Origin of the sequence: Mesorhizobium sp. 2RAF21, assembly GCF_052115345.1 — a bacterium.
GTDB lineage: Bacteria > Pseudomonadota > Alphaproteobacteria > Rhizobiales > Rhizobiaceae > Mesorhizobium > Mesorhizobium terrae.
In genome coordinates this window covers 1-41881 of sequence record NZ_JBFRGM010000035.1, presented here as the reverse complement: position 1 = coordinate 41881, position 41881 = coordinate 1, and the positions used below count along the sequence as shown (strand labels likewise).

Genomic DNA, 41881 nt, shown 5'->3' with positions numbered 1-41881 from the left:
TCCGGCCGACCAATTTGCGCATATCCATGCGCAGGAGGATCGTGATTTACATACTTTGAGTTTATCAACTATAGTATGTAAATGACGATTGGATATGGGATTGGACCGTGTTAGCGGCCTGATCCGAATAGAGAAGTCGTAGTTCTGGCATATGCGTTGCTGCCGGTGGGAGGTGATCATGCATGATCACCGCCCGACAATCACGGGCCGCACGCGCGTTGCTGGGATGGACGCAGGAGACGCTCGCTGACAAGGCCCGAGTATCATTGACCGCGCTCAAGCGCCTCGAATCCGAAAGCGGCCTCGAGGTGTATGAAACGACGCGTGATCAGGTTCGTAGGGCACTGGAGGCGGCAGGCATAGTGCTCCTGCTGACCGACAAGGGCGAAGGCGTGCTTCTGCATCATGAACAGTCCCGGCAAAGATAACCGTTTTCTGATCGCCGGGAACAATATGCCCGTCTTCCACATACTTCATCATGCTCGGGTCATCGACACGGCGCATTAGAGTTAACGGCGTGGAAATCATCTGCTACGGTGTCAGGTAATGGCGCAATCAACCTTACATTTTCAGGACGAGCCACCGGCGGGGCCGTCGCTCACGGTCTATGACCAGGAGCATATGACGCTCTATCTGCGCCTCTTGGACGCCGAGCGCGACGGCGCAGACTGGCGCGATGTCGTGAAGGTTTTGTTTGACCTTGATCCAGAAGTCGATCCGGAACGCTGTCGCCACATTCACGCCGCTCATCTCGCTCGTGCCCAATGGATGAGCGAACACGGCTATCGTGAGCTGATCGGCAAGAACCCGCTCACCTGACAGGGCGATGCCCCAAAAGCATCAGCTGATGCCGAGTCTCTGTCTTCCGCCCGACAACTCATCCGGGAATCTTAAGACTCCCTCAATTCGGCACCATTGATGGAGGGTTCTGATGTTGCCTGATGCGTCTCGCTGGCGATCCGCTGCGAATTACGAACACGTCGAAACCCTGAGCGCCTCCGACCTTGCCTGGGAGTGGCTGCGCCGTAACGAAAGCTACGACAGGGACTATGAAGCCCTGAACGACCCCGGCGCCGACCTCGAACAGCTGACGGAGAAAATCCGCCAGCACTGGGGGTTGCGATTTCGCCGTCGATCCGGCCCTCGACCTGCCTGACGCCCCCGTCTTCTGGCTTCCGCAAGCCGATACCAGCGTGGTTCTGTTGTCATCACCGCCGCCGGTGCTGCAAGACATGCCCTCGCCAGACAGTGCTTTGCCGATCGCCTTGTCGGTCGACCAGCAAAGCATTGACGGCTTTCATGCGCTATTGCCTCTGATGGAGGATCAAAGGCTGCAAGTCTTCAGCCTGGATGCCGAACCCCTTGCCGCGATCATTCCCCTGACGCTGGAAGGCTTCGACCGGCTTGCGGCCGTCTATCGCCTCCTCGCTCACCTTCACGGTCGTTCGGTGCCGCCAGACGCACGTCTGACGCGCCAGCAACGCTCCCGGGCACGGCGCATGCTACAGGCCATCGATGGACTACGCTCCGGCGCTACCCAGCAGGAAATCGCCCAGAGCCTCTTCCGCATCAAACGATTGGGCCGCAGCGAGTGGCAGGTGTCCCCGATCCGCCATTCGGTGATGTCGCTCCTTCGCGACGCCCGCACCATGATCTCGGGCGGCTATCGCAAACTCCTTCGGCACAGGCGCAAACCCTAGCCCCTTTGACCCAAGCGGTGTGGGAAATTCCACCCCCGCAAATTCCTCCTCCATCCATCCCGCTTCCCTTCGCCATCGTGGCCTGCATCCGCCGTCTGTTCCCGACGGTTCCAACGCACACCACGAAAGGCCGATCCATGCGACCCGATCTCGCCGTTTTGCCGCCGCGCTTTCTGCGCACCAAGGAAGCCGCTGAATTTCTCAGCCTCTCCGCCCGCACCCTCGAGAAGCACCGCACCTATGGCACTGGCCCCGCCTACAAGAAGCTTGGTGGTCGCGTCGTCTACGCCGTCGACGACCTGCAAGCCTGGGCCGAGCGCGGCGCTGTGACGTCGACGACTGATCCGCGCGGTAAGGTCCTTCCCGCCAAGCGTCATGCCTACCCGTCCGACGGCCAGCCAAGCCGCCTCGCGCGCTGACTCGGCGACCTTGTCCCATGTCGGCGCGGCATCGAACCCTTTCGGAACGTGGGCAGCTCGATCTCTTTCGGGCGCTCCCTGGCGATTTCGCGCCAAGAGATGCGCAGGATCTCATGGCCTATCCTTTCTTCTCCCTTTCCAAGTCCCATCGCGTCACGCCCATCGACTTTGTCGCGGGCTCTGTCTCGATCCGCGTCGAGGCCGTTCCCGACCACGGTATGGCGACCATCTGGGACGCCGACATCTTGATCTGGGCGGCAAGCCAGATCGTCGAGGCCCGCGATTCCGACTTGCGCACCTCGCGGCTCATGGCCGCGACGCCCTACGAAATTCTCACCTTCATCGGACGCGGCACGTCGCTTCGCGACTATCAACGCCTCAAGGCGGCGCTGGACCGGCTGCAATCGACGACGGTCAGTACCTCCATCCGTCAGGCAGCGGAAGGCCGCCGCCATCGCTTCTCCTGGATCAACGAATGGAAGGAGCGTACGGATCGCACCGGTCGCCCGGATGGCATCGAGATGATCGTCCCCGATTGGTTCTATCAGGCCGTCCTCGACAACGCCCTCATCCTCACCATCGACCGTGCCTATTTCGACCTGACTGGCGGCCTTGACCGTTGGCTCTATCGCCTTGTGCGCAAGCATGGTGGACGGCAGCGCAACGGATGGCGGTTCGACTTTCGTCACCTGCATCAGAAATCGGGTGCGCTATCGCCGTTCAAGCGCTTTGCCTTCGAGCTGCGCGACATCGTGCGCCGGCAGCCTTTGCCAGGTTACACGCTGTTTCTGGAGGTCGAGGTCGGCGGCCGAATGCTGCTCGCATTCGAGCCTGATCCCGCCTGTGGACAGGCTGTGGATAGCCTCGTGCCATCGGGAACCCTCGGACACGTGCCATCAGGAACCGCACCCTCGTGCTATCAGGAACCAGAACAGGGTGTAACCCACGGACGCAAAAGAGGAAATCGCCCCCTTAACTTAGACTCTAACTCAGAATCTAACTTCTTGATGCGCGCGCGCGATGTGGAAAACCCATCTGACGGTGCCATTGACGCCCAGGAAAGCGCCGGAAAACCGATCACCAAGAGCCGCTCTCCGGATCGTTCGGGAGGCGTGTCATGATCGTGGCCCTTCTCAATCAAAAGGGCGGCGTCGGCAAGACGACGCTGGCGCTGCATCTGGCAGGCGAATGGGCGAGGCAAGGCCAACGCGTCACCCTCATCGACGCCGACCCGCAAGGTTCGGCGCTGGACTGGTCGCAGCAACGCGAACATGAGCGCCGGCCTCGGCTCTTCGGCGTGATCGGATTGGCGCGCGATACGCTGCACCGCGAAGCGCCCGAACTCGCCCGTAGCGCCGACCACGTCGTCATCGACGGTCCGCCCCGTGTCGCCGGATTGATGCGCTCGGCGCTTCTGGCGGCAGACCTGGTGCTGATCCCGGTTCAGCCGTCACCGCTCGACGGTTGGGCGTCCGCCGAAATGCTCGCCCTTCTCAAAGAAGCACGTATCTATCGTCCGGACCTTGCCGCCCGTTTCGTCCTCAATCGCTGTGCGGCGCGCACGGTACTCGCCCGTGAAACGGCTGACAGTCTTGCCGATCATGACCCGCCGGTGCTCAGCGCATCCATCGGCCAGCGCATCGTCTTCGCCGCCGCCGCCCAATCCGGGCAACTGGTGCAGGAACTCGACCCTGACGGGCCAGCGGCGCGCGAAATTGCCCGGCTCGCCAACGACATCACGGGCCTTTCTGCAGGGAGGTCGAGCCGTGACTGATCGCCCGTCCCGTCGCAGCTTTGCCGCTCGGCCTGCCGATCCGGAGAGCTGGATCAAGGCCCCTGATGCGCCAGCGCGCGGCGCTGACACTGCCCTCAACACCGCACGTCTCACCATCGACGTCACGCCGGACATGCGCGGGCGCATCAAGATCGCTGCTTTCCGCCGGGGCATGACCGTTGCCGACATGTTGCGCGATCTGCTTGCGCGGGAGTTTCCAGACGACGCCGGAGAGCCGTCATGAGCGTGATGACCGGCAGGCAAGCGATCGGCCACGATTCGCCAGCGATAGCACAGGCTGGTGAACTCACCGAGGTCGAGCTGGTGTGGGTCGAGAAGCAGACCGAGCACTGGATACGCTTCGGCCATGAAACGTCCGAACGCCTGATCGACCGCCGCCGCCGCATCGTCACCATTGCACCGGAGAGCGTCTTCGCGCTCGTCCGCTGGGCAGCAAACCGCTTCGGAACGGTCAGTTCGCATCTCTACGTCGTGCGCACCGTGCGACCAGGAAAAGGCTACCAGACCGTGCCTTCCGTGGTGCCCGGCGGCGACATCCTGCTGCATGTGGCGAGTTGGCCGAAGGTCGAGCGGGTTCTGAGCTACATCGACGCCATTGAGGCCTTGCGGATCGACCCGTGCGCTGTTGCGCCCGATCACTGGCGTCATGTCCACAATCGCCTTGCCACTGGCGAACCGCCACGCCCCTACACGCTGGCGCGTCACCGGGCATGGCTCAAGCGGCAGGAGGTCAGCCAATGAAGCGCGTCCTTTATCTTCTCGCAGCGGCCACGGCCCTTGCAGCGCTTAGTGTCACCACCTTTTCCGCTATGCCGATGAAACTGCTCTGGAACGCCACCGCCAGTGCGCCCATCGGCCTCTATGCTGTTGGTCTGGCTGATAAACTTCAGACTGGCGATCTGGTGGTCGTCAGACCTGACGAGGCGCTTGAAGATTTCATGGTCGAGCGCCGCTATATCGGTCGTGGCGTCCCCCTCCTGAAACATATCGCGGCCCTGTCCGGGCAACAGGTTTGCCGGATCGGCCGCGACATCATGATCGATGGACGTTTCGCCGCCGCAGCCCTCGACCGTGACAGTCGCGGCCGCGAATTGCCGGTCTGGCAGGGCTGCCAGCACATCGCTCCGAACGTTGTTTTTCTGCTTAACCCCGCCGCCCGCGACAGCCTCGATAGCCGCTATTTCGGCCCGCTGCCGGTCACGGATGTGATCGGCAAGGCGCACTCGCTCTACACCGATCCTACCGGAACGGGCCGCTTCATCTGGCGCGCAACAGCGCCTTGAGCGCCCGCGTTGCCGTCTTCTTCCACCATTCCAAGGAGATTTCCATGACACAGATCGGACAGTTTACGCGCAACCCATCTGGATTTTCCGGCCACATCCGCACGCTCATGCTGAGCGCCGAACTGGTGATCGTCGCCATCTCTCCATCCGACACGGAAGGCGCACCGGACTACCGTGTCCACCTCGATACCGAGGACGGCCCGGAGGCCGGAGCCGGGTGGAAGCGTACCGGCGAACGCGCGGGTGAATTCATCGCCTTGGCTCTCGATGACCCGCTGCTGCGGCAGCCGATCCGCGCCAATCTCTTCCGCGACGATGACGCCGGTCACGCATGGTCGCTGCATTGGAACCGCCCGCAAAAGCGCGAAGGTCGGGACTGACGCCATGCGTATGCTCCCCCTTCTCCTTTCCGGCCTCGTTCTTCTGAGCCCGCTGCCGAGCATTGCGTTTGCCGAACCGCCGACGCCGATCACCCCGTCCCCCGGCGGTTCATATGCCGATCACATCGCCGAGGCCGCTGCCCGGTTTGAGCTTCCCGCGCACTGGATACGCGCCGTGATGAAGGCGGAAAGCGCGGGCGATCCACACGCGATCTCGCCCAAGGGCGCAATCGGCCTGATGCAGATCATGCCCGCGACATGGGAGGAACTGCGTGCAAGGTACAGATTGGGCGCCGATCCTTACGATCCGCATGACAATATCATCGCAGGCACAGCCTATATCCGGGAACTGTTCGACCGCTACGGCTCGCCCGGCTGGATCGCCGCCTATAATGCTGGCCCCGGACGCTATGAAGCGTCGCTCAAGGGGCGAACACTGCCCAGCGAAACCCGCGCCTATCTCGCACTCGTGGCGCAATCGGTCGATGCCAGTGGACCATCGGACAGCACCTTGGCGGTGCCCTCGAATGCGGTCTCCTGGACACAGGCGCCGCTGTTTATCGCGCAAAACTCCCCCCACCAGACCGCCATTCCCATACCAGAAAAGCGTCCGTCTTCGCAGGCTCAGGCGACAATGGATGTGCGCGATGTCTCCGCCATCGAGCCACAGTCTGACGGCCTGTTTGTTGCCCGCGCCAGTGCAGGAGGCACACCATGAGCGCTCGGGTTCCTGATCGCACGATAGCGGACACCGGCGTAGAGAAGCGTGCGCAGAGGTCGACGCCTGGCAACACGACCGAAGGATGGCGAGATAAAAGGCCGCGAGGTGCGGGCTTGGTCGGTCGTTTGTTTTCAAAGGTTTATGGATCACTTTTGCGAGGTGCGATGAAGTGCGACACATCGCAGAACTGTCGTTCTTTTCGTAAATTCAATGCTTTGTCGCGATGTGTTGGAGTTTCGCGATGAGCGGCGACGAGGACTTTCGTATCCGTCCTGGCCGCGTGCGCAGTTCCGGCACACAGGCCACACGGCCCTTCATCGCTCAGGCCCTGGCAGCGGCGCAGAAGGCTGGTGGCCGCGTGTCCCGCTCTGGCCGCATCAGCGCCGGCACCCGCTCCACCTTCGGCCGCGGCCGGACGGCGAGCGTGCGCGCCAATCACCTTCTAACAGGACGTTCCCGCGTCGTCGTCATCAAGACCCGCGTGGTTCGCCATAGCGCCCGCGCAACACCGCTCACCACCCATCTGAATTATTTGCGCCGCGATGGTGTGACCCGTGACGGGGAGAAGGCACATCTCTTCGGTCCGGACGAGACGGAGGTGGATGGACAGGCCTTTGCCGCGCAGGCGGACGGCGACCGTCATCATTTCCGTTTCATCGTCTCGCCGGAGGACGGGGCGGACATGGCCGACCTGCGATCGTTCACTTGCGACCTCATGGGCCAGATGGAGAAGGATCTCGGCACGAAGCTCGACTGGGCGGCCGTTGATCACTGGAACACCGACAATCCGCATGTGCATGTCATCCTGCGTGGGCGCGCCGATGATGGCCAGGACCTCGTTATCGCCCGCGACTATATCAAGGACGGCATGCGCGCCCGCGCCGCCGACCTCGTCACTCAGGAGTTGGGGCCGCGTACAGACCTCGACATCCACCGCAGCCTAACCGCCCAGATCGACGCCGACCATCGGACCCAACTTGATCGCCAGCTGTCCCGCGATCGCAACGCCCATGGCATCATCGATATGGCGCCCGCCACAGCCGAACGCCCTGACGAATTCCACCCCCAAAAGATCGGGCGGCTGCGCAAACTCGAAACCCTCGGCCTCGCCCATGAGGTCGGCGCCGGTCAATGGATCATCGACGACAAGGCAGAAGGCACCCTGCGCGCCCTTGGTGAGCGCGGTGACATCATCAAGCGCATGCACCGGGCGCTAACCGATCGCGGCATCGAACGCGGATCAGCGAGCTTCGTCCTCGCCGGTGAAAGTCTTGATGACACCATCGTCGGGCGGCTCGTCGCCCGCGGCCTCGATGACGAGCTGAAGGGCACCGCCTATGCCGTGGTCGATGGTGTTGACGGACGCACGTATCACATCAAGCTTTCCAACCTCGATGCCGCTGGGGATAGCGCACCCGGCTCGATCGTCGAGCTGCGCAAATTCGACGACGCCAATGGCCAGCGTCGTGCGGCACTCGCGGTGCGATCGGACTGCGACATTGATCGGCAAATCACCGCGTCCGGTGCGACATGGCTCGATCGTCAGAACATCGCCCGTGATCCGCATGCGCTCTCCGACGGCGGCTTCGGCGCGGAGGTGCATCAGGCCCTGCGTGCCCGCGCCGATCATCTTGTCGCACAAGGCCTTGCCGAGCGTCGCGGCAGCCAGGTGATGTTTTCGCGAGGTCTGATCGAGACCTTAAGAAAGCAGGAGCTCGAACAGGCAGGTCAGGCACTCGCAGCGGAGACCGGCCGACCGTTCAAACCTTCAGGGACTGGCGACTATGTGACCGGCGATTATCGCCGTCGGGTCACGCTCGCCTCCGGCCGCTTCGCCATGATCGATGACGGTCTCGGCTTCCAGCTCGTGCCCTGGACGCCCTCACTCGAAAAGCATCTCGACCGCCACGTCTCCGGCATCACCCGCACCGATGGCGGCATCGACTGGAGCTTTACCCGCAAGCGCGGGATTGGCCTTTAACCTTCTGACGAAAGACGAAACCGATGTCCGCAACCAAAATTCTCTGGGGCCAGATCCTCACCGTTCTCTCGATTGTCCTTTTCTGCGTTTGGGGCGCGACCGAATGGGTGGCGTGGCGGCTGGCCTTCCAACCAGAACTCGGCGAGCCGTGGTTCAGGCTCTTCGGCTTCCCTTTTTACCTGCCGCCTGCCTTCTTCTGGTGGTGGTACGCTTACGACGCCTACGCACCGCCGATCTTTGTCGAAGGCGCCTACATCGCGGCGTCCGGCGGCCTGATCGCGGCTGCCGTAGCGATCGGCATGTCGGTTTGGCGAGCGCGCGAGGCCAAAAAGGTCGAAACCTATGGTTCCGCCCGATGGGCTGAACCCGAAGAGGTGAAGGCGGCCGGTCTTCTGGGGCACGATGGCGTCGTGCTCGGCCGCTATGACGAGCATTATCTGCGCCATGATGGGCCTGAGCATATCCTATGCTTTGCCCCGACCCGATCCGGCAAGGGGGTTGGTCTTGTCGTCCCGTCGCTGTTGACCTGGCCCGGCTCGGCCATCGTCCATGATATCAAGGGGGAAAACTGGCAGCTCACGGCCGGGTTCCGCGCCCGCCATGGTCGGGTCCTGCTCTTCGATCCGACCAACGCCAAATCGTCCGCCTACAATCCGTTGCTCGAGGTACGTCGTGGGGAATGGGAGGTACGCGACGTCCAGAACATCGCCGACATCCTCGTCGACCCCGAAGGTTCGCTCGAAAAGCGCAACCATTGGGAAAAGACCAGCCACGCCCTGCTGGTCGGGGCCATTCTCCATGTCCTCTATGCCGAGCCCGACAAGACGCTGGCAGGTGTCGCTGCATTTCTCTCCGATCCCCGCCGCCCGATCGAGTCGACGCTCGCTGCGATGATGAAAACCCCGCATCTGGGTGATGCCGGTCCGCACCCCGTCATAGCCAGCGCGGCGCGCGAACTTCTCAACAAGTCGGACAATGAGCGCTCCGGCGTGCTTTCCACCGCCATGTCGTTTCTCGGGCTTTACCGGGATCCGGTCGTTGCCGAAGTTACCCGCCGCTGCGACTGGCGGATCATGGACCTGGTCGCCGCAAAACATCCGGCAACCCTCTATCTCGTCGTCCCTCCGTCCGACATCGCCCGCACCAAGCCGCTGATCCGTCTGATCCTCAACCAGGTCGGGCGCCGTTTGACCGAGGACTTGCAGGCCAAGGCCGGACGCCATCGCCTTCTCCTAATGCTCGACGAGTTTCCGGCGCTTGGGCGGCTCGATTTCTTCGAGAGCGCACTGGCCTTCATGGCGGGCTACGGCCTCAAGAGCTTCCTGATTGCCCAGTCGCTGAACCAGATCGAAAAGGCCTATGGCGCGAACAATTCGATCCTCGACAACTGCCACGTCCGCGTCAGCTTCGCTACCAATGACGAGCGAACCGCCAAGCGCGTTTCGGACGCACTCGGCACCGCGACCGAGATGAAGGCGATGAAAAACTATGCCGGGCATCGGCTCTCGCCCTGGCTCGGGCATTTGATGGTCTCACGCTCCGAGACGGCGCGCCCCCTCTTAACCCCCGGCGAAATCATGCAACTGCCGCCGACCGACGAGATCGTCATGGCGGCGGGCCTTGCGCCCATCCGCGCGAAAAAGGCCCGCTATTACGAGGATGCCCGTTTCAAAGAGCGCCTTCTGCCCCCGCCAAAGCTTGCCGCTTCAGACGTCGGGCGGCCCGACGACTGGACCGGCTTACCGGTGCCCGCGAAGCCGGACGCTTCCGCGTCTCTCCCGGCTGGTGGCGATCAGGGCGACGAAGATCCGACCGAATCCGAGCGTCGACATCAGCCGGAACTCAACCGTGTCGCACCAGTCGAGAAGAAAGAACCGATCAGCAATGAGTTCGAAATCGACCTGCCGGACGAGACAGACGAAGACGCCGTCCGCAACAGCCGCCTGTCCCGGATGATGCAGGGCGTGGCGCGTCAGGTCTCACTCGATCCCGACGACGGCATGGACCTGTGAGGCGCACATGACGAAATCATCCCGCAAGCAACGCCTTTCCGTCTATCTCGAACCCACCGTCATGAAACGTCTCGTCGAGCATGCCGCCCGGCGGGATCAGTCCCGATCACTGATTGCCGAAGCCGCCATCGAATCCTTTCTCTCTCCAGATGCCGCTGAACGGCAGGAAGCGGCCTTCACCAAGCGCCTTGATCAGATCGATCGCCGCATCGCACGCCTCGAACGCGATGTCGGGATTTCGGTCGAGACCCTGGCGGTGTTCGTGCGCTTCTGGCTGTCTACCACCCCTGCCTTGCCAGAACCCGCAGCGCAGGCGGCCCGGGCCAAGACTGGCGAACGCTACGACGCCTTTGTCACCGCACTAGGGCGGCGGCTGGCCAAGGGGCCGCAGCTCAGGCAGGAGATTTCGGAGGATGTCGGGAGGAACGAGTGATGAAGGGGTGTTTGTGCCGGATTAGAATGAGCCTTTTCTCATCCCATTTCTTCTAAAATGGCTCCCAAGAATCTTGACCACAATTTAGAGTCGTGCGCAGAAACAATTATGGTCGATACACCGAATCGCAAAGTCAGTTTTGTCTGGGGGGGATATGCCAAAGATTAGACGTATTTCGATACAGAATTTTCGCTCGATCATAGATTTAAAAATGGATGCGACAGATCTTACAGTAATCGTTGGTGACAACGATTGCGGAAAATCTAATGTTCTTCGCGCTCTGAACCTCTTCTTCAACGGCGAAACAAATCCGAATTCGCCATTCAATTTCTCCGATGACTACAATAGATTTGCTGAGGCGAGAGCAAAACGCGCGCCAGAGATTGAAGTTGAGATTGATCTTGAGCTTCCCCACACATATCGAAAAAACAACGGTGACTTGATCCGTTGGCGAAAACGTTGGCGAGCCGACGGCATCCAAGCCGAGGATGAATATTGGGGTATTCGCCGAGAAAAGCGAAAGCGCGGTAACGGTTTCAATGAAGTCGTAATCGAGATTGACGGACGTTCGCGTGTACCATCTTTATTGTCGCGAATCCAATTTGAGTATGTGCCAGCGGTCCGAAGTGCGGATTTCTTTCAAGCACTGCGTGGCCGTATTTTTCGAGTAATCGCTAACGCTTCAGAGCAGAATGTTCGGCAAAGCAGCGGACAGCTGGAGGAAGCAATCTCCAATTCCGTTTCCGCTCTCCTTCAAGATATTGATGTCGAGCTCAACGACACCTCGCGACTCAGTCTACCCAATGATCTGACCCCCCTGTTTCGTAGCCTGGACTTCCTCTCGGGTGAGAAATCCATATCACTAGATAGCCGTGGGGATGGCATTAAGGCACGTTATATCCCACTCATCCTGAAGTTCATCGCAGAGAAAAGTCGAGAAACCACCGGAATCGCGCCCACTTTTATCTGGGCCTATGAAGAGCCTGAGAACAATCTTGAATTTCGACGTGCCCAATCTCTGGCAGATGCGTTCTATAAGCTTGCGGAAGACGAGCTTTCACAAGTTCTCCTCACTACTCATTCGCCAGTATTCTACAATATGCATAAGGACGACCACGGTCGTGGGTTGTGTAGCGCATATCATCTCACCAAAGATGGCCAAAACGGTGGTACAGAGGCTAGGTCAGCAGCAGAGGCAAGCGTCTCGCTAGATGAGTCGATGGGTGCGATGGCAATAATCGCACCGCATATAAAGGCGGCTCAGTCTGCGCTTGCAGAGTCCGTGTCTCAAGCGGCAGACCTTCGGGCTAAACTTGAGCAATTCAATCAAGAAAATTTACCAACACTCTTCGTGGAAGGGAAGACAGATTACCTCGTCTTCCAGCGGCTGTTACAATTGTTCCGTCCAGGGCAGGCTGAGCATATCTTTATCGCCGAGCCGCCGCCTAGGGCTGGTGCAAATTACGTAACAAATATGTTGCGGTCGTGGGAATTTAGGACAAAGCATCTTCCCACACAACAACGTCAGAGCGCAGTTGGAATCATCGACGCTGATTCTGAGGGAAACGGCGCATATAATCGTTTCCATGGAGATGAGATAGCGTGGAAGCACGTGTCGCTGATCAAACTGGCCCAGCCCCCCCACTTGATCGCAGCATATGAACTTGGAGTCACATTACCCGTATGTTTGGAGGAACTTTGGCCCCAAGAAGTTTGGGACTACGCCGGGCAACAAGGTTGGCTGACCGCAAGGCCCAAAAAAGCCCTCTTCAGCGAGCAGCTACTGCAACGCCTTGCCGTATGATCCGGGTCGCCCACAATGGCCGTACGAACCTCCGAAAGGGTTCTATTGCACCTGAAACGATGGCCCGGAATCGAAGGAAAAATATCACCTGCGCCCTAAGTGTATGATTGTGTTTAATTATATTCATTGCCGGAAGTTAGCCTTCCAGTATTGTACCCGTTTGAGAGGTTTCCTCGCTGTGAGTGACCGGTGCTGGTTATTTGCTACAGCAAAAGCATTCCGACATGCACTCGCGCCGCAGTAAAAAGGATGGTTACAACCCGAACGGCGTAGGTGGATTTCATTAATCTAGTAGCATTATCCCGGCCCCGAATTTTTGTTATCGGGGGCACAATGCGCAGCAGACCGACAGAAGATGAAATACTGGCTGAGATCGTCTCTGCCTCAGAGAGACAGCATATTGGTGGCGTTGCAGGCGGAAAAGGCTACCACTTCCAAGATATGGTTGCCGTAATTAGGATACTCGAGAGCGCTTCGACCTGCCTTGGCCCATCCGATGATCCATTTATCACTCAAGAGAAACGTGGATCAAAAACAGATGATTTACACATGGATTGGCCGGAGAACTCCCATTCACGCCGGCACCAAATCAAAGCAGTAGAGAATCTTGGTTGGGACACCGATTTGCAACTGCAGTTCATCGTCGAGCACAGAAAGAATCCACGTGCTGACTTGCGATTAACAGTTCACCGGTCGAACCTCGCAGAAAAACTCGAGATTGAGCGACACAATTACGAGCTCTCTTTCGTAACCGTTGAGCACGTTGACATGTCGCTTCGCCGGCGGCCTCATCACGACCGTGAAATATGTCGGCATATCGACGCGTTGAGCTTGGTGCCACCCTACGCAACGTTCTTCGCCGCAATCTGGCATCACATATACTCGGTCTGGATTCATGATTGGGAGCGGACGGGCACACTACATGAGCTGTTCGAGGACCTCAGTCGTTCATCTGGCCATATTATAAGTTCGCTCACGCCGTCCACACAGGAGACCAATGAGCTCGTATGGTCCCTTAACGAGGCGCTAGGTGCGAGTTTGTATTTTGCCGCCGACGGTCAGACCCTGGTCATTACCGGGAGAAGAGGAAGGACTTACCTCCCGCTTGCCATACTCCTATCGTCGGTTGAAGACGATTTTTGGGACGACTTTCCACGTGATCCATATGAATTTTGGAACAAGATCAGTGGCTTCGGAAGTGAGACGGAACTCGAAGATGAATACTATGACGGAGTCGATTGATCGTTTGTTTGCCTTGACCGATCGAAAAAGCGCTGCGCTTGAGCTAAAGATGCATGCGGAACTCGCGGCGAACGAACTCATCGCAAGGCTGGACGGGCAGCCAGCATACGTGGTTGGTTCCGGCCCCGACCTGGATCAGTTCGGTGCAAAGGTGGCCGATAAACTTGGAGCCCAACTGATCGGCGCCGCAGGTATATGGACGCACATCTTCCCTCATCGTGTTGCGAATGAGTTCCGAAACTTTTGCGTAACGCAAGAGGTGATTGAGCCCCTTCCGCTCAGGCCGACCATTGCGTTCTGCCAATCAGTAATAGCGGATGAATTCGAAGTGCAGACTATTATCTCGCGCTTACAGATGGAAGTGCAAATTCACCGCCTTATTATCTGTGCTGCGGCTTTGACGACCGGCTTGCGAGCCCGGCTTATGAGGTATTTCGAAAGGGCGGATATCCTGGTCGAATTCGTGGTGGCAATTGACCTCGAGGCGAACGCCGAATTGTTGCGCGACCATGTCTATTCTGTGCTCGACGACCGCCCAATAAAGGCGGTTCCCATCATGTCTCGTTGGATGATGAAGCGCATGTTCGGCCCCCGGCCATCCTATCATGACGACAATGAGCATCGGGAAACGCGTCGTAGACGTCTAGGACCGAGCGGCTGACAAGGGGCGTCACCCGACGTCGATGAACCCCCAAAAAAAGGTAGCGGTTCGCTTGTCATTTTTTATTGCTGAGCGATCGCGCTGCCCTAAAATTACGCTCCGAAAACTGAAGATCGGAGGAGAAAATGAGCGAGCGTGAAGATCATTTTTCGGAAGTCATACTGTGGGAGACGCCCGTGTTCGTACGGATCGGGCGAGGTATGACCGAGCCGATCGATGGTCCTAAGGAGGCCCTGGACTATCTTTGGAATCGATGGCCGGCTGAGCGCGGCCCAAAATTCGAGATCGCCAAAGTGTCCTGCAGGCTGGCAGTCGAGCATTACGGTTCACTTGCGGAGGCGCGTCAAGCCTTCCAGGACGCTGCCGTTGAAGTTAATATCTTGGCTTAGGCCTTAGCTCTACGAAGATTGAGGGAGCTGCGGATGCGGGTTTGGAGGTCGGATTTGACTAATCTGCGGCAGCGAAACCTCTAACGACCTACGGGTTGCCCGATCCCATGTGGCGGTGACGCTTTGATGATCGCGCGCTCAAAATCGTTCGCATGGTGTCTGAGTGGCTTTTGCGCGGCACTTCGGTCCACCCCCAGACCCAAAGTCAAGGTTGAGCTATTTCCGGTTACAGGAGCCCTACAGCGCTTATAACAGTATGATTTCATTCGGTTGTAACGTTTTCGCGAAAACGTTACAACCGAACATACTGCCTGCCGCAACGCTCAAAAGCGGCCCGTCCTGCAAGAAGTTTCAATCTTCGATCACGTCACGGCCCTATCTCGCCAAACGCCTCCGAAACCGACCTTCACGTGACACAATCTCACGATCTGTCAAAAGCCGTTGATCTTCACAAGTTCGAATTCACAATCACGGCCTATAGAGATCACTGACACTAAAGTTGATTTCTGAAGAGGACATTGTTGTGACAGGCATCGGAATGAGGGCCAGCAGGATTCACGGCAGCGACGCCATTAAGATCTTCTATTTCACTCGTACAACCGAGAAATGGCTCGAAGCGGAGGGCGACAGCGGACTGGCGACGATAGTCTCTAGCATCCCGGTGGAAGAGTTCCGATCGGCCTGGCAACTTGAGGTCATCAAGGCACGAGACGTGATGCTCGAGTCATTCGGTGACCTACGAAGCGCTGTCGTCGACGTTCTGTTCGATATACGTAAAGGATTCCATTTCGCCGCAAGTTGCTCCCGTCTCCCCTTCGAAAAAGAGCATATGGAAACCTTGTTCGAGCTTCGCACATATCTTGTCATAGGCAAAAAACTCCGATCGCCACTCGACAACGATGACGAGACCTGGGAGGCCGTAGGAGACTATCTTGGCATGAGTGGACAGTCTATGAAGGAGACTACTCTGAAGATATTCAGCGAAACGCCATGACGGTGGTGTTCGGCATCGAAAGCGGTCGGCCGTCGTCCTGAACAATTGCGAAACGCTCACGTCGGAGTGTAAAATCTCCCGACGCATCATGGGTTGCGCCCGCCCATCATCACTGTCCATTTCGATATGCGGCCATAAAATGCGCTTCGGCGTCAACAGTGGCCATAGGAACTCAACCAGTGAACGGCGCGGACCAGCCGTCGTAGACTATGTAACCCATACACAAGCTCCGCCAATCATTCCTGCACCGGCTGAAGCAAGCAGCAATCGTTCACCGAGTACAAATGGGGCGGTCGCATTGGCGACGGAAAGAGAGAGCGGGATCGTCGCAGCAGACGAATTCCCAAACGCCTCGATCGTTCGCGCTGTCCTGGAGGGCTCGATGCCGAGTTCTCCACAGACGGCATCGAAAATCCGCGTGTTAGCCTGGTGCGGAATAAACCGATCTAGTTGAGATGCCAAAATTCCAGAGCTCACAAGCGCCCGCCGCGAACAGTTAGACATCATTTCGACGGCACGTGAAAACACCTCTCGCCCGTCCTTCATGGACATCAGAAATTCTTCGCCGGCCAACTCGGCGGTAAAGGGCCTATTGCTACCGCCAGCCGGAATGGTGATGAAGTCGTATCCACTGCCATCGGAGGCGAGTTCGACCGCCATCAAGCCGACGTTTGACTCGTCGGATGGAGCGAGCAGCACGGCGCCCGCTGCGTCGGCAAACAGCACGGCGGTGGCGCGTTCATTGGGGTTGATACGACGTGATAAGATATTCGCCGCCACCACCAGTACCGGGCGTCCGTGCAGGCGGACGAAGGCGTCCGCCAAAGCGAGTGCATAGAGAAAGCCCGAGCATGCGCCTGCGAGATCGATCGCGCCTGATCGGACAAGGCCCAGGTGATGGGCGAGCAGCGGCGCCGACGGCGGAAGCAGATGATCTGGAGTCGACGTAGCGAGCAAGGTCAACGCTACGTCGTCAGGCGCTACACCCGAATTGTCGATTGCCATCCGGCCCGCTTCTGCCGCAAGCGCGCTGAGAGTATCGCCGTCGCCTGCCCAATAGCGGCTTAGAATACCTGTCCTGCGTTCTATCCACCCAGATTCGAGACCTAACGAGCTCTCGATCTCACCATTGTACACACGGCGACCGGGCACGGCATGCCCGAACCCGACCATGCGCGAGGAAGCGGCTTGTTTCATCGCGATCTCCCGAGAACAATGGAGGAAACCTCGTCGATGGCATCATAGGCATGAGCGAGCTCGGAGGCGCTGACGCAATAAGGCGGCATGAGGTAAATCACATTGCCGAGCGGGCGGATGAGCAAGCCACGTTCACGAAATAGCTTGCGCATACGCGGACCGACATCGGCCAGATAACCGCTTGCGGTCACGTTCAGATCGAGCGCTGCGATGGTTCCCATCTGCCTGACATTGGAAAACCGGTCGTCATCCTCAAATTCTCGCAAGTGCTCGCAATGGAGCGTGCCCAAGCTCCTGATCCGTGCGTTTACGTCTTCATGCTTCCACACCGCCAGGTTCGCAACGCCCGCGGCGCACGCAATGGGGTTCGCTGTGTATGAGCTGGAATGGAAGAACGTCTTGCTCCGTTCTCTCGACAGGTGCGCGTCGAATATGTCGGACGTGCAAAGTGTTGCCGCTAGGGGGAGTGCGCCCCCCGTAAGGCCCTTCGATGTGCATAGGATATCTGGCGAGACCCCCGCCTGCTCGCACGCGAACATGGTTCCTGTCCGGCCCCATCCGGTCATCACCTCGTCGGCTATGACAAGGCACCCGTAACGGTCCGCGATTGTCCGAACTGACCTGAGGACGTCAGCGGAGTAAATCTTCATACCACCTGCACCCAGAACAAGCGGCTCCACCAAGATGGCCGCGACCCGACCTGTCCGGCAGTAGACTTCGAAGGCGTCCAGCGTCTGCTGCTCGCGACCTTGTTCGGGAAAGGGAATACGGTCGACACCGAAGAGCATTGGAGCGTATGCGGCATTGAACACGCCACGTTCACCGGCGGACATGGTGCCGATGGTGTCTCCATGGTAGCCGTGCTCCATCACGACGATGCGATCACGCATTTCGCCAACGTTGTGGAAATAGCCGAGTGCCATCTTCAAGCCGACTTCGACGCAGGTCGAGCCGCTGTCCGAGAAGAAGACATGCCTCAACCCTGCTGGAGCGACATGAAGCAGTCCTTCTGCCAGACGTTCTGCCGGTTCGTGCGAATACTCTGCAAAGATGATCTGGTCGTAGGATTCCGTCGCCGAGCGTATGGCCTCCATGATGACTGGATGGCGATGGCCGTGGGTGATGACCCACCATGACGATATTGCGTCGAGAATTCGATTTCCTTCCTCATCGACGAGGTAGGCGCCGTCCGTAGAGGCGATCCGCTTCATTGGTGGTTCCAACGCATGTTGGGTGAATGGATGCCAAATGATCGAATTTGTCATGGGCGGGCGTCCGCGAAACTATTGAGATCGAAATTCTCATGAAAAGCCTTGCTCACGGTCGACGCCTTCAGGCTTGCAAGGATTGGCAGTCGACCGAGCGGCCGTACGCCGCTCAAGCGGGCGATGACGGTCTCGGTTTCTGGATTCGCCTCCCCGATGAATGCGATGCCAAAAATCGGGATCGCGCGATGATGCATGGCCTCAATAGAAAGCAGAGTGTGATTGATCGTGCCGAGGGTAGTTCTTGCGCAAAGGATGACAGGGATCTGCCATTGAGCAAACACATCGGCAAATACAAGGTTCTCTGCCAGCGGAACCATCAGCCCCCCTGCGCCTTCGATGACGAGCGGCCCATCGACTTGCGGCGGGACCAGCCTTTGCGCGTCAATCGAGGTGCCGTCAATTCGGGCCGAGAGATGCGGCGAAACAGGGGTAGCGAGCCTGTAGGCCTCAGACACAATGCGCTCCTCTGGCACATCGCCCAACCGTCGCACTGTTTGCGTGTCCGTTTCCTCATCAAGGCCGGATTGCACAGGTTTCCAATAGTAGCCGCACAGAGCGTTGGCGAGGGCCGCCGAGAAGACTGTCTTGCCAATTCCAGTGTCGGTACCGCTGACAACAAAGCGAGCCATCATGGTGTAGATTCCATAAGTGCTAATGAAAGCCGTTCGAACATCGCTGAAATCTTTTCCTCATCGACGTTCAGCGTAACGGAGACCCGCAACCGCGCAGTTCCCTCGGGAACGGTCGGAGGGCGGATTGCACGGACGTCGAATCCTTCGGCCTGCATCCGGCGGGCGATTGAAACCGCGCGACCGTTGTCGCCGATCAACACGGGAAGAATTTGTGACCCGCTCGGCGTCTTGGCCAACTGCAATTGTAGTCGGTCGCCTGCATGAGCCATCAGCCTCTCCAGATGGTCCCGCCTCTCCGGCTCGTCGGCCAGAATGTGGAGCGCCTCGCGCACCGCAGCGGCCATCAATGGCGACGGTGCCGTTGAGTAAATGAAGTTGCGGGCGCGGTTGACGAGGTAATTGATGATGATGGCTGGGCCGCCCAGCAACGCACCGCTGGCCCCGAGCGCCTTGCCGCAGGTATGCAGTGTAAGGATGTTATTTCTCGTCGGGAGGTCGGCGGCGAGCCCGCGACCATCTTTGCCAAAGACACCGGTCGCATGCGCTTCATCAATGACAAGGAAGCCGTCATGTCGTTCGGCGATTTCGGCCAGTCCGACGAGAGGCGCCTTATCGCCGTCCATCGAATAGAGGCTTTCGACCCCGATCCATGGCACGCCCTTTCCTCCCTGGCGGCGCCATTTCCGGACCGCGAGCTCGCAGGCGTCGACATCGTTGTGTGGCACGGCTGTCGCCGTTGCCTTGCTGGCCAGGATCCCCTCCAATGCGCTCGCATGGATCAGCGCATCGTAGACGATCAGGTCCTCGCGCTGTGGTAGGGTCGAGAAGAGCGCAGAGTTCGCGGCATATCCGTTTGCGAAGTAGAGCACCCTCTCCGCCCCGAAGAATTGCGCTGCCTCGTTTTCGAGCATTTCATGCTCGATATGGTGACCGCGCAGGAGCCGCGAGCCGCCCGCCCCGACGGGCACGCCTCGTTTGATCGCGGTGTTGATCGCTGTCTTGAGACGCGGCGAGCTAGCGAGGCCAAGATAATCATTGGAGGCGAAATCGATGCCCGATCCCAAGGCCACGGAACGGAAACGAGACTTTCGCTCAAGGCCGGCGAGCGTCTTCTCTACACGGGCAAGCGCGACCACGCTCAAAGCTGGCGCTCCAACGCCATAGGCTCAAGGCCAAGGCGTCGAAACAGCATAGCATCTTTGTCCTCGCCGGGATTGTCAGCCGTGAGTAGTGTGTCGCCCACGAAGATAGAATTGGCGCCAGCAAAGAAACAGAGCGCCTGCATCTCGTCGCTCATGTCGGTGCGCCCGGCTGACAAGCGGACATGCGACTTTGGCATCAGGATGCGGGCCAGCGCCACGGTTCGGACGAACTCGATCGGATCGATCGGCTCGGCATCGGCGAGCTTCGATCCGGGGATCGGGATCAGCATGTTAATTGGTACGCTCTCTGGCGGCTCTGGCAGGTTGGCCAATGTCACCAGCATGGATATCCTGTCGCCGACGGTCTCCCCCATTCCAAGAATGCCGCCCGCACAGACCTTGATTCCGGCGCTGCGGACGTTGGCGAGGGTTTCCAGACGCTCCCCAAAAGTGCGGGTAGTGATTATCTCTGGATAATAGCGTTCAGAGGTATCGATGTTGTGATTGTAGTAGTCCAAACCCGCATCGGCGAGACGCTCGGAGTGCTTTGGTGTCAGCATTCCCAGCGTCATGCAGGTTTCCATGCCAAGCGCCTTGACGCCCTCAACCATTGCGACAAGCGTATCCATGTCGCGGTCCTTGGGGCTACGCCATGCAGCACCCATGCAGTAGCGCGTCGCGCCACCGTCGCGCGCGTGGCGAGCCTCGGCGACGACTCGTTCGATCTCTGTCAACTTCGAAGCTTTGAGACCGGTCGGATAGTGAGCGGACTGGCTGCAATAGCCACAATCCTCTGCGCAGCCGCCAGTCTTGATCGACAAGAGGCGGCTCATCTGAACAACGTTCGGATCGAAAGTCTCGCGGTGGACCTGCTGGGCCCGATACAGAAGATCATTGAACGGAAGATTATAGATAATTGTCGCATCACTATCGCTCATCCGGGCTTCCATCACCTCAGGCGCCTGCATCATGTCTTGCCTCCAGTCATTTATGATAGATAGAATCTATAATTATCTATAAAATTGACAACGGGGCAGTTGTGCAACAAACCTGCCGGGGAATTACCGAGGCAGGAAATCAATCATGAGGCGAAACAAGGGATAAGATTTGTGCAAGTGCGGCGGGAGTCAGCGCGACCGCAGCTTGCGCTTACGGAAACGCCGATCAGCGCTGGATCGGACCGATCCGCTGCACATGTCGTTCAAGAGCCACCACGGCGTGGTTGACCTCACCTCGCCGCAGATGATCAAGAATAGAGTGATGGTCAAAGTCTATCCGCGGGGTCCAGTCAGCACCATAGGCTGCGAACACGTAACGCGAGCCGACCATCTGCAGATCATCGATCGTCGTGAGCAGTCGCGGCATTTTGCATGGTGCGAGCAACAGTTGATGAAAGCGACGGTTCGCCTCATCCCATGCTCGCGCGTCCGGCGCCGTGTCGCCGGCGACCACCGCCGACATTGCCTCGTCGAGCATGGACGCCGTCAGATGCGGCGCGGCTTGCCGCAATGCCAGCCCTTCGAGAACCGAGCGCATGAGCGCGACCTCTTCGACAGAGGCCCTCGAAAAGCTGGAAACACGAACCCCCCTTCGACTTTCGCTGATCGCCAGACCCTGAGCCTCCAGGCGACGGAATGCTTCCCGCACCGGTACGTGGCTGGTGTCGAACTCGTCGGCGATGTGGTCCTGCCTCAGCTTGCTGCCCGCCTCGAGCGCGCCGGTGACGATACGCTCCGCGAGAACGCGGCTGATGCGGTTGGCGAGCGTGTCTTCGGTGGCAGCGGTCATTATTCATAGATAAATGCTGCCGACCCTTCTGTCGAGGATGCAAGCCGGCCACACACCGAAATTAAGAGCTACGGCGTGCATACGGATTTGAGCGGTCCATTCCCTGACCACCGCAAGGTTCCCTGCAGTTGGATAACTCGTTTGCGGCTCCTCCAAATCGGTTGGCGTTGATGCCTGCGGCACAGCTATTCCCTTGGCGCGACAAGCTCCTTTGAACTAGGGACTGGGGGCGCTCGAATGTTCTAGCGAAGCCATCAGACTGGGTCGACGCGGCTCGCGCGCCACCAGCCTGGATCAATTTTCGTCGGGGACTCGACATCAGGAGCGGCACAGGCGTGTTGGAGTAACGGGCTGGCGCGGGCGTGAATTGAAAAAGATGGCAGGAGCCGACACAACGGGGATTGCCAAAGGGGAGCGAGTGGAATGACAAAGCCTATTAGGATTGCGATCAACGGTTTCGGCCGAATAGGCCGCACCATTCTTCGCATACTGCTGAATTCAAGAACCGAGTTTCAGCTTGTGATGATAAACGACGTCGCGCCGCTGGAGAGTTGCGCCTACCTGTTTCAGTACGACAGCGTCTTCGGACCGTGGCCGCAACCGGTTGGCAGCTTCGAAGGCGCATTGACGATCGGGTCCCGCCTCATACCCTTCCACCGAGAACTCGACGTCCGGGGCTTGGACCTAACCGACGTCGACATTTTCCTTGAATGTACGGGGCAACCTTCTAGCCGGGATTTTGTATCTCGTGCGCTTCAGGCGGGTGCATCCAGGGTTCTCATTGCCGGGCCCGCCGAAGCCGCAGACGTTACGGTTGTCCTGGGAGCCAACGAGGAAGCTATCGGTGACCACAAGATCGTCTCGAATGCTTCATGCACGACTAACGCACTTGCGCCACTGTTAAAGATCATCGACGACGCCTACGGAATTGCAGGAGGACAGATGACGACCGTTCACTGCTACACCGGCAGTCAGCCGACAGTTGACCAGCCACGCGATGATTTTGCGAGAAGTCGCGCCGCAGCGCTGTCGATGGTGCCGACAAGCACGAGTGCTCACAAGCTCTTGGGAAAAGTTTTGCCCCGGTTGGCGGGCAAGATCGAGGCACGAGCGATCAGAGTGCCAACGGCGAGCGTATCTGCAATCGATCTAACCGTATCAACTCGAATTGGGCCGAGCCTCGATCAGGTTCGGATGGAGTTGTGTCAGGCAGCGGAAGCTTCTTCGGTGTTGGGCTGGACCGACCGCCCGCTAGTATCGGTAGATTTGCGGGCCCGCCCGGAATCTTTGGTTATCTGTGGGCCCGAGATTTCGGTGGCACCCGGTGGTCTGTTACGTGTCTTCGGATGGTATGACAACGAATTCGGATTTTCGACGAGGATGCTGGACGTCGCGGCGTTGATGGGCGCCCGCTAAAAGGCCAACCAACAGCCGACGTGGCAGTACGAATCTAAAACACCGACAGCACTTTAACGGGTCGGCAAAGCAGCAGATCCGGCGGACGCCGCGAAAGAAGCTGCAACCACGCTGAGCACTCTCGAGGCTTTAAGTATTTTCCATCGCCGTTGATGAATCGTCGAGCCGCGTATATTTTGCCAAGCTACGATAATTTTTGCGTGGCCCGCTGACGGACCAGGCCTCGACCCAGGCCGTTGGCGCAGGGAAAAAGAACCTGCCGAGATAGGTATCTTCGCCGCACTCGTGCCGAACATACTGCGCCGGCTGGCCACCGATTTCAACAAACTCGCGTCCATCGGGAAACGAGACAACGAGCTTGGCTCCAGAGAGCAGTAGACGGTAATGCCGACTGCTTTGTGAGCGATAACCGCCACCGAGCAACGTCTCGCCGCGCTCCTCGAAGTCATCGGTTGCGATCGTCGCCAACCCAGTGAACATGACACGCCCCATGCCAAGCCTGTCCAGAATGACGCGCCTGACCGACCACGTGCCGACGAAAACGTCGAACAGAATCCTCTTAAGATCGAGCTTGTCGTCGTTATCCATAATCAACTTCTTTCGAGCAGAGCCGCAAGCGCAGCGCCGGACCCGATCATACACATCGCTGAGACGCCCGATATCGGCCGAGCACGCTTCGCGATATTCACGATGGCGCCGTCGACTGGAGTTTCGCGATTTCAATTGGCGCGGCCGCCCAGACCGCCGGAAAAGCTGAAAGATTTTTCGCCATCGCCTTGGTGGGGCCGCAAATCAACCCCACCAGACTCTGTACGCGCCTCCCCCGCAAAATCGACCGCTGAATCGTCAACCTAGCAACGAAGGGGAACTCAATGAAAATAGTTAAACTATTGTCTGTTCTTATCGGTCTGGCACTCGCACCGACAATGTCTTCCGCTCAACAACTTCCCATCCCAACCCAGAGCGAATGGGCTGGAGCAAAAAAGACCATCGCACTGCCAAACGGTGTTATGATGGCCTACAACGAGATCGGGGATACGACTGGGAAACCGCTCTTGTTGATCCACGGATTTACTGACAACGCGCGCACCTGGTCGCTTATGATTCCTTATCTGAAAGGCGACTATCACATCTACGCGATCGATCTTCGAGGCCATGGAAAGACCAGTGCACCTGAATGCTGCTATTCCTTTATCGATTTCGCGACGGACGCGAAATTATTTCTGGATGCCGTCCACATAGACAAAGCAGACGTTGTGGGCCATTCGCTCGGCTCGTTCACCACGCAGGCCCTCGCTGAGCGCTATCCGGAAAAGGTCAACAAAGCCGTGCTTGTTTCCTCGACGTTTGACATCGCGGGCGGCCCTGGAACCTGGCTGTGGGACAACGTGATGCCTGTGAAAGAGCCATTCGATCCTGACAGTAAATTCATGCTCGACTGGTACTGGAGCCCGCATCCGGTCGATGAGGAATTTCTGAAGCACATGCGCGCTGAGAGCACTGCGGTTCCACTCAGAGTGTGGAAGGAAACTCTCTGGGATGTCTCCGTGGGCAACATGCGGAGCACCGCCTCTCTACTTAAAGCGCCCTTGATGATATTTTGGGGCGACCAGGATCCCATGTTCGACGGACCTCACCAAGAGAGGCTCAAGGCCGCTTTCCCAGAAGCTAAATTCGAGACGTTCAAGTCAAACGGCCACAACATGTTTTGGGAAGAGCCCAAGCGTGCCGCTGAACTCATCGACGCATTCCTGAAGTAGTAGGACTACAAGAAGCTCCGCTTTAAAGGCGGAGCTTCTTCGCCGATGCTCACACCGACGACGATAGGCTGGCCTAACGTTCGCTCTTGCTGGGATTGACATCTTCCAGAACGGCGAAGAGCGCGACTAAGCCCGCGGTGGAAAGTATGAGCTTATTCGATGTGAGGATCGATGCAAGAACGCTTGAAGAAACGACCGACAAAGCAAGCATGAACAAAGGAAATATACTGACGCCATTGAGGACGTCGAAGCCTGTTGTCCTCGAGACCAGGTTGTAAGCCCCGCTACATTTCGTCCAACGAAGAACGGCGTACACGATCGCCACGACAAGTGACACTATGTCGAACCAGCTTCCGTCCGCAAAACGGTTGACGGCGTCAAGTAAAGGCATATCCGACCGCGACCCGTCCCCGATGCAAACTCAGCGACTAAACCGAACGATCAATGCGAGGGCGGCACCTATAAACGCGCCGCCATACTTCAACATATCCTGAAAGTGTCCATCGTCGGCACCGCTCAAAACCGCCCCGACCAAAACAGCGCCGAGGAGAGCGGCGGACGCCACGATACGCATGTTGTGAACGAATGTCATGGTCGACTCCTTCCGCTTCATTGACCAACTCCTAGGTCCTGTTGACAAAGTCATGTGTCTGATGGGAGCTTGCCTGGTAGAGGACTGCCATGGCGACGCTCAGAATTTATGATCTCAAACAACACGCCCTCGCACTTGATCTGCGCCATCTGCTTGACCTCCTTGCGCCCCGCGCTTTGCAAGCCGATTGGAAAGTGTCGACGATAAAATCTTCGGAACCGCACCACGCGTGGTTTGAGGCAACTGGTGATGGCGGCGAACAGCTTGAGGTTTTGGCCCAGGAGGATACGCGGCTTTCCGGTCCTGATTTGGCGGCACTAGCTAAGAACACTCGTCAAGTTATATGGGGTGAATTCGTAGGATCATTCCCAAACACGCAGGACGACATGTGGGTGACAATTCGTGCCATAGATAGCACGTTCTACGAAGTCTCCTCGTCGGACGAAACTGTGCTCAAAAGGATCAAATCATTTTTCAAGGATGTCCGGCTTGCGGATGATCTGTGGACACCGCAAGCGATCCCGTGAATAACGGAAGCCACACTCGAACAGCAGCAAGGGCAAGGAATGCTGCAAATGAGATTTTGGTCTTATCATAGCGGGTCGCAATCCGGCGGAATTGCTTGAGCCTGTTGAACATCCGCTCGATACGATTGCGATCCTTATAGGCTTTGAAGTCGCAGGAGGGCGGGTCTTTCCTGTTGCTCTTCGGCGGGATCACGGGCTTGATGCCGTGGATCAGCAATTCCTCGCGAACGCTATCGCCATCATAGCCCTTGTCAGCCAGGAACAGGCGGGGTTTGTTGACCGGCATGGCCATCAAAGCCGGAACGGCACTATAATCGGATGCCTCTCCGCCTGTCAGGATAAAGCCAAGAAGATGTCCCTGACCGTCGGCTCTGGCGTGGATTTTCGTCGTAAAGCCGCCGCGTGATCGACCAAAAGCCTCCTTATGAGTCCCCCTTTTGCGCCAGCGGCCTGGGAGTGGCCCCTGACGGTGGTGCTGTCGATCATGTGCTGCCAGTCGTCGGTTAAGCCAAGCTCGACGAGCGTTTCAAGAAGCGCATCCCAGACGCCTTGCTCGGCCCACCGTCGAAAGCGGACATAGACAGAGTTCCACTTGCCGTATCGCTCGTGCATGTCCCGCCACGGGCATCCGACGCGTAGGACATGCAGCATTCCGTTCAGGAACAGTCGATTGTCCTGCGATGGGCGCGATTTGCGACCCCGTTCACTAGGGAGGAACGGCTCAATGATCTTCCATTCCGCATCGCTTAAATCGCCTCGGGCCAAAGCCGCCTCCTAAAAGCCAGCTTTGAATCACGCTCCAGCCGATTCGGGAATCCACTTTGTCAACAGGACCTAGAAACTACCACCACAAGTGTCAACGCTTGATTGACGTATCGCGGTTACGTTCAAGCTTTAATATAGGTTTTCCTCATTTCGGTGCAATTCCTTCAAACGACTAATGAAATCTTGTCAATTACAGTTGCGGGGGGAACGCCGAACCGTTTCCCTGAGTTCCCGCTTTTGGAGATTTCAGGCCGGATATGCAGATCAATATTTTACACATCCTTGGCCGGCGCAACAGAACCTCGTCCAGTATCGGGTAGGCCCTGCAGATGTCAGAGGCCGCAGACGCCGATCGCAGAGGTCAACTTCGCTGGGGACAATGGCGGGGTCATGTTTTCCACCGCTCGCGAGGAACAAAGATCAACGCACGCGCACTATAACTTTTGGAGGACCATGACATTCACGGCAATGTCTGGGTTCGATGTCGTGAACGATCTGAACGGCGGGCTTTTCTCGACAAGACTCGCCCGCCGTTGGTGGAGCATCGCTTTTAAAGCACCATCGAACTCGTGAGTTTCCAGTGTGATGTCTCGGATTGTGAACGTAAGATAGCCGCCCGGTTTCAAAATCCGAAGAAGTTCGTCGAAGCTGCTTGCCGGCGCATGCCCCTGTGTGAAAACGCCAGCAGAAAGGATCAGATCGAACGTGGCATCTTGCCAGTCGAGCGCCTTTCCAAGCTCCCCTCTTGTGAGTGATCGATACACTCCCCGGCGACCCGCGCGCTCAAGCATCTCAGGAGAAAAATCCAGACCATGCAAGTCGCCGTAGCCCAGCGCCGCAAGATATGGGCCAGTCAGTCCGGTACCGCAGCCAGCATCGAGAATCTTGCTTTCGAGGCTTTCAGCATATCGGGCAACCCATGCCGTTATGACAAACGGCAGACAGTAGCCGAGCCTCATCGCCTCGTCATCGTAGGTGCTGGACCAATTGGCATAGGTGTTCACGAGATCGGCTGCAGCTCGCGCGGCAAATGCGCCGGAAAGGTTATCCTGAGAGTGGTCATGCATATCGGACCTCGTCTTTTTTGCCCGTCGAAGCGGGCGGAAGCCCGCATTCGGCTCGAAGCCTTGTTATTTTCAGCGCCGCCTCGGCGGCCTCTCGCCCCTTAGTGACGAAATGCTCTCTATAGATCGCCGTGTGAAACTCCGTCTCTTGGTAGTTGTGAGGGGTGAGCGATACCGACAGCACCGGTACGCCCGTCTCAAGGCCGGCACGCACGAGCCCATCGATCACCGCCTGCGCGACGAAGTCGTGACGATATATTCCTCCATCGACAACGAACGCAGTTGCGACCACTGCGTCGAAGCGCTTCGTTGCAGCAAGGTCGCGCGCGAGAAGCGGAAGTTCCAATGCACCGGGAACGGTGAACACTTCCACCTGCCTCTCGCTCACCACCTCGAGAAAACCATCCAGCGCACGATCGACGACTTCGGAATGCCAGGCCGCTTTGATGAAGGCGAAATTGGAGTGTCTCACAGTATGCCCCTCACTTTCAGGTCATATGCCGATTTCGAGTTGTGGTTCGAGTTGTCAAATCAAGAGTGAATTCCTGCTGACGGCGCCCTCCACCGCGCGTACCGCGGCGTCAATGCTGGTAAAATCATCGAGGACCGGGAAATCGCCCCCTTGGCAGCCCAGGCCCGAGCCGATCCCCACGAACGGGATGTCGAGAAGTCGGGCCGTTTTCAGGTCCCACGCACCGTCGCCAATCGACACCGCGCGCCATTCGCGTTTTCCGAACAGCCTATCCGCGGTCTTGATTGCCTCCCTGACCAGATCAGTCCTGGAATAGAACTCCGACGCTGTCACCAGCGCGTCGGAGTCAAACGGAATGTTTGCTTTGGAGAGCTTGTCAATCGCCAACGGACGTATGCTGCCCGTGGCGAACACTACCGCCCACCCGTTGCGAGCGAGAGCGTCCACGAATGCGCTGGCTCCGGCTATCTCTTCGATACCTGCTTCAGCCAACCGTCTAAAGCAGGCCACGTGAGTATCGAAGAAGACGCTGCTGTCTTCAGCGGAGGGAGGCGAGGCCGTACCGTCCCTCCAAGCATCATAGAAAATGGCACTGTCGGTATGATGACGGTAAGATCCCCAATCGGTATTCAATTCGCTGAAATTGTACGCTGATAATGTCTCCAGCAACGACGCCTGGTGAACCGCTACAGTGTCTGTAAGGGTGCCATCGATGTCGAAAATTGCCAACTTGCAATCGTCGTACACTTTTCTCTCCTGTCCTAAGATGCTTGAGCCAGCATCCGCTCTTGGGGTTCGGGAATTTCGTCGGGTGCCGCGCCAATCGGCCGTTGAAGGCCCAGTTTGGACTGAGTTGTCTCGCTGACGGACGCGGCGCCGCGCGCTAACTGACGCGTCTGTTGTGGCGGCACGCCATAAATCCCTTTGTAGGTCTTGGAAAAGTGCGGCGGGGAACCAAAGCCGCAGCTCGCTGCGATTTCCAAGACCGAAAGATTCGACCTGCTCAGCAAAAGATGTGCCCGCTCCATTCTAAGAACCATATGGTATCGAGATGGGGACAACCCGAACTCCGCCCTGAACAGGCGCTCCAATTGTCTTCGCGAGACGTGGACGGCGTCTGCAATGTCATCGATGACGACGAGGCGGTCTAGGCTTTTCATCATGCATTCTATTGCGTGAACCAGCCGGTCGTTAGCAATTCCAAGTTTGATTTGGAGTGGGACGCGTTGTGGTTCGTTGCACGCCCGGACACGGTCGACCAGCGCTGCCTCCGAAACGCGCGTTGCAACGAGCTCTCCATGGTCACGGGCGATGAGATGAAGGACGTAGTCGATGGCTGACGCCTGACCGGCGCATGTGGTAATCATGCCGCTCTCGACGATGACGTCGCGACTGACTTCAACGTGCATGCCGAAACGCTCCTCGAAAATCGGGATGGACTCCCAGTGCAGCGTGCAGACTTTCCCGGTTAGCAGTCCGGCGCTTGCGATCCAGAACGCTGCGGTGTCGAAGCCTACGATTCTTCCGCCTCGACGTACGAGTTCTCGCAGCCAAGCGCTCACCTGCCTACGGTCGGTGCTATCGACGATCGCTCCGGCGAAAAGGTAGATAATATCAGGCTGTCGCCGTCTCGGCTCCACTCTCAGGTCGCTCAAAGAATAGTCCGCCCTGACCACTACGCCACTGTCGCTCGTTACCTCGAGCGTATCCGATCCGACGATGTCAAACTCGTAGGCCTTTCTGCCCAGCACATCGTTTGCAGTCTTCAGAACCTGCGTAGCAGCCGAAAAACTCAGGATTGAGAAGCGGTCGGTAATCAGGAAAGAGATGGAGGTTACCGCCCCGGCGTCGATCGAGGGACTTTGCCCGAGAAAAAAACGGTCCATTTGAATCCTCCCAGTGCACTAATTGCGGCTGCGACATTTCATTACCTCAGAATGCGTCGAGATGCCAACACAAAACCACATATATCAAAGTTTTTTGAGGTTTTATAGCGGGATGTCGCACAAAAATGCCTATATATTTAGGCATATGTGCCTCCCGCATGTTGACGCCTAGCCTCCCCGCTACGCTCTGAACCCATGGGAACCCAGGGCGGCGCCAAACTCAAAAAAGGGGAGCAACATGACAACATTGGTAAAAGCAGGCCTTATTGCGGTTTCGCTAGTGATGACAGCCGCTAGCCTCGTTCGGGCAGATGAACCTATCAAAATCTCCATGAATAACTGGACCAGCCAGAATGTGCTGTCCCATGTCGCAGGCATTCTTCTTGAGAAGAAGGGTTTCGAGGTCGAATACATCCCGTCAGACGGTCAGCTTCAGTTTCAGGCCATTGCCGACGGCGACCTCGACTTCCAGATTGAGGTGTGGGAAGGCTCGCATCTGACCGCATTCAACAATGCCCTGGCCACCGGCAATCTGGTGGACTACGGGACCCACGCTGCGACCACCCGAGAAGACTGGTGGTATCCGGAATACGTCAAGGGCGTTTGCCCCGGCCTTCCGAGCTGGGAGGCGTTGAACAAATGCGCAAAACTGTTCGCCACGGCAGAAACCGGCGATAGGGGCCGTTTTGTCGGACCCCCTGCCGATTGGGGCAAGCACTATGCGGAACGAATTGCGGCCTTGAAGATGAATTTCGAGGAAGTGCCTGTAGGACAAGCAGCGACGCTTTGGGCGGAATTACAGGCGGCTTACGATCGCAAAGAGCCTATCGTCCTTTTCAACTGGACGCCGAACTTCATTGAAGCTCGCTTCAAAGGCGAATTCGTAGAATTCCCGCAATACTCTGCCGAATGCCTCTCTGACCCCAAATGGGGAAGCAACCCTGACGCCGTGTATGACTGCGGCGCGCCAGCCAACGGCTACCTCAAAAAGGCCGCGTGGAAAGGTCTGGAGACGAAATGGCCAGCCGCTTCTCAGGTGCTGAAGCAGATCAACTTCACGAACGAGCAAATCGCAGCCGCTTCGGCGATGGTCGATGTCAGTGGGCTTACCTCGGAGGACGCGGCCGCCAAATGGGTCGCTGAGAACGAGTCCGTATGGACTGCCTGGATGAAATGAAGCTGTGGGGTCCCGAACGAGGGACCCCACTCCTAATCTCAGGAGACAACGATGACGCCCAAACTGTCATGCGAAAATATCTGGAAGATCTATGGGGCCGATCCCAAGGAATTCCTGCGCCGTCATGAAAACAATCCGTCCGAGGCCGATTTTGCGGGCGAAGGATATGTTGGAGCGTGCCGCGACGTGTCCTTCACTGTCGAACAGGGGGAAATCCTGGTGATCATGGGCCTTTCCGGCTCGGGAAAATCAACGCTCATAAGGTGTCTGTCCAGATTGATTGACCCGACGGCGGGGGCCGTCAAATTCAATGGCGAAGACATCACCGAGGCTAACGAGTCGCGTCTCATAGACATGCGTCGCCGGCAGCTTGGAATGGTGTTCCAAAATTTTGGGCTTCTACCCCACCGAACCGCGGCACGTAACGTTTCGTTCCCACTGGAAATACGAGGTCTTTCAATTGAGGAGGCAATGACCAAGGCGCATAACCTTCTCAAGCTCGTCGGGCTCAATGGGCGAGAAAGCTATTTTCCCCATGAACTGTCGGGAGGCCAGCAACAACGCGTCGGCATCGCTCGTTCGCTGGCCGGCGACCCGGAGCTTTGGTTTCTTGACGAGCCGTTCTCTGCTCTCGATCCGCTGATCAGACGTGAGATGCAAGACGAGTTTTTGCGATTGCAGCGCCTCCTCAAGAAGACGATCGTGTTCATTACTCATGACTTCGACGAAGCGGTGAGAGTGGCAAGCCGGATCGGGATAATGAAAGACGGCGTCCTCGTCCAGTTGGACACGCCGGAGGAGTTGATCACGAACCCGGCGACCGACTACGTCAGAGCGTTTACCAAGACGGCGCCTCGACAAAAGCTGGTGACTGTCGGGAAGATCATGCTGCCGGGCGTCGGCGTACCGCATGGTTTATCGATTTCGGCGTCCACTTCTATCGAGGAAGCCGCACCGCGTGTTTTGCGATCGGAGTTCGACGTCACCGTCGTGGACGACCGAAACCAGCCGGTCGGCCGCATCACGCGCCAGGGCATGATCGCTGCCCTCTTCCCAGAGGAGATGGCGCAATGAAGATGCTTCAACCAGATTTGAGCCTGCAGCTTTCTCCGGGAATGCGACTGCCGTATTGGATCCCGGCAGTGGTTGTTTCGCTGCTACTCCTCCTCGCCTCGCGATTTTCGCAGTCACTCGCGGCATGGCCGGAGATCATGACATTTCCACTAGGCCGTTACGTGACGCAGGGCGTGAATTGGGTCGCGCGCGACATCAGCGTTTACGGCGTGACCGTGCGAGATGTGACCCGCCTTGTGGCTGCGGGAATTTCTGCGCCTCTGGGGCTGCTCGAAGGACTTCTATATCGCGGCTTCCGTCCCTATTCCATCCCGCCTCTGCCATGGGCGTTCGTAGCTATAGCTGTCGCGGTGATCGGTCACAAGCTAGGCGGAAGAGCGTTAGCGCTGCTTGGTGGCTCGAGCGTCCTATACTTAGCGGTTTTCGGCCTGTGGGAAGATGCCATGCGGACCTTTTCACTCATTCTTATGGCAGTTCCAAGTTCGGCATTCTTTGGCCTGATGCTCGGCATTGCGATGTTCGGCAACAAGCGCGTGGAACGAGGTGCGAGCGTGGTCATGGACGCGATGCAGGCGACGCCTCATCTCGCATACCTAGCGCCCATCGCGGTCTTCTTCGGCTTCGGCCCTGTGCCTGCGATGATCGCAAGCTCGATTTTCGCCTTCCCGCCGATGGCGCGCTGCGCGCTGCTTGGGATGCGCGGCGTTCCGGAGAGTGCCATCGAAGCCGCCCGCGTCGCAGGTTGTCGAGAGTGGCAACTGCTCTGGCGTGTCCGAGTGCCAAGCTCCCTGCCTGAGATCCTTGTGGGCCTCAACCAGGTGGTTATGCAGACGTTGGCTATGACCGTGATCTCGGCACTCGTTGGCGCGACGGGCTTGGGCCATCGCCTCTTGGTGGCACTGCAGCAACTTCAAATTGGCCGAGCCTTGGAAAGTGGGGTCGCAATCGTAATAATCGCGATCACTCTGGATAGATTGACCCGCGCCTGGGCACGAAAAGCCGCGGACTACCACGTGAAGCCAACGAACCTTTTCGTGCGACACGGGCACCTGCTCATTGTTATGTGCGCGCTGATCGTGGCGGTAACCCTCGCTCAATTCTTCCCCGCGGTCCAAGTTCTCCCCAGGACAATGACGGTAACCACCGCTCCCGTTTGGGACACGTTCGTTCGGTGGCTTTCGATCACGCTTGCCAACCCGTTGGGCGAGTTTCGCGACCTTGCGACGATTTATGTGCTCATTCCGGTTCGAAAGGCATTTGTCGCCGCACCATGGCCGGCGACCTTGTTTCTGCTTGGCTGGTTGTCGTATCGTATGGGCGGGCTGAACTTCGCGCTGCCGAACATCGCCATGGTGGCCGTCGTCGGCGTCGCCGGGTTATGGGTGCCCGCGATGTTGACGCTGTATCTCACGACCATCTCCGTGATCATCTGCATCGTGATCGGCGTACCGATCGGCGTCGCCGCGGCGCACAGTCCGCGCTTAGCACGCGGCGTGCTGGCCATCTGCGATACCCTCCAGACCTTTCCGTCGTTCATCTACCTCATCCCGGTAGTGATGTTGTTCCGTGTGGGAGACCTGGCATCGATCATCGCGATTATAGGGTACGCAACAGTTCCAATTGTAAGACTGACGTATCTAGGCATTTCCGGGGTTTCCCCCACCATCATCGAAGCGGCGATCTCCAGTGGGACAACCCGAAGACAGCGCTTCAGATACGTTGAACTGCCCTTGGCGATGCCAGCAATCCTGCTTGGCCTGAACCAGACGATCCTTATGGCTCTCGCCATGACCTCCATCACCGCGCTCATTGGATCCCGAGATCTTGGACAGGAAATCCTCAAGGCGCTCCCCGAGGTCGACACTGGTCGGGGACTCCTTGCTGGGCTGTCGATCGCGATCATCGGAATAGTCGCTAACAGGGTAATCGGTCTGGCTGCAGGGAAAATGCGCAGCGTCACCGGAAGGGAGACGCGAACCGCCTAAACTGTCGCTGAATCATTCGAAGCACTCGCAGCGGGAGACGATGTCTCGATCAGCGCCTCCCAATGCGAAGTCACAGCTTTCAAACATCGCTTCGAATCCTTGCCTCCGCTTTTCAGTGAACAACACCATGTCGATGAGATGCAATTCACGGAAAGATCTTGCATCTATAGCGTGAATATACTCCAAGTTTATCGACATGGGCGGGGGTGACATGGCATATCGTACTATCGCACTTAGCGAGCTACTTGTTAATCGTTCGAACGATCGTCACGGTGAATTAGAGAACGAGACTGCAGCCATAGGCTGGCTTTTCTCCAATCATCTTGGGCAGATGCGAAAACTTGCCGAAGACATCGTGAAGTCCAAAGGGCTCTTCGAGCCGCCTCTGGTCTATCAGGAAGGGCGTCAGTTCATCGTATTCGATGGGAACCGCCGGACGACTTGCCTCAAGGTGTTGGCGGATCCAAAGCGTGCGCCGAACGCCGAGCTTCGAGAGTATTTTGAAAAACTTCGATCCCAGTGGGTCGGACATTTTCCCGATCGAATCCTTTGCCGGGTTGAACCCGATAGGGACGTGATCGATGAAATCCTCTACCGCCGTCATACGGGAAGCCAGTCCGGCGTCGGACAGAGCACGTGGACAGGCCGGATGAAGACGACGTTCGTCAACCGGACGGGTAAGGGCGGTAAGTTCAACATCGCGGACGAAATTGAAACCAGATTGAGGGCTGCAGACCTGCTTCCGAAATCAGGTCAGATACCGCGCAGCAATCTCAGTCGCCTTCTTTCCGCAGAAGCATTCCGGAACCGCGTAGGCATTTCGATGGCGAGAGGCCGCTTCGAATTTATTCGCAACGAAGAGGCTTCGCTGAAGGCTTTATCGCGGATCGCGGAAGATCTCGTATCCAAGCGCAAAACCCTGGACGACGTTTGGGACGTTGACCGAAAGCTCGCCTATCTCGACGCGTTGGAACGGGAGGGAGTGCTCCCGACCGCAGCAGACGCTTTGCCTTCTCCTGGGTCCAGAGGGACAAAGCCGGCCAAACCAGTGACCGGCGCCTCGCCAAGTGCGGCCACAAATAGTGGCGTCGCTACCGTCGTTTCGATCACCACCGCACCTCGGCCGACCAAGCGTACGGCGCTGATCCTTCAACATGATTCCGGGGTCGCGTGGACGGGCCGCCTGCAACGACAGCGAGCAATATGGGAGGAGCTTCAGTTCAAGCTCGACCTTGAAGAGCACCCCAATGCAATCGCCGTCCTATGCCGCGTGTTGATCGAGTTGTCGGTCGACAATTACCTCAAGCAAACCACGCTCGCTACGGCGGTGGAAAACGACCCGCTCGTCAAAAAGATCGTTGCCGTTGCGGAAGACCTTCGTTCGCGGGAGAAGGTCGACAAGCGGTATCTCGAGGTCGTGCGTAAGGCTCGGACCATGGACGCCATCATATCCGTCGACACCCTCAACAAGTATGTGCACTCGTCAAACCTTGCTCCAACATCGGAGCATCTCGCGGCGCTGTGGGACACGTTCGCGGAACTGGTGGTCCATTGCCTCAATGAATGATCGGGCCTCACCTGCCGTTCGCAGTAGACCTCCGCGTCGCCAAACACGCTTTCTGAAACGTCATATCGCGACCTCCGACCATCATAGTTTCATCACGCGTCTGTCGGAGCTGGGCATCGTTGCCTACCACTTCGACAGCTACGAGGAGCTCTGCCGCCATCCTGACTGCAAATATGCCTATGACACTGGGCGGTGGATGAAGACACTAACCCGGCGCGTGGAATCCCTGAACATCGTTGGCGACATGTTGTGGCTCGACCCAGTGCCACCAAACTTCAGAAAAATGCCTCTCACAAGATACCAGTGGCTTCAGATCACCAAGGATGTTTTCCTTGTCAGGTATGTATCCGTCGTCGACTGCGCGCTGCTTTTGATCAACGAGGTTTTCGAGATGGGGCTCCCGCAACGCGCCTGCACGATCGAACGAGTTGCCAAGGCGGACATCCCGACCGAACTACGGCGGCAACTCAAGGCGATCGCAGATAGCCAGGAACTGGTTCGTTCTGAGCGAAATAGTCGCGTTCACCGCGGTGTCGAACTAGAGCTCACCGACGACGATGCGACGTTCGAGACCGCCTCACTTTTCATAGATCGCTACAACGGAACGCGCGGCCGCGACCGACACGGCCGCAAACTTGATCTCGACATTGCTTTCCGCGCCGGTCTCGTAACCATGCAGCGCGAGTTCAATACGCAGGTACGCTCGCTGGAACGGCAGCTTGATGGCGTGTACGACCTACTATGGGAGGCGTTCGAAGCGAGGTTCGGCCCATTGATCGCCGCAGCGACACATGGCCTTAACGTCGGTTCGCGGCATCGCCCATGAAGTTTGTTACCGCTCACGAGCGGGGCCGCAGTTTCTCAGGATCGTAGTGCGCGAATCTTGCTACCGTCGCAGGCAGCCGCTTCGCGTGCCCATCGAGCTTGCCGATCTCGACTTGAGTACCTATCGCCGACGAGAGTGCGTCGATGCGTGCAAGAGCGATGTTTTTGCGAAGGATTGGCGACCGAGTACTGCTCGTCACAACGCCGACCTGGGCTTTTCCGATAAAGACGGCATCGCCGTGGCCAACCTCGTCGTTTGAATCTAAGTCGAGCCCGACGAGCTTGTAACGAGGATGCTCCTTACGTTGAAGAAGTGCCTCCCGACCAATGAAGTCGTCAGCCTTAGACTTCAGAGGAACGGTAAATCCAATACCCGCCTCGAACGGATCGGTCTCGGACGTGAACTCATGGTCGGCGAAAATCAATCCGGCCTCGATGCGAAGCATGTCGAGCGCTTCCAGCCCCATTGGCTTCAGACCAAAGTTCTTTCCGACCTCCCAAACAGCGTCGAACACCTCAAGTGCGTGTTTGGGGTGACAGAATATCTCGTAGCCGATTTCACCAGAGTAACCTGTGCGCGAGACCACCACGGGCACGCCCTCGAAATGACCGATCCTTCCAACACTGAAGCGAAACCACTCCAACTCTCCTAGTGCCGGCTGGCCGGGTGCGGTCCAGATGACCTCCTTCAGCAAATCGCGGCTTTTTGGTCCCTGGACAGCGATGTTGTGCATCTGATCTGTCGAGGATCTGACCCAGACTTCGTATCCGATCTTCTGCGCCTGCTCGCGAAGCCAGACGCCGCTGTAATCGTCACCGCAGATCCAACGAAAGTTGTTGGGACCGAGCTTGAAGACTGTTCCGTCGTCGATCATCCCGCCATTCGGGTAGCACATCGCCGTGTAGACCACATGGCCCACAGCCAGCTTGCGGATGTCCCTGGTCAGGCAGTACTGAAGCAAGGCCTCGGCGTCCGGCCCCGTTACCTCAAATTTCCGCAACGCCGAGAGATCTATCACGGCACATTGCTCACGGCATGCCCAGTACTCGGCCGTCGGACCCTCGTTGTTGAAGCGAGTTGGAAGCCAGAATCCGCGATACTCCGTATGATGGCGGGTAAGCGCGGAGAGGCGCGGATGAAAAGCCGTTTCTTTAGTCATCTGTGGTTCCGCATCTGGGGTCGGGCGATAGGCGATCGCGCGTGAAAACTTGTTGTCGGCAGCATAAGTGCGGACGAGAATGTCAGTGGGATTCCATCCATTTCCTGAATCGATGTCGTCCGGGCACGAGGAGCTGACACACACGATGTCGGTCAACGCCTTCATCAGCACGTAGTCGCCGGGACGAGACCAAGCTTCGTCCGAAATGATCTGATCGTGCGCGTCGATTCTCGAGTTGTAAAAGAAGTTCAAAGCCTCCCACCCCTTGCGCGCGGCGATGCCGTAGGGATCGAGAGCGCCGTTGAAATTGTCCGTGCAATTGATATGGCCTGGATAGCCCATGTCGTCATACTGGCGAGAGTTGCAGGCCGTCGCGAAGGCGTCGTGTCTACCGACTGTGTCCCGAACGATCTCAACGAGTGGCTCGAAATCGAACGCAAATGCCTTGGACGGCAAGCCCGGAATGGGCATCGCACGATGGGTAAGCGTGCGCGTGACGGTCGCGTCGAGCGCGTGTTCGATCCCTGCATCTAACTTGCGGGCAGAGAAACACTGAAAGTCGGTCATCTGACGACCATCGATGTCAAGCACCTGGATGTACTCGCCCGCCTTGACAAGAAAAGCCTGAGCAGACGCCGCGCGAATGCGTATTTCCTGCAGCGGATCGCGAAGCGGATTCGGAAGCGGCGCCCCGCCCGCCTTCACGGCAGTTGGGTTTGCGCGTTGGATAAACACCTCCAGATCGGTCGCCGTGTTTTGTCCTGTCACCTCCATCTGGTCCGCCGGGGCTGAGATATGCAGGGTTGCGTCGCGCTGCACGATAAATTCGGCGCTTTCCCCGGCTCGACCAGATCCGAAAATGCAAAACGTTCCTTCGCCGCCTGAAAGGCCAAGAATGGAAATGTCATCACGCCCCTCGAAGTCGGTCGGCCTGACCTCCGCGCGCTGCAGCCCTTCTCTATCAATGATCTTGACGGCGTCGCCAGCTTTCACGGTGACCGCAAGGGAGCCGCCACCCTTCGCCAGGTAGCGCTCCGTCCCGATCGGAAGCGCACGGTGCGCGGGGCGGAGTACCCGACTGGGTCTTGGGGGGAGCAGAGAGGTCATGTGTTTCCTTTCGCTCGGACGGCCAACCACTTGCCGGCGAAGTCCGTGATAAGGAAACTAGCTATCGGGCGGATGGCCGGTCTATATCACCAAGGTAATACGAGGCGCTGTCAGCGGCGGCCGCGCGACCAGTGCTTGTTGGAGCGCTGTGCCGAGTTGCGCTTGGCGCTTTTCGCTACGACGCGCTTTTCTTCCTCGAACGATTTCCGCAAGGTATGTGTGAACATGTCTTCTTCCTTCATCCCAAGCGAATAAAGCTCTCGCTCCCTCATTTCCTCTTCCGCAAGGTACTCGATGAATTTCTCAACGCGATCGAGCCTGATTTTGACGCGCTCGAGACGCTCTCCCTTCGAAAACAGATCGAATTCCTGTCTGGCGGCGTCGACCAGATAGTTGCTAACCTGCTCGCTGAAGATGCCGCAATCGGTGCACACGAGATCGAGATATGAAAAGAAGTATGCGAGTTCGCGGACCATGTAGAGCCCGTAGGTCGTGATCTTAACGCTGTCGACCTGGTCTGAGTACTGGTCCAATCGATTGTTGGATTCGACAAAGCCGTGCTTCAGGAGAACGTCGAGATTCGCTGTGAAGTCGTCACCCATGTTGAAGGTGTTCACGAAATAAGATTTGAGCTCCGCGACTGAGACGTAGGAAGGAGTCGTGCGCTCTATGCTCTTGGCCAGTTTCCGCATGATCCGAAGCGCGGTGAAATGCGAGCCATGCCGGGAATTCCTAACCTGATAGGCGTTCGGGATGTCCGACAGAGCCTCATCGTAAAAGTAGCGGTTTGGGATCATCACCGGCTTGATGATCTGGTGGATCTTGAAGACCCAATTTCCCGAACTCAACATTTCGTCGACGTTGGTGTAGCCGGATAGCAGAAAGCTTCTGAAGAGGTCGAGAGACAACCGGGTGTCGCCATGGGCGCACGCTGTCAAGAAAGCGTTCAACGGCGACTGCTCGCTGTTGAAGTCCCTAAAAATGATCGACAGATAGTTCATCGAATCATCGATGATCTTCCCATTTGTATCCTCGAGGCCGATCTTGTGACGGCGCTGCGGTTCGTTAAGCAGCGAATTCACGTAGCTTATTCGCTTCTTGAACACAGTCGAGGGCTTGGGGGAGCTGATGTGAAACCCCGAATTCTGGAATGCGTCCAGAAGTCCGTGAATCTTTGAGTTGTAGAAGCGTTCCTCGCGCATCGAGATCAGAGTGACGCAATTCAGCAGGTTGCTGATCTCCTGGGCTGATGTGAAGCAAAAGTCCTGAAGTTCCGGGGAATACTGGTCGGTGTTGTCGACAACGACGATCACGCCTTTTCCCTTCGACGCCCAATAAGACGCGAGCCTGGCGGCACAGTACGGCTTGTCCTGCTTCCATTCGGCGGCGAGTGCGTTCAGACGGGAATTGTAAATTTCGGACTTTCTGTCGAATCCTTCCAGATCCTGCTTTCGTGCAATCTCGAAGCGGTCGGCGAACAGCTCCTTCAACAGATTATCACGTGCCGACTGAAGCAATCCGTCGACATCTAAGGATTCGACCAAGCTCGACCATATCGTTTCACGGATAACGCTTTGGTCTTCCGGAACTTTGAGGAGATCTACGATAGCGATGACCGAATGCTCGCGAAGCCACCTTGGCGGATTGTGCCGTAGGACCCGCTTCACGAAAGTCGATTTGCCGGCGCCCTTGCCGCCGAAAAGTACGAGGACCTCGCCCCTCCTGCCACGCTTGATGTTCTTGGTGAGACGACCTCCAAGCTGCCCGCCCCTTCCGGTGTTCTCTAACTGATTGACGCCGTAGCCCTTGAAATAGGGGCTCAAGGAATCCTCGATGAGAACGTTGATCCCCTCGGACATTTGCGTGTAGTCGCTCTGCGAGACGTAGCAACGCTCCATGAACTCCGTGTCGTCGTCCCCGATCACGCCGAAGTAATGATTAACGATCGGCCGGAGCGTACCGGCAAGCCTGTTCGAATTGATCTTGTGGCCGTACGAAGGGATTTTCTCCTTCGGAAAGAAGATATGTCTGTCCTTGGGAGGCGAGCTTGAAAGGGCTTCGTTGAGCGAAGCGCGATCGAAGATCGCCCCGAAGGAAAACATGTTTTGGCTTTTTGTGAAATCCTTGTCGAAGAACGCCAGGCTCCGAATGACGAAGGCCTGCAGGTTTTCAAAGCGTTTCCCCTTTTCGAACGTCTTAAAGAAGATCCATTCGTGACCATTGGTGATGCAGGCGTATTCACAGCCGGTGTCGAAGCAATAGCCTTTGACCTGGTTGATCGCCGCTTTGATGTTTTCGTTCGACATCAGCTTCGACATCGACATGTAGCAGTGCGTCTCGCTGTCGACATATGGGAAAGGCAGGTCGAAATAGACGCCAGCTTTTTTGGCTTCGATGAACAGAAGATGATCGCCATTTGCCTTCTTCAGCACATAGTCGGCAAATCCCGGCGCGATATACTCTTCGACTGAGACACGATTGCGTGGCCAAGATAGGCAGTCATGAATGATGCCATTGAACCGCCCCGGGTTTGCCGGAGGCTCCAACTTCCAAATAGGATGGAGCCATGACGAGCAAAACGACGAACAAGTTTTCCCCTGAGGTGCGCGAGCGTGCGGTGCGGCTGGTGTTGGATCACGAGGCCGATCATTCCTCCCGCTGGA

Annotated in this window: 42 protein-coding genes and 1 pseudogene; 28 read left to right on the top strand and 15 right to left on the bottom strand. The window is 57.6% G+C overall.

Features of this window, described 5'->3' with window-relative positions:
* Nucleotides 1-182 precede the first annotated feature (182 nt).
* The 20 genes from AB4136_RS32095 (at nt 183) to AB4136_RS32000 (ending at nt 15814) form a co-directional block, all read left to right on the top strand.
* Nucleotides 183-428, top strand: coding sequence for a helix-turn-helix domain-containing protein (locus AB4136_RS32095; protein WP_113372415.1), 246 nt, complete (start codon nt 183-185; stop codon nt 426-428).
* A gap of 118 nt (nt 429-546) precedes the next feature.
* The gene (locus tag AB4136_RS32090) at nt 547-819 is read left to right on the top strand and encodes a DNA -binding domain-containing protein (protein ID WP_441932240.1); all 273 of its coding nucleotides are present in this window, start codon (nt 547-549) and stop codon (nt 817-819) included.
* Nucleotides 820-931: 112 nt separating this feature from the next.
* Entirely contained in the window at nt 932-1156 is a 225-nt protein-coding gene (locus AB4136_RS32085) for a transcriptional regulator domain-containing protein (RefSeq protein WP_441932239.1), read from the top strand.
* Between the two features lie 37 nt (nt 1157-1193).
* A complete protein-coding gene (locus AB4136_RS32080; protein WP_441932237.1) occupies nt 1194-1700 on the top strand; it encodes a DUF2285 domain-containing protein in 507 nt (168 codons plus the stop codon).
* 137 nt (nt 1701-1837) lie between these two features.
* On the top strand, nt 1838-2119 hold the full coding sequence (locus tag AB4136_RS32075) for a helix-turn-helix transcriptional regulator (protein WP_174156970.1): 282 nt from the start codon (nt 1838-1840) through the stop codon (nt 2117-2119).
* A gap of 17 nt (nt 2120-2136) precedes the next feature.
* On the top strand, nt 2137-3240 hold the full coding sequence (locus AB4136_RS32070; RefSeq protein ID WP_441932236.1) for a replication initiator protein A: 1104 nt from the start codon (nt 2137-2139) through the stop codon (nt 3238-3240).
* Nucleotides 3237-3893 (top strand): ParA family partition ATPase, encoded by a 657-nt coding sequence (parA, locus tag AB4136_RS32065; protein WP_441932234.1) that lies wholly within the window; start codon nt 3237-3239, stop codon nt 3891-3893. The genes AB4136_RS32070 and parA overlap by 4 nt, the downstream gene beginning before the upstream one ends.
* Entirely contained in the window at nt 3886-4137 is a 252-nt protein-coding gene (locus AB4136_RS32060) for a ribbon-helix-helix protein (protein WP_441932232.1), read from the top strand. The genes parA and AB4136_RS32060 overlap by 8 nt, the downstream gene beginning before the upstream one ends.
* Nucleotides 4138-4142: 5 nt before the next feature.
* On the top strand, nt 4143-4655 hold the full coding sequence (locus AB4136_RS32055; RefSeq protein WP_441932241.1) for a DUF2840 domain-containing protein: 513 nt from the start codon (nt 4143-4145) through the stop codon (nt 4653-4655).
* The gene (locus tag AB4136_RS32050) at nt 4652-5197 is read left to right on the top strand and encodes a S26 family signal peptidase (RefSeq protein WP_441932231.1); all 546 of its coding nucleotides are present in this window, start codon (nt 4652-4654) and stop codon (nt 5195-5197) included. The genes AB4136_RS32055 and AB4136_RS32050 overlap by 4 nt, the downstream gene beginning before the upstream one ends.
* 44 nt (nt 5198-5241) lie before the next feature.
* The gene (locus tag AB4136_RS32045) at nt 5242-5577 is read left to right on the top strand and encodes a DUF736 domain-containing protein (protein WP_441932229.1); all 336 of its coding nucleotides are present in this window, start codon (nt 5242-5244) and stop codon (nt 5575-5577) included.
* Nucleotides 5513-6295, top strand: coding sequence for a lytic transglycosylase domain-containing protein (locus tag AB4136_RS32040; RefSeq protein ID WP_441932228.1), 783 nt, complete (start codon nt 5513-5515; stop codon nt 6293-6295). Before AB4136_RS32045 ends, AB4136_RS32040 begins: the two co-directional genes overlap by 65 nt.
* A gap of 244 nt (nt 6296-6539) precedes the next feature.
* Nucleotides 6540-8279: a relaxase/mobilization nuclease domain-containing protein gene (locus AB4136_RS32035; RefSeq protein WP_441932226.1), complete on the top strand. Its 1740-nt coding sequence runs from the start codon at nt 6540-6542 to the stop codon at nt 8277-8279.
* A 23-nt stretch (nt 8280-8302) separates the two neighbouring features.
* On the top strand, nt 8303-10291 hold the full coding sequence (locus AB4136_RS32030) for a conjugal transfer protein TraG (RefSeq protein WP_441932224.1): 1989 nt from the start codon (nt 8303-8305) through the stop codon (nt 10289-10291).
* A 7-nt stretch (nt 10292-10298) separates the two neighbouring features.
* Nucleotides 10299-10724 (top strand): CopG family transcriptional regulator, encoded by a 426-nt coding sequence (locus AB4136_RS32025; RefSeq protein ID WP_441932223.1) that lies wholly within the window; start codon nt 10299-10301, stop codon nt 10722-10724.
* 154 nt (nt 10725-10878) lie between these two features.
* A complete protein-coding gene (locus AB4136_RS32020; RefSeq protein WP_441932221.1) occupies nt 10879-12528 on the top strand; it encodes an ATP-dependent nuclease in 1650 nt (549 codons plus the stop codon).
* A 333-nt stretch (nt 12529-12861) separates the two neighbouring features.
* Nucleotides 12862-13770 (top strand): hypothetical protein, encoded by a 909-nt coding sequence (locus AB4136_RS32015; protein WP_147413881.1) that lies wholly within the window; start codon nt 12862-12864, stop codon nt 13768-13770.
* The gene (locus AB4136_RS32010) at nt 13745-14431 is read left to right on the top strand and encodes a hypothetical protein (protein ID WP_147413882.1); all 687 of its coding nucleotides are present in this window, start codon (nt 13745-13747) and stop codon (nt 14429-14431) included. The genes AB4136_RS32015 and AB4136_RS32010 overlap by 26 nt, the downstream gene beginning before the upstream one ends.
* Nucleotides 14432-14556: 125 nt before the next feature.
* A complete protein-coding gene (locus tag AB4136_RS32005; RefSeq protein ID WP_047627383.1) occupies nt 14557-14820 on the top strand; it encodes a DUF982 domain-containing protein in 264 nt (87 codons plus the stop codon).
* Between the two features lie 523 nt (nt 14821-15343).
* Nucleotides 15344-15814: a hypothetical protein gene (locus AB4136_RS32000; RefSeq protein ID WP_147413883.1), complete on the top strand. Its 471-nt coding sequence runs from the start codon at nt 15344-15346 to the stop codon at nt 15812-15814.
* 207 nt (nt 15815-16021) lie between these two features.
* On the opposite strand, the gene AB4136_RS31995 is transcribed toward AB4136_RS32000, so the two are convergent.
* From AB4136_RS31995 to AB4136_RS31970, 6 genes are all read right to left on the bottom strand, one after another.
* Nucleotides 16022-17011 (bottom strand): beta-ketoacyl-ACP synthase III, encoded by a 990-nt coding sequence (locus tag AB4136_RS31995; RefSeq protein ID WP_047627385.1) that lies wholly within the window; start codon nt 17009-17011, stop codon nt 16022-16024.
* Complete coding sequence (locus tag AB4136_RS31990) at nt 17008-18276, bottom strand: adenosylmethionine--8-amino-7-oxononanoate transaminase (RefSeq protein ID WP_047627387.1); 1269 nt, start codon at nt 18274-18276, stop codon at nt 17008-17010. The genes AB4136_RS31995 and AB4136_RS31990 overlap by 4 nt, the downstream gene beginning before the upstream one ends.
* The gene (bioD, locus tag AB4136_RS31985) at nt 18273-18911 is read right to left on the bottom strand and encodes a dethiobiotin synthase (protein WP_047627389.1); all 639 of its coding nucleotides are present in this window, start codon (nt 18909-18911) and stop codon (nt 18273-18275) included. Before bioD ends, AB4136_RS31990 begins: the two co-directional genes overlap by 4 nt.
* Nucleotides 18908-20053 (bottom strand): 8-amino-7-oxononanoate synthase, encoded by a 1146-nt coding sequence (locus AB4136_RS31980; RefSeq protein WP_047627391.1) that lies wholly within the window; start codon nt 20051-20053, stop codon nt 18908-18910. Before AB4136_RS31980 ends, bioD begins: the two co-directional genes overlap by 4 nt.
* A complete protein-coding gene (bioB, locus tag AB4136_RS31975; RefSeq protein ID WP_047627393.1) occupies nt 20050-21024 on the bottom strand; it encodes a biotin synthase BioB in 975 nt (324 codons plus the stop codon). The genes AB4136_RS31980 and bioB overlap by 4 nt, the downstream gene beginning before the upstream one ends.
* Nucleotides 21025-21217: 193 nt before the next feature.
* Complete coding sequence (locus tag AB4136_RS31970; RefSeq protein WP_047627394.1) at nt 21218-21841, bottom strand: GntR family transcriptional regulator; 624 nt, start codon at nt 21839-21841, stop codon at nt 21218-21220.
* A gap of 423 nt (nt 21842-22264) precedes the next feature.
* Between AB4136_RS31970 and AB4136_RS31965 the strand changes: the two genes are divergently transcribed.
* The gene (locus tag AB4136_RS31965; RefSeq protein ID WP_047627395.1) at nt 22265-23257 is read left to right on the top strand and encodes a type I glyceraldehyde-3-phosphate dehydrogenase; all 993 of its coding nucleotides are present in this window, start codon (nt 22265-22267) and stop codon (nt 23255-23257) included.
* Nucleotides 23258-23386: 129 nt separating this feature from the next.
* Here AB4136_RS31965 and AB4136_RS31960 read toward each other — a convergent pair whose 3' ends face one another.
* Entirely contained in the window at nt 23387-23845 is a 459-nt protein-coding gene (locus AB4136_RS31960) for a DUF6314 family protein (protein ID WP_047627397.1), read from the bottom strand.
* A gap of 284 nt (nt 23846-24129) precedes the next feature.
* Here AB4136_RS31960 and AB4136_RS31955 point away from each other — a divergent pair, with 284 nt between their 5' ends.
* The gene (locus AB4136_RS31955; protein ID WP_047627399.1) at nt 24130-25017 is read left to right on the top strand and encodes an alpha/beta fold hydrolase; all 888 of its coding nucleotides are present in this window, start codon (nt 24130-24132) and stop codon (nt 25015-25017) included.
* 421 nt (nt 25018-25438) lie between these two features.
* Here the strand turns inward: AB4136_RS31955 and AB4136_RS31950 are convergent, their stop codons facing one another.
* On the bottom strand, nt 25439-25609 hold the full coding sequence (locus AB4136_RS31950; protein WP_156151427.1) for a hypothetical protein: 171 nt from the start codon (nt 25607-25609) through the stop codon (nt 25439-25441).
* Nucleotides 25610-25698: 89 nt separating this feature from the next.
* Between AB4136_RS31950 and AB4136_RS31945 the strand changes: the two genes are divergently transcribed.
* On the top strand, nt 25699-26136 hold the full coding sequence (locus AB4136_RS31945; RefSeq protein WP_441932215.1) for a hypothetical protein: 438 nt from the start codon (nt 25699-25701) through the stop codon (nt 26134-26136).
* Here AB4136_RS31945 and AB4136_RS31940 read toward each other — a convergent pair.
* From AB4136_RS31940 to AB4136_RS31920, 5 genes and pseudogenes are all read right to left on the bottom strand, one after another.
* A pseudogene (locus tag AB4136_RS31940) lies at nt 26084-26901 on the bottom strand (IS5 family transposase). The gene AB4136_RS31945 and the pseudogene AB4136_RS31940 sit on opposite strands and share 53 nt — an antisense overlap.
* 434 nt (nt 26902-27335) lie before the next feature.
* Nucleotides 27336-27968 (bottom strand): class I SAM-dependent DNA methyltransferase, encoded by a 633-nt coding sequence (locus AB4136_RS31935; RefSeq protein WP_047627402.1) that lies wholly within the window; start codon nt 27966-27968, stop codon nt 27336-27338.
* Nucleotides 27961-28437: a 6,7-dimethyl-8-ribityllumazine synthase gene (locus AB4136_RS31930; RefSeq protein ID WP_052227450.1), complete on the bottom strand. Its 477-nt coding sequence runs from the start codon at nt 28435-28437 to the stop codon at nt 27961-27963. The genes AB4136_RS31935 and AB4136_RS31930 overlap by 8 nt, the downstream gene beginning before the upstream one ends.
* Before the next feature lie 54 nt (nt 28438-28491).
* Nucleotides 28492-29184 (bottom strand): HAD family hydrolase, encoded by a 693-nt coding sequence (locus AB4136_RS31925; protein WP_052227451.1) that lies wholly within the window; start codon nt 29182-29184, stop codon nt 28492-28494.
* 14 nt (nt 29185-29198) lie between these two features.
* On the bottom strand, nt 29199-30323 hold the full coding sequence (locus AB4136_RS31920; RefSeq protein ID WP_052227452.1) for a GlxA family transcriptional regulator: 1125 nt from the start codon (nt 30321-30323) through the stop codon (nt 29199-29201).
* Nucleotides 30324-30561: 238 nt separating this feature from the next.
* Between AB4136_RS31920 and AB4136_RS31915 the strand changes: the two genes are divergently transcribed.
* From AB4136_RS31915 to AB4136_RS31895, 5 genes are all read left to right on the top strand, one after another.
* Nucleotides 30562-31500, top strand: a complete 939-nt coding sequence (locus AB4136_RS31915; RefSeq protein WP_047627404.1) for an ABC transporter substrate-binding protein — start codon at nt 30562-30564, stop codon at nt 31498-31500.
* A gap of 51 nt (nt 31501-31551) precedes the next feature.
* Nucleotides 31552-32574: a quaternary amine ABC transporter ATP-binding protein gene (locus AB4136_RS31910; protein WP_047627405.1), complete on the top strand. Its 1023-nt coding sequence runs from the start codon at nt 31552-31554 to the stop codon at nt 32572-32574.
* The gene (locus AB4136_RS31905; protein WP_052227453.1) at nt 32571-34559 is read left to right on the top strand and encodes an ABC transporter permease; all 1989 of its coding nucleotides are present in this window, start codon (nt 32571-32573) and stop codon (nt 34557-34559) included. The genes AB4136_RS31910 and AB4136_RS31905 overlap by 4 nt, the downstream gene beginning before the upstream one ends.
* A gap of 211 nt (nt 34560-34770) precedes the next feature.
* Entirely contained in the window at nt 34771-36126 is a 1356-nt protein-coding gene (locus AB4136_RS31900; RefSeq protein WP_047628731.1) for a hypothetical protein, read from the top strand.
* Entirely contained in the window at nt 36119-36952 is an 834-nt protein-coding gene (locus AB4136_RS31895; protein ID WP_047627407.1) for a Cthe_2314 family HEPN domain-containing protein, read from the top strand. The genes AB4136_RS31900 and AB4136_RS31895 overlap by 8 nt, the downstream gene beginning before the upstream one ends.
* Before the next feature lie 13 nt (nt 36953-36965).
* Here AB4136_RS31895 and AB4136_RS31890 read toward each other — a convergent pair whose 3' ends face one another.
* Both AB4136_RS31890 and AB4136_RS31885 read right to left on the bottom strand, forming a co-directional pair.
* Nucleotides 36966-39218 (bottom strand): DUF1989 domain-containing protein, encoded by a 2253-nt coding sequence (locus AB4136_RS31890; protein WP_047627408.1) that lies wholly within the window; start codon nt 39216-39218, stop codon nt 36966-36968.
* 110 nt (nt 39219-39328) lie between these two features.
* On the bottom strand, nt 39329-41650 hold the full coding sequence (locus tag AB4136_RS31885; RefSeq protein ID WP_441932210.1) for a hypothetical protein: 2322 nt from the start codon (nt 41648-41650) through the stop codon (nt 39329-39331).
* Between the last annotated feature and the right edge of the window lie 231 nt (nt 41651-41881).

Excerpts from the sequence above, each read along its gene's own strand:
- AB4136_RS31955 (WP_047627399.1), top strand. The coding sequence starts at position 24,130 with ATGAAAATAGTTAAACTATTGTCTGTTCTTATCGGTCTGGCACTCGCA.
- AB4136_RS31945 (WP_441932215.1), top strand. The coding sequence starts at position 25,699 with ATGGCGACGCTCAGAATTTATGATCTCAAACAACACGCCCTCGCACTT.
- AB4136_RS32025 (WP_441932223.1), top strand. The coding sequence starts at position 10,299 with ATGACGAAATCATCCCGCAAGCAACGCCTTTCCGTCTATCTCGAACCC.
- AB4136_RS31995 (WP_047627385.1), bottom strand. The coding sequence starts at position 17,011 with ATGAAACAAGCCGCTTCCTCGCGCATGGTCGGGTTCGGGCATGCCGTG.
- AB4136_RS32030 (WP_441932224.1), top strand. The coding sequence starts at position 8,303 with ATGTCCGCAACCAAAATTCTCTGGGGCCAGATCCTCACCGTTCTCTCG.
- AB4136_RS32090 (WP_441932240.1), top strand. The coding sequence starts at position 547 with ATGGCGCAATCAACCTTACATTTTCAGGACGAGCCACCGGCGGGGCCG.
- AB4136_RS31960 (WP_047627397.1), bottom strand. The coding sequence starts at position 23,845 with ATGGATAACGACGACAAGCTCGATCTTAAGAGGATTCTGTTCGACGTT.
- AB4136_RS32055 (WP_441932241.1), top strand. The coding sequence starts at position 4,143 with ATGACCGGCAGGCAAGCGATCGGCCACGATTCGCCAGCGATAGCACAG.
- AB4136_RS32015 (WP_147413881.1), top strand. The coding sequence starts at position 12,862 with ATGCGCAGCAGACCGACAGAAGATGAAATACTGGCTGAGATCGTCTCT.
- parA (WP_441932234.1), top strand. The coding sequence starts at position 3,237 with ATGATCGTGGCCCTTCTCAATCAAAAGGGCGGCGTCGGCAAGACGACG.
- AB4136_RS32040 (WP_441932228.1), top strand. The coding sequence starts at position 5,513 with ATGACGCCGGTCACGCATGGTCGCTGCATTGGAACCGCCCGCAAAAGC.
- AB4136_RS31935 (WP_047627402.1), bottom strand. The coding sequence starts at position 27,968 with ATGCATGACCACTCTCAGGATAACCTTTCCGGCGCATTTGCCGCGCGA.
- AB4136_RS31920 (WP_052227452.1), bottom strand. The coding sequence starts at position 30,323 with ATGGACCGTTTTTTTCTCGGGCAAAGTCCCTCGATCGACGCCGGGGCG.
- AB4136_RS32020 (WP_441932221.1), top strand. The coding sequence starts at position 10,879 with ATGCCAAAGATTAGACGTATTTCGATACAGAATTTTCGCTCGATCATA.
- AB4136_RS32005 (WP_047627383.1), top strand. The coding sequence starts at position 14,557 with ATGAGCGAGCGTGAAGATCATTTTTCGGAAGTCATACTGTGGGAGACG.
- AB4136_RS31990 (WP_047627387.1), bottom strand. The coding sequence starts at position 18,276 with ATGACAAATTCGATCATTTGGCATCCATTCACCCAACATGCGTTGGAA.
- AB4136_RS31895 (WP_047627407.1), top strand. The coding sequence starts at position 36,119 with ATGAATGATCGGGCCTCACCTGCCGTTCGCAGTAGACCTCCGCGTCGC.
- bioD (WP_047627389.1), bottom strand. The coding sequence starts at position 18,911 with ATGATGGCTCGCTTTGTTGTCAGCGGTACCGACACTGGAATTGGCAAG.
- bioB (WP_047627393.1), bottom strand. The coding sequence starts at position 21,024 with ATGATGCAGGCGCCTGAGGTGATGGAAGCCCGGATGAGCGATAGTGAT.
- AB4136_RS32045 (WP_441932229.1), top strand. The coding sequence starts at position 5,242 with ATGACACAGATCGGACAGTTTACGCGCAACCCATCTGGATTTTCCGGC.
- AB4136_RS32070 (WP_441932236.1), top strand. The coding sequence starts at position 2,137 with ATGTCGGCGCGGCATCGAACCCTTTCGGAACGTGGGCAGCTCGATCTC.
- AB4136_RS31890 (WP_047627408.1), bottom strand. The coding sequence starts at position 39,218 with ATGACCTCTCTGCTCCCCCCAAGACCCAGTCGGGTACTCCGCCCCGCG.
- AB4136_RS31970 (WP_047627394.1), bottom strand. The coding sequence starts at position 21,841 with ATGACCGCTGCCACCGAAGACACGCTCGCCAACCGCATCAGCCGCGTT.
- AB4136_RS31915 (WP_047627404.1), top strand. The coding sequence starts at position 30,562 with ATGACAACATTGGTAAAAGCAGGCCTTATTGCGGTTTCGCTAGTGATG.
- AB4136_RS31965 (WP_047627395.1), top strand. The coding sequence starts at position 22,265 with ATGACAAAGCCTATTAGGATTGCGATCAACGGTTTCGGCCGAATAGGC.
- AB4136_RS32095 (WP_113372415.1), top strand. The coding sequence starts at position 183 with ATGATCACCGCCCGACAATCACGGGCCGCACGCGCGTTGCTGGGATGG.
- AB4136_RS31910 (WP_047627405.1), top strand. The coding sequence starts at position 31,552 with ATGACGCCCAAACTGTCATGCGAAAATATCTGGAAGATCTATGGGGCC.
- AB4136_RS31905 (WP_052227453.1), top strand. The coding sequence starts at position 32,571 with ATGAAGATGCTTCAACCAGATTTGAGCCTGCAGCTTTCTCCGGGAATG.
- AB4136_RS32085 (WP_441932239.1), top strand. The coding sequence starts at position 932 with ATGTTGCCTGATGCGTCTCGCTGGCGATCCGCTGCGAATTACGAACAC.
- AB4136_RS32075 (WP_174156970.1), top strand. The coding sequence starts at position 1,838 with ATGCGACCCGATCTCGCCGTTTTGCCGCCGCGCTTTCTGCGCACCAAG.
- AB4136_RS32050 (WP_441932231.1), top strand. The coding sequence starts at position 4,652 with ATGAAGCGCGTCCTTTATCTTCTCGCAGCGGCCACGGCCCTTGCAGCG.
- AB4136_RS31900 (WP_047628731.1), top strand. The coding sequence starts at position 34,771 with ATGGCATATCGTACTATCGCACTTAGCGAGCTACTTGTTAATCGTTCG.
- AB4136_RS32035 (WP_441932226.1), top strand. The coding sequence starts at position 6,540 with ATGAGCGGCGACGAGGACTTTCGTATCCGTCCTGGCCGCGTGCGCAGT.
- AB4136_RS32010 (WP_147413882.1), top strand. The coding sequence starts at position 13,745 with ATGAATACTATGACGGAGTCGATTGATCGTTTGTTTGCCTTGACCGAT.
- AB4136_RS31950 (WP_156151427.1), bottom strand. The coding sequence starts at position 25,609 with ATGACATTCGTTCACAACATGCGTATCGTGGCGTCCGCCGCTCTCCTC.